Genomic DNA, 55,436 nt, shown 5'->3' on the forward strand with positions numbered 1-55,436 from the left:
GTGCCGCCCGTGCGTTGCATGTAGCGTTGCGCCACCGTGCCATAGCGGCCGCCGTCGAGCCGGATGCGATAGGCATCGTTGTTGGTGCACCGGACCGCCAGCGTGGCGCTGGCGTCGATCGGGCTGTTGAGCAGCGAGCGCGTGCCCGCGCCGTCGAACACCATGTTCTGGCTGGTCGAGATAGTGCAGTTGTTGGTGACCGGCGCCGACACGGTGAACGGGACCGTGCGCACCAGCGGCACCGAGCTGCAGTTGGCCAGCGTCACGGTATAGAAGAGATAGTTCAGCGTGGCGTTGCCGCTGAAGGCCTCGGTATAGGTCGTGGTGGCGTTGTTGACCGTGGGCACCGTGAACTGATTGGGCAGCACCTGGCCATAGATCGTGACGCTTTGCGCGGGCGGCTGACCGCCCAGCAGCGGGCGGATGAACGTGAGCTGGATCGGCTGGCCCGACGTGACCGTGCCCCACACCGGCGACATGTTCGAGTTTTGCGAGAGCCGGTACTGCAGCCGCACGGCACTGCCGGCGTTGCTCATGAGTCGCGGATCCTGCTGGCCGTTCGCGCCCGCGCCCAGATTGACGCAGACGAGCGCGCCGATGGCGAGCGCCGAGGTGAAATCGCAGGACACCGTGAGCGTGCCCTGGCCTGCCACCGCCGCGCCCAGAATCGGATTGACCGCCGGAAACGTGATCGGGGTCATGCTTGCGGTGCAGGTGTCCGCCTGCGCCCGCGGGCTGAACAGGCAGGCCACCAGGGCCAGCAACGCGAGCAGCAGGGCGCGCTGCAGCGATGCCGCGGCGCGCGCGCTTCGGGCAGTCATCGGCAGGGCATGGCTCACGGCGCCGCCCTCCGGCACGTGACCGGGCCCAGGCGCGGCAGGCTGCCGTCGCCCGGGGGCACGAACGCCACCTCCGCGCTGCAGGCAAACGACTCGCCCTGCACATCGAGATGATTCTGCGCGACGAGCTGCGTCAGGAAGGTCACGCTGTCGTAGCCGACGACGCCGACTTCGCCACTCTCCCGATGCAGCACGCGCGCGCCCACCGGCAGCGGCTGGCCCTGTTCGTCGGCCAGCACCACGCTCGCCGCCGCCTGCTGGCGCATGCCGAAGCGCGCGACCACCCCGGCCCGCGCCTGGGGCACGAGGGTCTGGCTGAAGCTGTCCACCGCGGCGTTGGCCGGCAGTTCGAGCGGATCGATGTCGATGCGGTTCTGCTGATAGCTGTTCAGATCGGGCACGACCATGAAACCGCCGCGATCGGTGCGTCCGATCTCGTTGTTGTGGTTGAGCACCGGCACGCCCGCGCGGCCATCGGTGCTCACCAGCGCAAACGAATCGATCACGCGACGCGCGGGCTGCACGGTGCCGCCCATCAGAATGAGCGCGCCGTTGGCATCGAGCGTGCCTTCCGTGTGGCCGTCGGTGTGCTGAGCGCCCGCCGTGATTTCACCGTAGCGCCCGAGGTAGCGGGTCCAGGCCTGTCCGAATCGCGTGCCGGTGGCCTGGCCGGCCTGCGCACCCCAGCCGAAGCCGCCCTCGTAGTCCGGGGCCCGCAGCGCGCTGGCGTTCACGTAGGCATCGTCGCCCTGGCGGCCCACCATGGTGCTGGCCGAGATCTGGCCCATCGCCAGGGCCACGCCGAGAAACGCGCCATGCGTGTCGTCGCGATTGAAGTCCTTGTAGGCGCTCAGGCTGAACGTCAGGTTGCCGCCCACGTTGATCGAATACGAAAGAGATCCGATGCGCGCCGGGTCGGTCTTGGGATAGCGCACGCCGATATAGCTGGCGGCCAGCGTCTGGCCCTGGCCGACCGGCACCGTGATGGTGGCCTGGTCGGTGGCGCGCGTGACCGGTATGCCTTCGGCCGTGGCCAGGTCGCTGTAGCCGCTCACGGCGCGCAGGGTCGACACGTCGATCGCAAACCGGCTGTCCACGTATTGGTAGCCGAGCCCGATCTGCGCGCCGGTGTCGTGCCCGCCGCTGCCGGCGAGCGAGGCGCTCAGCACGCCGCGGGTGCCGAGTTGCACGAGCGCGCCGACCCCGGCGTTGTAGACGCCGGAGGTCGCTTCTCCATGTGCCTGCACGGTCAGCGTATTGCTCAGACCGTACTGCCATGTGCCGCTGGCGGCCGGCGTGGCGGCGTACTCGAACGAGCGCCAGCCATACTGTCTGCGCAGAAAACCGGCCTCGGCGGAGTAGCTCGACAGGCCGGCGGCCAGCAGCCGGGTGTCGACATAGATCGGCACCGAGAGCGACACCGGCCGGCCGAGGGCGTCGCGGGTCACCACATTGGCCTGGCCGTACCCCGTGATGCCGGCCACGTTATCCACCATGAAGGGCCCGCTGGGCACGTTGCCGGAGTAGCGCCGGATGCTGTTGATGTAGACGTCGACGGCCGAGGGCACCACGCTCGAGCCGCCGAGCTCCGGCATCGGAAACGTGACGAGGTCGGGGCGGGTGGCGAAGTTGCGGCGCCACTGCACGCCGCCCAGGCGCATCGAGCGCGACCAGTTCAGCGATCCGGTCACGGTGTCGCCCACCTCGAGCGTGCGCATGCCGTCCTGGTCGGTGCTGGCCCAGGTGGTGTCGTAGCGCACGTAGCGCCTCAGGTCCTGATACCAATAGCCGATGCCGGTGTTGCTGAGCACGCCATGCCGGTCGAAGTACCGCAGTTCGCTCCACGCGGCCAGCGGCGCTTCGCGCGCGGTCCGGGCATAGACGTCGTAGTTCAGCAGCAGGCCGCGCCCCGCCTGCGCCGGACCGGTCGCGGGCAAACCGCGCGCGTCGATCCGATAGGGCGTGCGCATGCCTTCGCGGGTGTCGAGGGCCACGGTCTGCTGGCCCGCGTCGTAGTCGTAGTTCAGGCCCTGGATGTCGTCCAGGCCCACCTCCTGGTCGGGCCGTATGCCCAGGGCGCCGATGTCGAGGCCGATGTGCGAGAGATCGGAACCACGCGCGTAGAGGCGGCCCTGGGTCAGGCGGAAGCGGGCGATGAGCGCGGTGGGCTGGCGGTCCAGCCGCACGCTCAGATAGACCTCCTGATCGGTCTGTTGTGTCATCAGCCAGCCGCCTGGCGGCGCCGACTGGCCGGTTGCGAGGCCGCCCGCGGTCGTCCCGGCGGCAGCCAGAACGCAGCGCAGGGCAAATTGCCAGGGAAGGCACACGCGCGCATGGCGGATGCTCACCGTTGCGGCGCGGCACCCACCGGCGCGCGCGTAGCCACCGTGTTCACCACGGCCTGGATCTGCACCGCGCCGCCGGCGGCGCTGGCGGGAAAGCCATCGGGCAGCGGCCAGCGCCGGGTGCTGTCGGCCAGCGCATAACCCAGCAGGCCGGGCTCGTAGGCGTAGCGCCGCCCGGCGGACTCCAGCACGACCTGGCTCACCTGGGCGCGGTGCGGCCCCGCGTTGTGCAACTGCAGACGCAGCGCATCGCCCTCGCGCACCAGCGACCAGGTCAGCGCCTGGGCCACCGGCTGCGCGGTCTGCGCGCCGGCGAAGATCGGCACGGAGTACCGCAGGCGCACGTCCACGCCGGTGCGCGGCGCCTGCCCGGGCGGGGCGATTTCGTCGATCAGCATCCGGAACGATTGTTCGCCGGCCGGCAGATCCCCGGCCTGCAGCAGACGCACGATCTGGCTGCTACGGGGCGGAATCTGCAACAGCGGCGGGCTCGCGACGATGGCCTGCGTCGGTTCGAGCGCATCCTGCCCATCGCGTTGCGACCACGCGAAGACGCGGACCTGTCCGTAGATCGGCTCCATGCCGGTGTTCTCGAGCCGGATGGTGGTGGCGCGTTCGCCCGGCGCGAGATTGATGATGACGGGCGAAATCTGCAGGCTGGCGGCCAGCGCGGCCGGGCCGGTGCACAGCGCACCGGCGAGCAGGCAGGCGCGCGCCGCCTGGCGCAATATCCCAAGCTTGGGCACTGCCGGTCTCCTGTCAGAAGTAGACGGTGGCCGTCACGGTGGACTGGTACGTATCGGGCGCGGGCGCCGTCTGCGTGGCGACCTGGCCGTACACGTTGAGCGTCTGCGCGGTGCCGTTGCCCACGCCTCCCACCGTGTTGGTGCCCTGGGTGTTGCCCCAGATCGTGGTGCGGGCGGCATCCTGGTAGAGCTGGTAGGCCACCGTGGTGGTGGTGTTGCCGGTCGAGGTGCCGGCCAGCAGGCGGTTCGCCACGGTGGAGCTGGCGACGTTGCCGGCGTCCAGGCCCACGTTGTAGGGCGTGGAGTTGGTGCAGCGTACGCTCAGCGTGGTTTGGCCCTGCAACGGCGAAGCCAGGGTGCCGGCGGTGCCGAAGGCGAGCGGCGCGGCGGAGATCGAGCAGTTCGCGAGCACCTGCAACGAGACCGTGAACGTGGCCGTGGCGGTGCCGTTGGTATAGACCTGCGCGTGAGCGGCAGGAGCAGCGCAGGCCAGGACGAGTCCGGCCAGAGACAGACGGGCAGTGGGGTGCAGCATGACGAACTCCTCCTTTGCGGGGCGCCCCTGTGTTGAAGGGAGGATCGTGCCGTTACCGCTCAGAGGCGTCGCATGCCTTGAACTTATGTGTGGGGGCCATGACTGTTCAAACTCCAGATTCAACGGAATGCATCTGTTCTTTTCAGCGCTCCCGCGCGGGATCATCGGGCGGAAGGGCCCGCGCAGCAGCGGCGTTCATGTGTGCAGTTCCGTGTTTCGGCAAGGCAGTGCCCGGGCAACCGGATGTTTTTAGTTACATATCCAGGGCATATTTAGACAACATTCGAAATACTGGGACCAAAAAAATGCCCGGAGGTCACCCCCCGGGCACGGACTTCGACTACTCGCACTTCTGAAACCGGCGCGGTCGTGGTCAGGGCCGCGGCCGGTTTCATTACTACTGCGATGGGTTTCGCTGCGTGGCGACCGGACCGCAGCCTTCTGCGTCGCCGCTCTCGGCGCCGCGTCAGGGAGGCTCCCCCCTGCGGCCGGCCAACTGATGCCACACCCATCACACACAACATCCGTGCCCGTCCGCCGGAACCGGCGAGAACCGGCGGCCGAGGCCCGGATCAGTTGTCCAGCGAAATATTGGCCTGTTGGGCCACCTGCTTCCACTTGGTGGTGTCTTTGCTGATCACGGCGCGGAACTCTTCCGGCGTGTTCGCGACGACCGTACCGCCCAGCGAGGCCAGCTTCTTTTGCAGCTCGGGATCCTTCAGGGCACGCACCGACGCGTCGTGCAGGGTCTTCTGGATGTCCGCCGGCAGGCCCTTGGGCGCCAGGAAGCCGTTCCAGGCCACCGCTTCGTAGTTAGCCAGACCCGCTTCCTTGAAAGTGGGAACGTTCGGCAATTCGGACGAACGCTGTTCGGCGGCAATGGCGATCGGGCGCAGCTGGCCGCTCGTCACGTAGGGCAGCGAGGCCGGCACGGGCTCCCAGATCATGCTGACCTGACCGCTGATCACGTCGGTGAACGCCGGACCCGCGCCGCGGTAGGCGATGTGCAGCAGCTTGGCGCCGGTGGTCGACTTCAGCAGTTCCATGGCCAGGTTGCCCAGGCCGCCCGCGCCCGACGAGGCGTACGAGTACTTGTCCGGGTTGGCCTTGGTGAGCTCGATCAGGCTCTTGAGGTCCTGCGCGGGGAATTCCTTGGTCACGCTCAGCAGACCCGGCACGGTCACGAGCTGCGTGATCGGCGTGAAGTCGGCCACGGCGTCATAGCTCAGGTTCTTGTACACGGCGGGGTTGGTGCCGTGCGTGCTGGAGGAGGCGAGGAGCACCGTGTAGCCGTCAGGGGCCGAGTCGGCCACGAAGCGCGTACCGATCGAACCGCCCGCGCCGGCCTTGTTCTCGACGACGACGCTGGTCTTGAGCTCCTTGGCCAGCTGCGCGGCGAACACACGGCCGATGATGTCGGCGGTGCCGCCGGGGGGAAACGGCACGACCATGCGGATCGGCTTGTCGGCCGGGTAGCTGGTCTGGCCGTGCGCCGCCGGGGCGAGCGCCGCCAGGGCCACTGCCGTGACCGTGGCGAGCTGGAGCTTGTTCAACAACATCATTCCTCTCCTGTCTTGCGTTCTTTAAGTTATGTGCCAGCGTGATGCAGCAGCCAGGCATTCACCTTGGCCACCACCTCGTCGCTGTTGAGGTCGAGCATGCAGAAATGGGAGTTACCCGTAATGCCCATGGCCGGGAGATCGTAGACCTCCGCCGTACAGCCATGACGTTGCAGCGCCGACCAGTAGCGGTCGGTGCGGTCGCGATAATCGGCCCAGACGCCAGGGGCACCGGTTCCGTTATCACCGAAATGGTCGCCCCAGATCAACAGATGCGGCGCGCAGGTGGCCGAGGGCTGGTCGGGCACCCCCGTCGGCTCGACGGCCACCACGGCACGCACGAGTCGCGGGCACAGCCGCGCCAGACGCGTGGCGTAACCACCGCCCTGGCTGTGCGCCAGCAGAATGCACGGGCCGGTCTGCTCGAGCAGCTCGCGATAGGCCCGCAGCGTCATGGCGTCGTGGTCGAGCCAGCGCGCGACGAACTGCTTGGCGAACTGATCGAACGCCTGCACGGGAAACTGCTGACCGGGATAGGCCTGGCGCAGCGCCGGATGCGGCGCATAGCCCTGGGCGGCGCCGATGCGAAACAGGCTCCAGGCTTCTTCTTTGGTACGGAACTGCGGCTCGGTGGGGTACACCTGCGGATACATCGCCCACGAGGCGCGGCCGCGTTCGGGCGCGTCGCACACGCTCACGTCGAAGCCGGCCTGCAGCAGCCGCCAGAGCCAGCCATCGCGGCCGTCCGGCGTGGATTCCCACTGCGCGCCGGTCATGCCGCCGCCGTGCCAGAGCAGCACGGGGTAGGGGCAGACGGGCGATTCGAGGCGATATTCCTGCACATAGAGCTGGCCCACGGCATAAGTGCCGTTCATGTCCACGGCGCGCGGCTCCGCGTTCTCGACCACCTGGCGGCGCTGCACGGGAACGCCCCGGACAACGGCATCCTGGCCGCCGATATGGCGGCTGCGGATCGATTTGAGACGGACGGAAGCGAGCGACATGGTCAGGGCAACGTTCTCAGGATGTATCAAATGGTAGTTGTGAGACGCACCAGGTTTGTGCAAAATGCGCAGACCCTGTGCCGATATGGCACAAGCCGGGCGCACGCGGGGCGGCGCGTCCGGCCCACCGTTGCTCTCTTGCGGGCCGACCATGCACCTCAAATTGCTGGAAGACTTCATCGCGCTGTCCAAGTCGTCGAGCCTGTTCCGCGCGGCCGAAAGCCGGAATGTCACGCACCCGGCGTTCGGCAGGCGCATCCGGGCGCTCGAAGAGTGGGCGGGGGTGCCGCTGGTCGAACGCGGCACGCAGCACACCCAGCTCAACGCGTCGGGCAAGGTCGTGCTGGCGGCGGCGCTCGAGGTGATGGACATCCTGAACGACACGCGCGCGTCGCTGCAGAAGCCCGAGCAGGCCCGCGCCCGCCGGGTGCTGATCGCCTCGGGCCGTACGCTGTCGCACCTGGTGCTGCCGGGGCTGATGCTGCGTCTGCAGCAGAGCCTGCCGCCGTTCCAGACCAAGGTCATCACCACCACGCTGAATTACGGCATCGACATGCTGGTCGACGGCGAGGTGGATTTTCTGTTGTGCCACGCGCACGACCCGATCTACGAAAAAATCGATAACCCGTCGTTCAAGTACCGCCGCGTCGGCGCCGACAAGCTCGTCGCGGTGAGCGCGCCGCTGGCGCCGGGACATCCGCGTTTTCAGGTGCCGCGCATCCGCACGGATCCGGCCGTGCCGTTCCTGGATTATTCCGACAGCATGTCGCTGGGCAAGATCATGCGCAGCCGCCTCAAGGGCATCTGCACGCCGGCGCTGCTCAACACCGTCTACGAGTCGGATCTGGCCGACGCGATCCTGGCCGTGGCGCGTCAGGGGCTGGGCCTGGCATGGCTGCCGTACACGCTGGTCGAGCAGGACCTGAAGGCGGGCACTCTGGTGCGGGCCGACCATGAGGTCAACGATATCGACATGGAAATCCGCCTCTACGTGGCGGCCGATAACCCGCGCGCGCTGGCGCGTCAGATCTGGTCCGAGACGGAGCGCAGCCTGGCGGTGTGAGGCCGCCGCGTCAGGCGTGCGGGGCGGGCTGGTCGGCCGGACGGTTGCGCGGCGTGCGCATCACCAGGCCCGCGGCGAGGGCCGCCAGCAGGGCGGCGGCCGCGCCCACCGCGAACGCGAGCCGGTAGCCGCCGGTGAGCGCGGTGGCCGGCAGGGCGCCCGCCGCCGCCAGCGCAGCGCTGCGCGCGCCGGCCAGGGCCGCCAGCAGCGCCAGTCCGAGCGCACCGCCCATCATGAACGCCGTGTTCACCACGCCCGACGCCAGGCCCGCGTCGGCGGGCTCCACATCGCTCATGGCCGCCAGCAGGATCGGATTGAGCGCGATGCCCGCGCCGACGCCGAGCAGCGTCATGCCGGGCATCACATCGATCCAGAATCCCCCCGCTTCGGGCACGCGGGCGAACCAGGCAAGCCCGAGCGCGGCGAGCAGCAGCCCGGCGGCCAGCGGCGCGCGGATGCCGAACCGCATCACGAGCCGCGCCGATCCGCCGAGCGAAAAGAGCGCCATGACGATGTTGGCGGGCAGGAACGCGAGGCCCACCTGCATCGGGCTGTAACCCAGCACGACCTGCATGTACAGCGCCGAGATGAAAAACCACGCGAACAGCGCCGCCGCCCACAGCACGCCCACCACGTTGGCGGTCGCCACGTTGCGCAGGCGGAACAGGCCGAGCGGCATCAGCGGCTCGCGTACGCGGGCCTCGATCGCGATGAAGGCGGCCAGCAGCACCGCCGCCGCGCCCAGCATCGAGAGCGTGGCGAGGCTGGTCCAGCCCACCTCGTTGCCATTGACCACCGCATACACCGCCAGCATCAGCGCCGCGGTGATCGCGCAGGCGCCCGCCAGATCGAGCCGGGGGCGCGGGCCCTGCGCGGTGTGCGCGGGCAGCAGCGTCACGCACAGCGCATACACCAGCACGCCGATCGGCAGGTTCACCAGAAAGATCCAGTGCCAGCTCAGGGCGCCGGTGAGCAGGCCGCCCAGCAGCACGCCGATGCTGCCGCCGCCCGCACAGACGAAGCCGTACACGCCCATGGCGCGGGCCCGGTCGGCGGGGGTGGTGAAGAGCGTCATGATGAGCGAGAGCGACACGGCCGACACCACCGCGCCGCCCACGCCCTGCAGCGCCCGCGCCGCGACGAGCAGGGTGCGCGTGTGCGCCATGCCGCAGGCGAGCGATGCCAGCGTGAACAGCACGAGCCCGGCAAGGAACATGCGCCGGTGCCCGAACAGATCGCCCAGCCGTCCCCCCAGCAGCAGACAGCCGCCGAAGGTCAGCATGTAGGCATTGATGACCCAGACCAGGTTGGCCTCGTCGAACTTCAGGTCGGCCTTGATGGAGGGCAGGGCGACGTTCACGATGGTCGTGTCGAGCACGATCATCAAGACGCCCAGGCACAGCACCATCAACGCCAGCCAGCGGCGGCGCTCCGTCATGGCGGGGTTCATGGGGTCAGGACATCGCTCCGCCGTTGATCAGCCAGGAGGTGCCGTACTGATCGACCGCCATGCCGAAGGTCTCGGCCCAGAAGGTGCGTTGCATGGGCATGACGACCTTGCCGTGTTCGGACAGGGCCTGGAACACGCGCTGCGCATCCGAGACCGTCGGGTAGGTGAGGGCCAGGGATACGCCTTTCTGGCCCTCGTAAGGGCCGCCACAGGCCTCGCCGGCGGTATCCGATGCCATGAGCGTCTGGCCGTCGAGGTCCAGGCAGGCATGCAGTACGCGGCCGTGAAACGCCACCGGCACCGTGGCCTGCAGCTCGGGAGGCCCTTCGCCGTAGGTCATGAGCGCCACGAGCTTGCCGCCGAGCACGCGCTCGTAAAAGCGCATCGCCTCGGCACAGTCGCCATCGAAGGACAGATAGGGAGAAATCTGGGGCATCGTCGTCTCCTTGCCCGCCGGGCCGGGCATCGTGTCATCATAGGCTTATGCGCGACATTGCACTCTTCCCATTGAGCAACGCCTTGTTTCCCGCCGGGGTCCTGCACCTGCGGGTGTTCGAGGTGCGCTATCTCGACATGGTGCGGCGCTGCCAGGAAGACGGCGAGCCCTTCGGCGTCGTTGCGCTGCTGGCAGGCCAGGAGGTCCGCACGCCCGAGGGCATCGAGGTGCTGGCCCCGGTCGGCACCTACGCCCGCATCGATCGCTGCGAGGCGGTCACGCCGACGCTGCTCGCGCTCAGTTGTACCGGTCTGGGCCGCTTCCGGCTCGGCGACACCCAGCGCGGTCAGTATGGGCTGTGGCACGGCGAGGCCAGCGACATCGACGACGATCCGATCGAGCCCGTGCCGACCGCGTTCGAGGGCGTGGCCGACATGCTCGGCGCCCTGATTGCCGATGCCCAGCAACGTGGCGCCGACGATCTGCCCGTCGGCGCGCCCTACCGGCTCGACGAGGCGGGATGGGTGGCGGACCGCTGGTGCGAGCTGCTGCCGCTGCCTATCGCCATGAAGGCGCGGCTGTTGGCACTGACCGATCCGATCGCCCGGCTGCGCGAGGTGCGCGATGCCCTGGCCGAGGGCGGGCTGCTCTGAGCGCCGGGCGGGTTATGCTGCCGCCCATGAATATCGTCATCAATGAAGAGCTGCGGCTCTATATCGATCCGCTCACGCCCGACGAGCATGCCGCGCTCGAGCGCAGTCTGCTGGCCGAAGGCTGCCGCGACGCGCTGGTGCTGTGGGGCGAGCTGCTCGTCGACGGCCACAACCGCTACGCCATCTGCCAGAAACACGGCATTCCGTTTCGCACCATCCAGCACGAGAAGTTCAAGTCGCTCGACGATGTGCGCCTGTGGATGATCGAAAATCATCTGGGACGGCGCAGTGTGTCGGACTACCAGCGCGGCGTGCTCGCGCTGCGCAAGAAAGAAATTCTGCAGTCCCGCGCGCCGGCGGCCGCGCCGGGCGAAGAGGCGGGCGACGCCGCCAGCCCGGCCGAGGCCCAGGCGCCGGCGATGAGCCGGCAGGCGCTGGCCCGCGAGGCGCGGGTGAGCAGCAACACCCTGACCCAGATCGACCGCATTCGCCAGCAGGCCGCGCCTGAGCTGGTCGAAGCGGTGCGTGCCGGCGAGGTGTCGATCAACGCGGCCGCGGCCGTGGCGACGCTGCCGGTCGAGCGCCAGAAGCAGGCGGTGCAGGGCGGGCGTAAAGAGCTGCGCATGACCGCGCGCGAGGTGCGCCAGACCGTGCAGGCCGAGCGGCTGCGCGCCCGTCGCGATGCCCGCGGCGAGGCCGAGCCCGAGGCCGGCGCGGACGGCGATCCACCATTCGATCCGGATGGCTCGACACCGGTCATCACAGACTATCCGGCCGAAGTGGCGCGCTTGAACAAGGTGATCCAGCGCCTGACCGAGGAGCGCGACGGCCTCAAGCAGCGCGTGATGCACCTGACGGTGGCGCTGGCCGAGGCGCGCAACAAGACGTGAGCGCGCCTTCGGCTTGCTGCCCCCCGAGGGGGCTTTTTTTTCTTGGGGCGGCCCGGCGAAAAAAGGCCCCCACGCTGCGCCTTCGGCTTGCTGCCCCCCGAGGGGGCTTTTTTTTCTTGGGGCGGCCCGGCGAAAAAGGGCCCCCACGCTGCGCCTCCGGCTTGCTGCCCCCCGAGGGGGCGCGCCCGCCTTGAGGCGGCTCGGCGGCGGGCGGGCCCCCACGCTGCGCCTTCGGCTTGCTGCCCCCCGAGGGGGCGCTTTTTTCTTGGGACGGCCCAGCGAAAAAAGGAACCCGGCTTTGAACTGACCATCCAACTTCTGGGGGTCAGTTCAAGGCCGGGTTTGTTTTCTTGCGAGGCGGAATCAGCCGCAGCGGATCGCGCTGATCTTGCCTTGGCCGTCGACGATGATGTTGACGCGCGTGGCGTTGTACTCGAGCGTCATGACCTGGCCCGGCTTCAGTACTCGCACGGTGTCCGACGAGGCGCTGCTGCGGACCTTTTGAGCGGCCGAGTCGTTGAAGGTCTGGCCGAGCATGTTTTGCGCGGGCTGGGCATCGCAGGTGCGGCCGCTGCCGGGCATCGCGCCAGCGCTGGGCTGGGTTGCCGAAGGGGCCACGTCCGCGGAGGGCGAGGCGCCCGTGCCGCCGCTCGAGCTCGAGCCCGATCCGCCGGGCGAGGCGCACGCGGTCAGGCCGGCGAGCAGGGCGAGGGGGATGAATTTCCAGATCATGCGGACTCCTTCGATCGAACGGGGTAAAGACGACCTATAGTAGCGCGCCGCGGGCGGTTGCGGCGCGCCCGCGCGCCGGTCATTGTGACCGGGCGCGCGCGGGGTCATTCGGCGTTGCCGTTGCTCTTGGCGCGCTTGTTCGGGCTCTTGGTGGTCTTGGTGGCGCGTTTGCGCGCGGGCTTGGCGGGCGCCTCGATCACCTCCACCGGCTTGACGCTCACCCAGTAGGAGTTGCCGGCCTGCTGCAACACCAGTTCGGGGAAGTTGCGCAGCATGTCGACGAGGCCGGAGTAGCCGAAGGTCTTGGGCGAAAACGCCGGATCGGTGCGCTTGAGGTACTGACCCAGTTCGCCCACCCCCACGCGGCCCTCGGAGGTGTCGCCGGCGAGCAGCGCCACTGCGGCGACCATGGCCTTGGCGGGACGCGGTGCGCGGCGTGCGCTGGCGCGTCCGGCGCTGGCGTATTCGACCGGCTCCGGCGGGGTCCACTCGAAGAATTGATCGCTGGCATTGCGCAGCGCGTCGGGTGTCTTCGCCTCGCCCACGATGCAGACGGTGGCGCCGCGCTCGCGCAGCTTGCGGCACAGATAGGCGAAATCGGAGTCGCTGGTGACCAGGCAGAACGTGTCGGCGCGGTTGTCGAACATCGCTTCGAAGGCGTCGAGCGCGAGCGCGATGTCGGCGGTGTTCTTGCCGGCGGCGTACTGATACTGCAGGCAGGGCGTGAAGGCCAGGCGGACCAGCGCCTCCTGCCATTTATTGGCCAGCGTGCTGTGATTGCCGTAACCGCGGCGCAGCACGACGCGCCCGAACTGCGCGACCACGCGCAAGGCGTACTCGAGGATCTCGGGGGTGGTGTTGTCGCAGTCGACCAAAACGGCGACGCGGCTTTCGTGAGGTTCCGGATTCAAAGGCATGGGTTATTCCAGGGGCAGGGCGCGAAGGAGACGGCGGGCGCGGATTCAATCCACATGCTGGAGCAGGTTGACGAGCTTGCCCAGCGGGTCGCGCACGTAGAAGCGACGCACCCCCCAGGGCTCGAGGACGGGCCCGTATTCGACCGCGTAGCCGCCGGCGCGCACGCGTTCCAGGGCCTCGTCGAGGTCGTCCACCTCGATGGAGAGGTCCGGCACGGGCGTGTCGCTGCCGCCGTGGGCGGCGATGCTGAGCTGCGGGGTCGTGTCGTGGTCGGAGCCATAGGTGGCGATCCAGCCCTGGTCCATCAGCAGTTCCAGGCCGAGCACGTCGCGATAAAAGCGTTCGGCCTGGGCCGGGTCGCGGGCCGCGAGATTGGCAACGATACGTTTGATGCGCATCGGGAAGTCTCCTGGGTGGGGCCGGCCGGGCGTGCGCCGCGGCCAGGGAGGTGGCGGGTCGGGACGGCCGGCATGGGCAACGGCCTCCGACTCCGATGATAGGGGCTGATCATGATTCTGCCAGGGGGGCCGGGCCGCTGTCTTGATCCTGGGCCAAGGATAAGCCACCTCCCTGGCGCCCGGGGTCGGCCAGCGGCCGTAGCGCCCGCCAAAGAATAAGGCCCGGACGCGCGTGGCGCCCGGGCCCCCGGCACGGCGGTGACCGCGGCGCTCAGCGGCTGGCGGCGCGCTCGCGGCGGGCGCGCACGGCGCGCGCCAGGTCGTCGAGCACCGGCAGCGTCTGCGGCCAGCTGATGCACGCGTCGGTGATCGACACGCCGTGCGCCAGCGGCACGCCGGGCTTGAGATCCTGGCGGCCGGCGTTGATGTTGCTTTCGATCATGATGCCCGTGATGCGCTGATCGCCGCCGGCGATCTGCTCGGCCAGCTCGCGCGCCACGTCGATCTGGCGATCGTGGGACTTGTTGGAGTTGGCGTGCGAGCAGTCGACCATGACCTGCTCGCGCTGACCCGCGCGGGCCAGCGCGGCGCAACAGGCGTCGATGCTGGCAGCGTCGTAGTTCGGGCCTTGCTTGCCGCCACGCAGGATCACGTGCGTGTCGATGTTGCCGCGGGTCTCGAAGATGGCGGCCATGCCCATCTTGGTCATGCCCATGAAGGCGTGCTTGGCGGCGGCGGCCACCATCGCGTCGGCGGCGATCTGAATGCCGCCGTCGGTGCCGTTCTTGAAGCCGAGCGGGCAGCTCAGGCCCGATGCGAGCTGGCGGTGGCTCGGGCTTTCGGTGGTGCGCGCGCCGATGGCGCCCCAGGCGACCAGATCGGCGATGAACTGCGGGCTGAGCAGGTCGAGGAATTCGGTGGCGATCGGCAGCCCCAGGCCCGAGATCTCGAGCAGCAGGCGGCGCGCGCGGCGCAGGCCTTCGTTGATGGCAAAGCTGCCGTCGAGGTGCGGGTCGTTGATGTAACCCTTCCAGCCCACGGTGGTGCGCGGCTTCTCGAAGTACACGCGCATGACCACCAGCAGATCGTCGCTCAGGGCATCGGCGGTCTGCTTGAGCTGACGCGCGTATTCCATGGCCTGGCCGTGGTCGTGGATCGAGCAGGGGCCCACCACCACGATCAGGCGGTCGTCGCGGCCGTGCAGCACGTCGGCGATGCGGGCACGGCTGGTCTCGACCAGATCCTGCACCGGCTGCGGCGTGGGCAGCTCGTCCTGCAGCAGGGCCGGCGAAATCAGCGGACGCACCGCGCCGATGCGGGTGTCGTCGATGCGGGTGGTGTCGTGGGTGGAATCGGCAAGACCGACTTCGCGGTCGTGCAGGGGGTCGTCGATACGGGTCAAAGCATTCTCCGGGCGCAGCGCGCGCATCCCCGGGATTATCGCACTTTGGCAAGGGCGTCCGCCCGGCGGGGTGACGCGCGGGCCCCTCCGGCCGGCGCGAGCGCCCCGGGGGCGGGCCTGGCTCAGCGGCGGGCGTCGAGCGCCATGCGGACCGCGAGCGCGCCGAGCAGGCTGCCCATGATCATGCGCTGCGCCACCATCCAGGCCGGGCTGCGCGCGAAAAACGCCGACACCCAGCCGGCCGCCAGCACGATCATGGCGTTGAACGTGACGCTGATCGCCGCCTGCGTGAACCCGAGGATCAGCGACTGCGCCAGGACGTGGCCGCGGGACGGGTCGATGAACTGCGGCAGCAGCGAGAGATACAGCACCGCGATCTTGGGATTGAGCAGGCTGGTCAGGAGCCCCATCGAGAACAGGCGGCGCGGCGAACTCACCGGCAGCTGACGCACTTCGAAGGGCGAGCGGCCGCCCGGACGCAGAGCCTGCCAGGCGAGGTACAACAGGTAGACTGCGCCGCCGATGCACAGCGCCTCGTAGGCATAGGGCACCGCCATCAGCAGCGCGGTGATGCCCAGCGCGGCACACAGCACGAAAAACATCAGACCCAGCGCCACGCCCGCCAGCGAGATCAGGCCTGCGCGCCGCCCCTGCGAGAGCGATCGCGAAATCAGGTAGACCATGTTGGGTCCGGGCGTGAGGACCATGCCGATACAGATCAGGACAAAGCCGAGAAAACTGCCGAAGTCGAACATGGTGGCACGCGCGTCGAGTGAGGTACGCACCGGCGGGATGCGGTGCGAGCGAGAGGCAGATTAATCCAGAACTGTTCCGGAACAGCGAAATGTCGCGGGGACGCCACGGACGCTGGCCGACGGGCATCGGCGGCCGTGGCAGGCGGGCCGGGAATGCGGAATGCTAGGGCGCAGAGAAGTGCATCAACGGAGCAGACATGGTCACCACCCGCAACACGCCAGCCAGCCCGTCACGCGCCGCATCGGCCGCGCGCCAGGCGCCCATCCGCGTGGGCATCGGCGGCTGGACCTTTCCGCCCTGGCGCAACGGCGTGTTCTATCCCGCCGACCTGCCGCAGTCGCGCGAGCTCGAGTATGCCGCCAGCAAACTGACGGCGATCGAGGTCAATGGCACCTTCTATGGCTCGCAGAAGCCCACCACGTTCGCCGTCTGGGCGGAGCAGGTGCCGGACGACTTCATCTTCAGTCTGAAGGCGCCGCGCTACGCCACGCATCGGCGCAACCTCGGCGAGGCGGGCGAATCGGTGCAGCGCTTCATGGACAGCGGTATCGCGGAGTTGGGCGACAAGCTCGGTCCGCTGTTGTGGCAATTGCCGGCGACCAAGCCGTTCGATGCCCAGGAGCTCGAGGCATTCTTTGCCCTGCTGCCCGAGCAGGTGCAGGGGCGTGAGCTGTCGCATGTGCTGGACGCCCGGCATCCGAGCTTCGCCTGTGGCGCCTATGTGCGGCTGGCGCGCAAGCACGGCATCGCCACGGTCTATACCGACAGCGAGGAGTATCCGAACATCGCCGATCGCACCTCGGACATCGTGTACGCCCGCCTGATGCAGGCTAGCGACCGGTATGCCAACGGCTATGCGCCCGCGGCGCTGACCCGCTGGCACGAACGGGCGCTCGAATGGGCCCGCGGCGAAGCGCCGGCCGATCTGGCACGCCTGGTGCCCACCGCGCCGCGGGGCCGCGTGCGGCAGGTGTTCGTTTATTTCATCAACGGCGAGAAGGCGAGGGCACCGCGCGCCGCGCAGGCCCTGCTGGGACGGCTGCGCGGCTGAGGTTGCCCGCCGCGCGCGGCGCACGCATGCACTCGCGCGCCGGGCCCAGGTCTTCGAGCCGCCTCAGGCCGCGACCGGCGTGCGCATGGTCACGAACTCTTCGGCGGCGGTGGGGTGGATGCCGATCGTGTCGTCGAACACCGCCTTGGTCGCGCCGGCCTTGAGCGCGACAGCCAGACCCTGCACGATCTCGCCCGCATCGGGGCCGACCATGTGGCAGCCGAGCACGCGGTCGGTTTCGGCATCGACCACCAGCTTCATCAGGGTCTTTTCCTGCGAATCGGTGAGGGTAAGCTTCATCGGGCGGAAGCGGCTTTCGAACAGCTTGATCTTGTGGCCTTGTTCGAGCGCCTGCTCGGCGGTGAGGCCCACCGTGCCGATGTTGGGCAGGCTGAACACGGCGGTCGCGATATGGGTGTAGTCCACCTTGCGATATTCATCGGGCTTGAACAGGCGGCGGGCCACGGCCATGCCCTCGGCCAGCGCCACCGGCGTCAGCGGCACGCGGCCGATCACGTCGCCGATGGCGAGGATCGAGGGTTCGGTGGTGCGGTACTCGTCGTCCACCTTGATGAAGCCGTTGGCGTCGCGCTCGACACCGGTGTTCTCCAGGCCGAGGTTGTCGGTCATGGCGCGGCGGCCGGTGGCGTAGAACACGCAGTCGGCCTCGATCACCGAGCCGTCGGTCAGGGTGGCCGCCAGCGTGCCGTCGGGCAGCTTGTCGATGCGCGAAATGTCGCTCTGGAAGCGCAGCGTCATGCCCTTTTTCTGCAGCTCGTCGCGCAGGTGCTCGCGCACCGAGCCGTCGAAGCCGCGCAGGAACAGCTCGCGGCGGTAGATCAGCGTGGTCTGCGCGCCCAGGCCGTTGAAGATCGAGGCGAACTCGACGGCGATGTAGCCGCCGCCCACCACCAGCACGCGGCGGGGCAGCTGCTTCAGGAAGAAGGCCTCGTTCGACGTGATCGCGTATTCCTTGCCCGGGATCTCCGGCACGAACGGCCAGGAGCCGGTGGCGATCAGGATGTGCGCGGCGCTGTATTGGCGGCCATTGACCTCGACGGTGTGCGCGTCGAGGATGCGTGCATGACCCTCGTGCAGCGTGACGCCGCTGTTGACCAGCAGGTTGCGATAAATGCCGTTCAGGCGCTCGATTTCACGGTTTTTGTTCTGGATCAGCGTGGGCCAGTCGAAGCCGGGGTGCCCGGGCGTCCAGCCGTAGCCGTTGGCCAGTTCGAAGTCTTCGCGGTAGTGGGCACCGTAGACCAGCAGCTTCTTGGGAACGCAGCCCACATTGACGCAGGTGCCGCCGAGATAGCGGCTTTCAGCCACGGCGACGCGCGCGCCGTAACCGGCCGCGAAGCGCGCCGAACGCACGCCACCCGAGCCCGCACCAATTACATACAGATCGAAATCAAAAGCCATGAATACGGTTCCTTGCGTAGCCTGGGCCGCCGCGCCGCGCGCCGCGCCTGGGCGCGGGCCGGGTTGCGATGGCCGGAATGAACGGATCGGGCTCTATTAAACCCGAGACTGCGCGCCGCCGCCCGGCTTGCCCCCAGACGGGGATGGGATATAAAGAGGAATTCAGGATTCGGGGGCGTGTCCCCATTGGCATATCCATGCAGGACGATAGTTTCTTTTCTTCCGCCGGCGCGATGCTCGGCGGCATCATCCGCGCCATCGTCGATGGGCTGCGCTGGCTGTTCGGCGGCCTGGGCGGGGCGTTGTCGGACTTCTTCAATGGCCTGGCGCAGGCCATGGGCATGAGCGCCAGCGTGTTCAATTTTGCGCTGCTCATCCTGGGCCTGCTGTTCGTGTGGGCCGCCATCAAGGCGTTTCTGGGACGCTCGATCTTCAGTGGCCTCTTCTGGCTGCTGCTTGCGATGCTGCTGCTCGGCGCATTGATCGGTGGCTGAGCGATGTCTTTTTACGGTCTGTTGGCGGACGCCGTCGTTCTGTTTCATGGGCTCTTCGTGCTGTTCGCCGTGCTGGGCGGGCTGCTGCTCGCGCGCTGGCCGCGGCTGATCTGGCTGCACCTGCCGGCAATCGCCTGGGCCGTGGGAATCACCGTGACCGGCGGCATCTGTCCGCTCACGCCGCTCGAAAACGACCTGCGCTGGCGCGCCGGCCAGGAGGGTTACGAAGGCGGCTTCATTGCGCACTACGTATGGTCGCTGCTGTACCCCGAGGGGCTGACGCGCCCCGTGCAGGCCGGCCTGGGGCTGGCGGCCATGAGCCTCAATCTGTTCGTGTATGCCCGCTGGTGGCGCCGCCGCCGCGCGCTGCAGGCGGCCGGCTGATCTCTCACCCGGACGCGCGTCCCGCCTGGCGCGCGAGCTGCGCCAGCCGCGTCACGATCGTGTCGAAGCGCTCGGCGGAGGTATTGCCGTAGCCCAGCACCAGACCGTTGTCGCGGGCATCGGGCGACAGCGCGAAGGCCGATAGCGCCGCCGGCGCGATCGCGTGCGGCGCGGCCGCGGCCACGATGGCGCGATCCGGATATTCGGGCGGCAGGCGCAGCGTCAGGTGCAGGCCGCAATGGCCGCCCTCGAGCTGATGGGGAAGGTCGAAATGCCGCGCCAGCGCGGCACGCAGCGCCGTCTGGCGTTCGCGATAGAGCCTGCGCATGCGGCCCAGATGACGGCTGAACTGGCCGCTCTCGATGAAGTCCGCCAGCGCGAGCTGTTCGTGCCGATGGCCGCCGCGCAGCAGCTCGCCCAGCGGCGCGGCCACGGCCGGCGCCAGCGCCCGTGGCAGCACCAGAAAGCCGATGCGCAGCGACGGGAACATGGTCTTGGAGAAGGTGCCGACGTACAGCACGGGCGCCGCGTCGACCAGGCCCTGCATGGCCGCGATCGGCTCGCCGTGATGGCGGAACTCGCTGTCGTAGTCGTCTTCGATGATCCAGGCGCCGTGACTGCGCGCCAGCGCGATCAGCTCGAGGCGCCGGGCCGCCGAGAGCACCGCGCCCGTGGGGTATTGATGCGAGGGCGTGGCGTAGATGAGGCGCGGCGGGCGGGTGCGCCAATCCTCGGCGCTCGCGGCCAGGCCTTCGGCGCCCACCCGGATCGGGACCATGCGCAGATCGCCGGCCGCGAACGCGGTCTTGGCGCCGCGATAGCCGGGCTCTTCGACCCAGGCGGTGTCGCCCGGATTCGACAACAGTTTCACGCACAGCGCCAGCGCCTCCTGGGCGCCTTCGGTGATCACGATCTGGCTGGCGTCGCAGCGCACGCCGCGCGCGATGCCCAGGTGGCGGGCAATCGCCGTGCGCAGCGCCGGCTCGCCCACGGGGTCGCCATAGCCCAGCGCCGCAGCGCCGCTGCCGCGCACCGCGCGCTCCAGGGCGCCGCGCCACGCGGCCTGCGGAAAGTGATTCAGGGCGGGCGTGCCCGGGCGCAGCGCCAGATGCACGTCGTGCCGCACCGGATGCGGCGCGATTTGCGCGAGCCGGGCCGACAGGGCCGGCAGCGCGCTGACCGGCGGCGGTGGGGCGCTGGCAGCGGCCGGTCGGGCCAGCGCCGCGACGCGCGTGCCTTGCCGATCCGCCAGCACGTAGCCCTCGGCGGCCAGATGGTCGTAGGCGATCGTGACGGTGTTGCGAGAAATCCCCAGCGATTCGGCCAGCGCGCGCGAGGCGGGCAGGCGCGTGCCGGGCGCCAGCCGGCCGCTCAGAATGGCCTGGCGCAGCCGCTGCTGCAGTTGCCGCTGCAGCGAGACCGGCTGGCCGGCGGCGCCGGGGTCGTCCAGCGGGGCATCGAGCAGGTCCAGGGCGGAGGCGGCGAGGGCGGAGTCGGACATGGCGTGCAGGCAGGCGGAGCTGCGTGGCTCTATCAGGTTGGGTTGGCGTGGTCTTTTTATCATGCCACGAACCACGCTACCGTAGCAGCTGGCCCGGTCGTGTCGACCGAGGCGCCGCTGTCTGACAAGGAAAAACATGTCTTCGGTGCTCAACCCGTTTGGTCAACCCATCGGCGAACCGCTGCCCGGCTGGACCGCGCGTCCGGTGCCGCCGCGCACTTCGATCGAGGGCCGTTACTGCCGCCTCGAACCGCTCGACGCGGCGCGCCACGCCGCCGAGCTGCACGCCGCGTATTCGCAGGCCCCGGACGGGCGCGACTGGACCTATCTGTCGGTGGGCCCCTTCGAAGACGCCGCGCGTTATCGGGATTTTGCCGAGCGCGCCGCCGCGAGCAACGATCCGCTGCACCACACGGTGATCGATCTGGCTACCGGCCGTGCCGTGGGTACGCTGGCGCTGATGCGCATCGACCCGCCGGCCGGCGTGATCGAGGTGGGGTTCGTGACCTACTCGCCGCTGCTGCAGCGCTCGCGCGCGTCGACCGAAGCGCAATACCTGCTGATGCGGCGCGCCTTCGACGAACTCGGCTATCGCCGCTACGAGTGGAAATGCGACAGCCTCAACGCGCCGTCGCGGCGCGCGGCCGAGCGCCTGGGATTCGAGTACGAGGGGCTGTTCCGCCAGGCCACGGTCTACAAGGGCCGCAGCCGCGACACCGCGTGGTTCTCGATACTCGATTCGGAATGGCCTGCCGTGAAGGCCGGCTTCGAGGCCTGGCTGGCGCCGTCGAACTTCGACGCCGACGGCAATCAGCGGCAGTCGCTGGCGGCGCTGCGCGCGGGGCACCGCGCCGCCGCCTGACCGCCCCGGGCGGCCTCCCGCCGCGGGGGCCGCTCAGCGTGCGCGCAGCCGCGCCCACTGCTCCTGGATCAGGCCGGCCGCGCTCACGAGCATGATGCCGGCCAGCACCAGCACCGCGCCGGCCGCGAAGCTGGCGTCGAGCGGCTCGTCGAGAATCCACACGCCGAATCCGACGCCGAAGAGCGGCGTGAGAAACGACAGGATCGACAGGCGCGACGCGAGGTAGCGGCGCAGCAGCCAGAACCAGGTGAGGTAGCTGGTGAGGGCCACCACCACGCACTGGAACAGCACGCTGGCCACGGCCAGCGCGGTCCAGTTGGGCGGCGCTGCCGGGCCGGCGGCCCAGAACGCGGGCAGTACGATGCCGGCCATCACCATCTGATAGAACAGCGTCTTGGCGGCGGGTGCCTCCGACAGGCGTGAACGGCGGATCGCGACCGTGGTCATGCCCCAGGCGGCGCCGGCCAGCAGACCGAGGAAGTCGCCCAGCAGCATATTGGGCGCGGCCGCCGTCGCGGCGGGCACGCCCTTGCCCAGAAACGCCAGCGCGATTCCGCCGAACGCCACGACCACGCCCAGCCATTGCAAGGGGCGCAGGCGCTCGTCGGGCACGAGCACGTGCAGGCCGAGCGCGGCGAAGATGGGCGCGGTGTACAGAAACACCGACATATGCGATGCCGTGGTGTAGTTCAGACCCAGCGCCACCAGCACGAACTCGCCGGCGAACAGCGCGCCCACCAGCAGGCCCGCGGGCAGGGTGCCATCGCGCAGCTCGGCGAGTCCGCGCTTGTGCAGCACATAAACGCCCAGCACTACCGCGGCGAAGGCGGAACGCAGACCGATCTGCAGCATCGGCGACACGTCGGCCGCGATGAGCTTGATGGCGATCTGCTGAGAGCCCCAGCAGATGCACAGCATCAGCATCACGCTGGTTGCGAAGGCGTCCAGGGGCAGGCGTTTTTGAGCGGCGGTGGCGGGCAGGGCGGCCTGGCCGGCGCGGCTCACGGCAGCTCCCCCGGATAGCTGTCGAAGGCCAGGCCGATCTGCTGGCGCAGATCCCAGTCGGCGAGCTGCGCGCTCACCGGACCGTAGAACGCGCCGTCGCGCACCACATAGAGCGCCGGCAGGTGGAACACCTCGTAGCGCTGGACCAGGCCGCCGTTGTGGCCGGCATCGATCCAGCACAGGCGATCCACTGGCAGCTCGAACTCGGGCAGGCGTTCGCGGGCCACGCGGCAATTGGCGCAGGTCTTGCTGTGAAAGACCAGCAGCGAGACGCCCGGGGCGTCCAGCAGGAAGCGGTCGGCGGTGCCGTCGTCGAGATCGATCTGTTCCATGGTGTCCATCGCAAGGTTGCCGTGAGCATACCCAAGCCAGGGCGGCGCCACCGGCCTGGGCCACGCGCCAGCAGGGTTATCGGCCGGACGGCAGCGTGGCGTCGAGGTCGCGCAGCGTCTGGTACAGCACGCGCGTGCCATCCAGCAGTTGCGCGGGCTCGATCCATTCTTCGGGGCAATGGCTGCGACCGTTCAGGCACGGGATGAAGATCATGCCGATGGGCCCACTGGGCGCCATGTAGACCGCATCGTGGCCGGCGCCGCTGGGCAGGCGCATATGGGCATAGCCCAGCGCATTGGCGGCGCGCTCCACGGCCTCCATCACGACCGGCTGGCAGTCGGTGGGGCGCGCCCGGCTCAGCGCGCTCATCGAGGCCGACAGGCGCAGCGCGGTGAGGTCCGCCTGGACCTCGGCCAACACCTGCTCCGGAAACTGTTCGAGCACCGCATCGCTGTCGCTGCGCACCTCGAGCACCATCTCCACCTTGCCCGGCACCGCGTTGGGCACGTTGGGCGTCATGGCGATGCGGCCCACCGTGGCGACCACGTAATGCGGATTGCCGCTGGCCCGCGAGGCCAGCCGGTGCGCGGCGTCGATGACGCGGGCCGCGCCCACCAGCGCATCGCGGCGGATATCCATGGGGGTAGTGCCGGCGTGATCGGGCTGGCCCAGCACCGTGATCGCCACGCGCCGGATGCCGACGATGTTGGTCACGACGCCGATGGGCAGGCCGCGGGTTTCGAGCACGGGCCCCTGTTCGATATGCAGTTCGACGAAAGCGGCGGTGCTGCCCGGCGGGCGGATGGCGTCGACGATGCGCAGCGGATCGCCGCCCGCGCGGGCCAGCCCCTCCGCGAGCGTTTCGCCAGAGGGGTTGCGCGCGGCCAGCATGTCGGCGTGCAGCACGCCGGCGAGCGCGCGGCTGCCCACGCACGAAATGCCGTAATCGCTCGGCTCTTCGGACAGGAAGTCGATCACCTCGAGCGGGTGGTCGAGTTCGATGCCTTGCTCGTGCAAGGTATGCGCCACTTCGATGCCGGCCAGCACGCCGATGATGCCGTCGAATCGGCCGCCTTCGACCACCGTGTCGCAGTGCGAACCCGTGACGAGTGCGGGCGCGCCCGCGCGGCGGCCTTCGCGCCGCCCGACCAGATTGCCGCCCGCGTCCACGTGGGTCACGAGCCCCGCGGCCTCGAATTGCGCGCGCAACCATTCGCGGCTTTCGGCCCACAGGGGCGTGAAGGCGCGGCGCGTCCAGGGTTGATCGGGCAGGGTGAAGCGCGACAGGGCGTCGACGCGCGACCAGAGGCGGTCGGCGTTCAGGGGAGGCTGAGGCAGGGACATGAGGCGGCGTTGCGAACCAGAGAAATGCAGCGGCGGCACGCGGGGCGCGCGCCGTGGCGGTGGCTTGGGGAACCGGCCGATTATGTCATAGCGCCCATGTTGCACTGCGGGCAGAAAAGTCGCAGGGGTTAACCCGTAGCAAGAGACGTGACTAGGGGTAAAGGCGGTTTGACCGGTACTGGCCCGCAAGTAATATCGGTCCTGATCGCCCGGCGGCCTTGGCCGCCGGGCCGGCTTTTTTGGCAATGCCCCATAGCGGCGCGCGCCTGCCGGATCCTTGGCTGGCGCGTCGTTCCGCTTTCGCAACCCCTACAGGAGACGCTTCCCATGAATCATGCTTCCGAGGCCGCAGCCATCGCGCTCAACGTGCCCGCCTACGTCAAACATCCGCGCCTTATCGAATGGGTGCGCGGTGTCGTGGCGCATACCCAGCCCGACCAGGTGGTCTGGTGCGACGGTTCGCAGGAAGAGTACGACCGCTTGTGCGAGCTGATGGTCGAGGCTGGCACGATGCAGCGCCTCGATCCGGTCAAGCGTCCGAACTCGTATCTGGCCTGGTCCGATCCGTCCGACGTGGCGCGCGTCGAAGACCGTACCTTCATCTGTTCCGCGCGCGAAGAAGACGCCGGCCCCACCAACAACTGGGCCGATCCCGCCGAGATGCGCGCCACGCTCGATGGCCTGTTTGCCGGCTCGATGCGCGGCCGCACGCTCTACGTCGTCCCGTTCTCGATGGGCCCGCTGGGTTCGCCCATCGCCCACATCGGCGTCGAGCTTTCCGACAGCCCGTATGTGGCCGTCAACATGCGCATCATGACCCGCATGGGCAAGGCCGTGTACGACGTGCTGGGTACCGACGGCGAGTTCGTGCCGTGCGTGCACAGCGTGGGCAAGCCGTTGGCGCAGGGCGAGGCCGACGTGGCATGGCCGTGCAACGACACCAAGTACATCGTGCACTTCCCCGAGTCGCGCGAGATCTGGAGCTACGGTTCGGGCTACGGCGGCAACGCGCTGCTGGGCAAGAAATGCTTCGCGCTGCGCATCGCCTCGACCATGGGCCGCGACCAGGGCTGGCTCGCCGAACACATGCTGATCCTGGGCGTGACCTCGCCCAAGGGTGAGAAGCGCCACATCGCCGCCGCGTTCCCGTCGGCCTGCGGCAAGACCAACTTCGCCATGCTCATCCCGCCGCAAGGCATGGATGGCTGGAAGGTCAGCACGGTGGGCGACGACATCGCCTGGATCAAGCCGGGCCCCGACGGCAAGCTCTACGCCATCAATCCCGAGGCCGGTTATTTCGGCGTGGCGCCGGGCACCAGCGAGAAGACCAATCCCAATGCGATGGCCACGCTCAAGGCCAACGTGATCTTCACCAACGTGGCGCGCACCGACGACGGCGACGTGTGGTGGGAAGGCATGACCGACACGCCGCCCGCGCACCTGATCGATTGGCAGGGGCAGGACTGGACGCCCGAGATCGCGGCCAAGACCGGCCGCAAGGCGGCGCACCCGAACGCGCGCTTCACGGCGCCGGCCTCGCAATGCCCCTCGATCGATCCCGCCTGGGAAGATCCCAAGGGCGTCGCCATCGACGCCTTCATCTTCGGTGGCCGCCGCTCCAACACGGTGCCGCTCGTGACCGAAGCGCGCAACTGGGTCGAGGGCGTCTACATGGCGGCCACGATGGGCTCCGAAACCACCGCCGCGGCCGCCGGCCAGCAGGGCGTGGTGCGGCGCGATCCGTTCGCCATGTTGCCGTTCTGCGGCTACAACATGAGCGACTATTTCGCGCACTGGCTGCGTCTCGGCAAGCGCCTGCAGGATGCCGGCGCCGTGCTGCCGCGCATCTACTGCGTGAACTGGTTCCGCAAGGGCCCGGACGGCAAGTTTGTCTGGCCGGGCTTCGGCGAAAACATGCGCGTGCTGAAGTGGATTCTCGGCCGCCTCGAAGGCACGGCAAACGGCGCCGATCAGGTGTTCGGCATCTCGCCCAACTACGGCGACATCGACTGGACCGGCCTGGAGTTCAGCCCGGATGCGTTCCAGCAGGTGATTTCCGTGGACGGTCCGGCGTGGCGCGATGAGCTGGCCTTGCACGCCGAGCTGTTCGATCAGCTGCAGCAGGGCCTGCCCCAGGAGCTGCCGCACACCAAGACCGAGATCGAGCGCCGCCTGGCGGCCTGATTGATCGCCCGGCGCGCGGGCCGTTCACCAGGTCCGCGACAGCCAATCCTCGACGGCCGCCGAGCTTGCCCCGGCGGCCGTTGTACATTGCAGGCATGACCGATTCCGCTTCCGACCTCCGCCGCGCCAGCGCCGGCACCCTGGCCGACTACGCTTCGAACGCCGTGTCGTTCGAGGCCGGCACCCGCGACCACGACGTAAGCCAGAACATCGACGCGCTGCTGCGTCATCTGCCGGCCGACCGTGCGCTCGACATTCTCGATTTCGGCTGTGGCCCGGGCCGCGATCTGCGCGCGTTTGCCGCGCGGGGGCACCGCCCGACCGGGCTCGATGGCGTGCCCGAGTTCGCCGAGATGGCGCGCGCCACGGGCGCGGGCCCCGTGCTGCTGCAGAATTTTCTCGAGCTCGATCTGCCCCGCGAGGCGTTCGACGGCGTCTTCGCGAACGCGAGCCTCTTCCACGTGCCCGGCGAGGCCTTGCCGCGCGTGCTGGCGCAGTTGCGCGATGCGCTGCGGCCCGGTGGCGCGCTGTTCTCGTCGAACCCGCGTGGCACCAATCAGGAAGGGTGGCTGCGCGGGCGCTACGGTGTGTGGCACGACTGGCCGCAATGGCAGGCGCTGATGATCGGCGCCGGCTTCGAGCCGCTCGAGCATTACTACCGGCCCAAAGGCCTGCCGCGTGAGCAGCAGCCGTGGCTGGCGAGCGTGTGGCGCCGGCCTTGACCCCGGTCAGCGTGCAAGGCTTCGGCGCCGTGGCCGATGCGCGCGCCCGCGTGCTGGTGCTGGGCACCATGCCGGGCGCGGTGTCGCTGGCCGCGGGGCGCTATTACGCCAACCCGCGCAATGCCTTCTGGCCGATCATGGCCGAGCTTTATGGCATCGATGCGGCGGCCGGCTACGACGCGCGGCTCGCGCAGCTGAGCGATGCCGGCGTCGCGCTGTGGGACGTGCTGGCCCAGTGCGAGCGGCCGGGCAGCCTGGACTCGGCCATCGTGGCCGACAGCGCGCGCGCCAATGATTTCGCCGGCTTTCTGCAGGCGCATCCCGGCATCGTGCGCATTGCCTTCAATGGCGCGAAAGCCGCGGCGCTGTTCAGGCGCCACGCGCTTCCGGCGTTGGCCGGCGTCGGCCGGCCGCTGGACTACGTCAGCCTGCCGTCCACCAGCCCCGCGCACGCGGCGCAGCCATTCGCGGCCAAGCTCGCGGCCTGGCGCGCGCTGACGCGGGACTGAGACCCGGCTGCCTCAGGCGATCGCGCCGTAGATCTCGCGTGCCTGGTCGGCGTCGGCAATCGGCCGGCCCAGCGCGCGGCCGCCCGTGACGGCCTGCGCGACCAGCGCCGCGTTGCCGGCCGCGATGCTGCCGTCCTGCAGGGTGAGGTTGTTCTCGAACCCCACTCGCATATGGCCGCCGAACGACGCGGCCGAGGTGACGCAGGCGTTTTCTTCGCGGCCGAACGCGCACACGGCCCACGGCAGGGTGAAATCGTAGGCGTTGAGGAAGGGCAGCAGATCGTGGGGCGAAGACTGCTGGCCCGCGCTGTAGCGGCCCAGCACGAACAGCGTGGACCAGGCGCCGGGCGGAACGAGGCCACGCGCGCGCAGCGATTGCCACTTTTCGACGTCGGCCACGTCGTACAGAATGATCTGCGCCATGATGCGCTCGGCGGCGATCCAGGCGAAGAACGCGGCCAGCTCGCTCTCGGGCACCTCGGGCACGGCGATCTCGCGCAGGCCCATCGACACCGCGCGCGGACGCAGGTCGCGCACCATCGCGATCTGGGCGGGCGCCTTGTACACGCCGGCGGCCTCGCTGGTGACCTGCACCAGCAGGCGCTCGCCGACGGAGGCTTCGACGGCCGCCAGCGCGTCGCGGTAGGCCTGCACGTCGAGCGAATGCTTGCCGTCCGGCGTGCGCACGTGCATGTGCATCATGGCGGCGCCGGCGTCCAGGCAGGCCTGCGCCTCACGCGCGAGCGCGGCCGGCGTCATCGGCACGGCGGGGTGCTGCTCGGCCGTTTTGTAGGCGCCGTTGGGCGCCACGCACACGATGAGCGGGGATTGCGACAACAGGGCGGGGGTGCTCATGGCTGGATCTCCGGCAGTTCGTCGTTGAGCAGGTCCAGGCCGGCGCGCAGCAGGCGGTCGTAGCGTGCGCGCTCGGCGGCGATCGTTTCGGGCGTCCAGGCATAGAAGCCTTCGCCGGCCTTCATGCCATGACGGCCATCGGCCGCGCGCTCGGTGAGGCAGCGCGCCGGATGGTCGTCGTTGCAGAACGTCGGGTACATGGTAGCGCCGGCGGCGGCGTGCACGTCGATGCCGGCGTGGTCGCGCTGCAGCACGGGGCCCGCGGCCAGGAACCGGAAGCCGAAGCCGAAACGCACGGCGGCGTCCACGTCTTCGGGCGTGGCGATGCCGTCGTCGATCAGCTTGAAGGCCTCGCGCGACAGCGCGTGCTGCAGGCGATTGGCCAGGAAGCCGGGCAGGTCGCGCGCCACGCGCACCGGCACCATGCCGCAACGGCGCATGAACGCGATCAGCGCGTCGGCGCTGGCGGGCGCACTGGCCTCGCACAGCACCACCTCGACCAGCGGCACCAGGTGCGCCGGCATGAAGAAGTGCAGGCCCAGCATGCGGTCGCGCGTGTCCAGGCCGGCGCCGATGGCGCTGATCGGGAAGCTCGAGCTGTTACTGGCCAGAATGGCTTCGCGCGGGGCGCGCTTGACCAGCTCGGCGTAGAGCGACTGCTTGATGTCCAGGCGCTCGGGCACGCATTCGATCACCAGGCCCACGTCCTGCCATTGCACGGCGTCGAGGCTGGGCGCCACGCTGACGTGACGGGCATAGTCTTCATGGCCGATCGCGGCCAGATTGGCGGCCACGCGCGCGGGCAGCGCGGCGGCGCGCTCGGCGTGCGGTTCGATCACGGTCGTGCGGCATTGCGCCCGGGCCAGCACCACGGCCACGTCGGCGCCCATCGTGCCGCCACCCACCACCACCACGTGTGCCGTGCTGGGACGCGCCAGCGGCGCGGAATTCGTCGTCTGCATCGATCGCTCCTTTCTCGATCCTCGTATGGGGCGCAAGTTTAGGGAACGGCCGTTGATTGATGAATCAGATTTTTTTTATAGAATGATCGAATTACAAGATCAATGGCAGGAGACGCCGCATGAAGATCAACCTCTCGATGCGCGATATCGAAACGGTGCTGGTGCTGGGCCGCACGCTCAATTTCCGCCAGGCGGCGGCACAGCTGCACCTGTCGCAGTCGGCGCTGTCCACGCAGATCCTACGCATCGAGGAATCGCTCGCCGTGCGCCTGTTCGATCGCACGACGCGCAGCGTGCGCCTCACCGCGCCTGGCGAGGTGTTCATGCAGCAGGCGGCCGCCCTGCAGGTGGCGTTTCGCGAGGCGATCGCGGCCGTGAGCGGCAGCGCCAGCGCCGATCGTGGCCAGGTGGCGGTGGCGGCCCTGCCATCGTTGGCGGCACGACTGCTGCCGCGCGTGCTGATGGCGTATCGCCAGTCGCATCCCGGCGTGGCGCTCAAGGTGCACGACACCCTGTCGGGCCCGGCCTTCGATCTGGTGCGCGCCGGCACCGTGGATTTCGCGCTCACCGCGGCCGATCCGCAGCAGGCGGATCTGCACTATGTGCCGATGATGTCGGACAGCTTTATGCTGCTGATTCCGGAGGGCCACGCCCTCGCGCGTTCGACGGGGCCGCTGCGCTGGGCCGACACCGTGGATGCGCCGCATGTGTCGATGGTGCAGCCCAGCAGCGTGCGGCAGTACACCGAGTGGGCCTTTCTGCAGAACCGCATCCGTTTCCAGCCGGCCTTCGAGGCGGAACATCTCGCCACGATCGTGGCCATGGTGGAGTGCGGCTTCGGCGTGGCGGCGCTGCCGGAGATCGCGGCACGCGCCGTGGCGCACGGGGGCGTCGTGGAACGGCCGCTGGTGGGGCCGGTGGCGGAGCGCTCGATCGGGCTCGTGACCTCGCGCAACCGCAGTCTGTCACCCGCGGCGCTGGCGCTGGTGGACGAGCTGCGGCGGCATCTGCCGGCGCCGCCGGCGGGCAAGCGGGGTGGGGCGGGCGCTCAGGCCGCGCGGCCGGAGCGCAAGCGTTCGGCGGCGAGATAGGCGTCGCGCGAGGGCAGGATGTGCTGGCGGCACAGCGCGACGAGCGCCTCGCGGTCGCCGGCGCGCAGCGCCTCGATCATGGCCCAGTGCTCCTGGCGGGCGCGCTCGCGGTACCCGGCCGCGGCCAACGTGCCGAAGCGGATCGGATGGGTGCGGCGCGCATATTCTTCGATCGCGTGTTGCAGCACCGGATTGTCGGTGAGCGCGAACAGCTCACGATGGAACTGATGATTGCAGCGGAACACATGGCGCGCATCGCCCGCGGTGACCGCGGCGTCGTGCTCACGCTGTATCTGCATCAGGGCGTCGAGGCGCGGCGGCGCGACCGGCAGCGGGATCAGTGTGGCCGCGCGCGACTCGAGCAGCTCGCGCAGCGCGTAGAGCTCCATCACCTCGGCCGTGTCGAAGGCGCGCACCTCGGCGCCCACGTTGGGCCGGCGTTCGATCGCGCCGATCTGCTCGAGCCGGGCCAGCGCCTGCCGCACCGCATGGCGCTTGAGACCGAAGCGGGCCATGAGCTCGTCTTCGGTCAGACGCTGGCGCGGATGCAGCCGGCCGAAGACGATGTCTTCTTCCAGTGCGGCGACAGCGTCGTCCAGGGTCCATTCGGTCGGGGCGGCAGGCAGGCTCATGGCAGGGTCGGTCAGGCGCGCGGCACCTTGTCGTGGGTTTCGGTGGCGCGCAGGAAGTCGAAGTCTACCCCCTGGTCGGCCTGCGTGACGGTCTCGAGGAACAGCTTGCGGTAGCCGCGTTCGGCCGAGGGGCGGACCTGCGGCGCGGCGGCCGCGCGCTGCGCCAGCTCCGCCTCCGAGACCAGCAACGAGATCTCGCGCGACTTCACCGACAGCCGGATGCGGTCGCCGTTCTGCACGTAGGCGAGCGGTCCGCCGATGGCGGCTTCGGGCGTGACGTGCAGGACGATGGTGCCGGCCGCCGTGCCGCTCATGCGGCCGTCGGAGATGCGCACCATATCTTTCACGCCGGCCACGGCCAGCTTCTTGGGGATGGGCATGTAGCCCGCCTCGGGCATCCCGGGCGCGCCGGTGGGTCCGATGCGCTTGAGCACGAGCACGTCGTCGGCGGTCACGTCCAGGTCCGGATCGTCCATGCGGCGGGCCATGTCCTCGGCGTCTTCGAACACCACGGCGCGGCCTTCATGCTCCATCAGCTCGGGATTGGCGGCCGATTGCTTGATGATCGCGCCGCCCGGGGCCAGGTTGCCGCGCAGCACGGCCAGGCCGCCCACGGGATAGATGGGGTTGTCGAACGGCCGGATCACATCCTGCTTGAACGGCGGCGGCGCGGCGTCGAGCTCTTCGCGCAGGGTGCGGCCCGACACGGTCATGACGTCGAGGTGCAGCAGCGGACGCAGCTCGCGCAGCAGCGCCAGCATGCCGCCCGCCTTGTGGAAGTCTTCCATATAGTGCTGACCCGACGGCTTCAGGTCCACGAGCACCGGCGTCTCGCGGCTCATGCGGTCCAGGCCGGCGAGGTCGATGTCGATGCCCAGACGGCCGGCGATGGCCGTCATGTGCACGATGCCGTTGGTCGAGCCGCCGATGGCCAGCAGCACGCGCAGGGCGTTTTCGATGGCCTTGCCGGTCAGGATCTGATCGGGCGTGCGGCGCGCCTTGGCCATCGCGACGGCGGTCGTGCCCGTCTGTTCGGCGATGCGCATGCGGTCGGCCGTCACGGCGGGCGCCGAGGCGCCACCGGAGATCATCATGCCCATGGCTTCGGTCAGGCAGGCCATGGTGGAAGCCGTGCCCATCACGGAACAGGTGCCCACGCTGGCCACGAGCTGATTGTTCACGTCGGCGATCTCGACCGCGTCGATTTCTTCGGCGCGGTAGCGGCCCCAGTAGCGGCGGCAATCGGTGCAGGCGCCCACGCGTTCGCCGCGGTGGCCGCCCGTGAGCATCGCGCCGGTCACGAGCTGGATCGCCGGCACGCCGGCCGACGAGGCGCCCATGAGCTGGGCCGGCACGGTCTTGTCGCAACCGCCGATCAGCACCACGGCATCCATGGGCTGCGCGCGGATCATCTCCTCGGTGTCCATGGACATCAGGTTGCGCAGATACATGCTGGTGGGCTGCGAGAAGCTCTCGTGCACCGAGATCGTGGGGAAGTCGACCGGCAGGCCGCCGGCGAGCATCACGCCGCGCTTCACGGCTTCGACGAGCTGCGGCGCATTGCCATGACAGGGGTTGTAGCTGCTGCCGGTATTGACGATGCCGATCACGGGACGGTCGAGAGCGTCATCGGTGTAGCCGGCGCCCTTGATGAACGCCTTGCGCAGGAACAGCGAGAAGCCGATGTCCCCGTAGTTGGTGAGACCCTTCTTCAGGCCGGTGGCCGCCGCCGGAGCGGGCGATTGCGCGTCTTTTTTCTTGTCCATAACCATCCCGATAATATTATCGATAATCAGCGCGAGCATCATAAATCCTAGGGATTTGACGCGGCAAGCGGTATTTCACTTGTGTTTGATTGATCTGTTTATGCGATCAAATCATCGAAAAATACTGATTAATTTATCAACTTCGGGTGCTTACACTGCGCCGGAAGTGAGCCGGGCACCTACCTTCATTCTCAACCCGGCAAGTAGAGGAGACACTGATGTCCGACCGTCGCACGACGGCCGGTGTTGCGCGCATGCCGCGCCGCGCCGTGCTGAACTCCCTTCTGGCGCTCTGTGCTGCCGCCACGCTCGGTACCGGCGCGTCCGCGCTGGCCGCCGAGGCCTACCCCGATCGCCCGATCCGCATGGTCGTGCCGTATCCGCCCGGAGGCGCAACCGACGTGATCGGCCGCGTTCTGGCACAGCAGCTCACCGGTGCGCTGGGCCAGACCGTCGTGGTCGAGAACCGTGGCGGCGCCGCCGGCAACATCGGTGCCGACGTGGTGGCCAAGGCCACCCCGGATGGCTACACGCTGCTGATGGGCGCGCTCACGAGCCACTCGATCAATGCCGTGCTGTACGAAGGCCGCGTCAACTACGACATCGAGAAAAGCTTCGCGCCGATCTCCATCGTCGGCACCGTGCCGCTCGTGTTCGTGGTCAATCCCAAGGTGCCTGCCAAGACCTTGCCCGAGCTGATCAACGAAGCCAAGAGCAAGCCGGGCAGCCTCACCATCGCGTCGGCCGGTAACGGTTCGCCGCAGCATCTGGCCGCGGAGATGTTCAAGCGCGTGGCCGGCGTCGACATGCTGCACGTGCCGTACAAGGGCAGCGGTCCCGCCATGACCGATCTGATGGGCGGCCAGGTGCTGACCATGATCGAGACCGTGCCCGCCGCTCAGGCGCACGTGAAGGCAGGCAAGCTGAACGCGCTTGCCGTCACCTCGAAAGATCGTGCCGCGGCGCTGCCCGACACGCCCACGGCCGCGGAAGCGGGCCTCGCCAACTTCGAGGTCAGCTCGATGTTCGGTATCGTCGCGCCCGCCGGCACGCCGGCGCCGGTGATCGAGAAGCTCAACACGACGCTCAAGACCATTCTTGCGAAGCAGGAAGTGAAGGACGCGCTGGAACGCCAGGGCGCCATCGCCACCTGGACCACGCCCGCGGATGCCGCCGCGCGCATCAGCGCCGAGCGCAAGCAATGGGCCACGGTCATTCGCGACGCCAACGTCAAGGCGGAGTGATCGACCGGTAAGGCGCGGGCCGCCGAGAGGCGACCCGACGCAACAAGGGCGACCCGAGGGTCGCCCTTGTTGCGTCTGGCGTGCGCCATTTATGCCAGACGCAACAAAGCGGGTTGCCCCCACGCTGCGCCTTCGGCTTGCTGCCCCCCGAGGGGGCTTTTTTTCTTGGGACGGCCCGGCGAAAAAAAACCGGGAGCCCGCAGGGGCTCCCGGTTGCGTCTGCAAAGCCGCCAGCGTGAGCCGGCGGCCGTCGATCACTTGCCGTTTTGCAGGCGCTTTTGCAGGCGCGCGGCGCGGTCCGGCGAGGACGGGTGCGAGCTGAACATGCTGCTTTCGCCGCCGTCGAGCTTGGCCAGCTTTTCGAAGGCCGTGATCAGGCCCTTGCGGTTCATCTTCTTCTCGGTCAGCAGGTCGAACGAGTAATCGTCGGCCGCGGTTTCCTGCGATTGCGAGAACTGGGCGTTGACGAGCTTTTCGGTCATCTCGCCGAGTTGCGACGACGACAGGGCCGAGACGGCGCTGTTGCCGGCCGAGGTGGCGGCGCCGCGGGCAGCGCTCACCGCGTAGGCGGTCTGCATGGCCTTCTTGCTGTGACCAAGGGCGACGTGGCCCATTTCGTGGCCGATGACGCCGCGCAGTTCGTCGTCGTTCATCATGTCCATCAGGCCGCTGTAGACGCGCACGCAACCGTTGCCCATGGCCCAGGCGTTCACGTCCTTGGTCATGTAGACCTTGTAGTTGATCTTCTGGCCATTCAGATCCATGTTGCCGAAGCCGCGCATCAGCGTGTTCAGGCGCTTCGTGTACTTGCTGTTGGCCGGGGCGATTTTTTCCTGCGAATCGCTTTCTTTGCAGGCTGCGTCAGAGAGTTGGACGATGTCCGCATCCGTCAGGCTCATTGCCTTCGCCATGTCGCTACCGGCGGACATCAGGCCGTCGGTGTTCATGCTGCTCAGGTTTGCGCAACCGGCGAGCAGAAGGCTGGCCGTCAGTGCGGAGAGCAGAGCGGTTTGCTTTTTCATTCTGGATTTTTCCTCTTTCTCGTGAAACAGATTAGGCACACCCCATATCGGTATAGGAGTGGATGTGCCACAGGCGATTGAAAGCTTCGCGGCCTAAACTGTAATGAGGGCCGCGCGGGGGCGTGGTTTGGGTGCTTATCAAATCGCTACAAATAATTAGCGGGCGCCCAAAATGTGGGAATCAGACATGTCGTTCGCGTCCACGCGCGAGCGGCTGGCGTGCATGACGCCGCGATTGACTCGAGTCGACAAACCCTCGCGCAGCATGTCCGCGGCAAGCACCCGCGCGCATGTGCCGGCCCCTTGACGAAACCCATCTACGCCAAGGAGACCCGCCGTGAGCAATGTTTATATCGATAAGCGGCTCGATACCTCCGCGCGCTTGTATTGCCGCATGAACTTTCGCGAGCTGATGGAACTGCTCGAGTTCGAGCAGGTGCGTTTTCATGGACGCAACACGGTCTGGCCCGCCAGCCAGACCTTGTCGGCCGGCCTCGCCTGTGGGCAGGCCGTGCAAGTGCCCGCGGTCTGGCGCGAACGTCTGGTGCCATGGCGCGGCCAGGCCGATCTCGACGGCGCGCAGGCCCTGATCGGCATGCAGCGTTGGTTTCTCGGCGGCGAAGCCAACGCCGCCGCCACCTCGTCGGACGCCGCGCCCGAAGGCACGGTCATCGTGCAGTCATCGGTATCGGCCATTACCGAAGCGGCCCTGGGTGCCGAAGGCGTACGCCTCGTCATCGCACCGGTCCGCTATGCCGCGCCCAACCTGCTGCGCAACGGCATCCGCCGCCTCCCCGATCTGCTGACGGGCCCGGCCCAGCGGCGCCGCGATCGCGAAGCGCGCGTGGTGGCGATTCAGGAAACCGAGCCCGCGCCCGAAGCGCTGCACCTGCCGCCCGGCGAACCCGCGCCCGCGCGAGTCAGGCGCGCGTTGACCTTCGATCTGCGCACCATGATCCAGGGCGTGGCCGTGTTGCGCGATGCGCCCGCGCACTTCCACGATCTCGTCAGTCGCGTGGTGCAGACCCGCGTCTGGGTGGGCGTGGGCAGGCTGTAGGAAAGCAGCGGGCGCGCGCCTGGGCGTGTAGCAGGCGCGCGCATCAGGTGCCCGCAGCAGGCGCGTGCAACAGACGCGCGCAGCAGGCGCGTGCAACAGACGCGCGCAGCAGGCGCGTGCAATCAGTTGCCCGCGAATCAACCCTGCGCGCGAGCGCGCCGCCAGCGTCCGGGCGGCTCGCCCAGCACGGCCTGGAACGCCTTGCCGAAAGCCGCTTCGGAACGATAGCCCACGGCGTCGGCCACGTCGGCGACCGATCGGCGCGAGTCCTGCAGGAGTTCGCAGGCCTGCATCATGCGCAGCCGCGACACCAGTGCGCCCGCCGCCGTTCCCGCCACCGCCTGCACTTGCCGTGCATAAGTGGCGCGCGACATCGCGGCGCGCTCGGCCAGCGTATCGAGCGTCCAGTCCGCCCCCGGTTCGCGCAGCAGTGCCTGAATCGACGGGGCGAGCCGCGCGTCGGCCAGAAGCCGCAGCATGCCGGGCGGTGCGTGCGCCGCGCGGCCATGCGCGCGCAGCGCAAGCGCCAGCAGGGCCTGACCCAACGCGTTGATCAAGGCATGCGCGCCGGGCCGCGCGGTGGCCGACTCGGCGCGCAGCAGCGCGATGAGCGCATCCAGCGGCGGGCTCTCCGTCGCCGCGGCAAGCGTGGCGTGCAACACCGGCGGCAGCACCTGCGTGAGCAGCGCGCCGGCGCCGGGGGGATGCACATAGCGGCCACAGACCAGATCCACGCTGGCGCGGGCCTGCGTGCCCAGGTTGCTGACCAACGGCAGCGTCGCATGCTCGCCGGGCGTGCTGCGTGTGAGGGCGCGGCCGGCGCTGCGAACGCGCGCGGCGCCGCTATGCGCCATCGTGTGCGCCTGCCCGTGGCTGATCAGCACGAAGTCACCGGCCTGCATGGGGATCTCGCCCGAAGCCGTTCGCACCGTGCACTGGCCCGAGAGCAGCAGGTGAAAGGGCAGCTCGTTGGTGGGCATGGCGTCGTGCGGCATGACGAACGGGCCGTCCAGCAGACAGCGCACGTCCATGCGCGCTTCGAAACGGCCCAGCGTCAGCAGCTGGCTCAGTGCATCCATGTTCTTGTCTCCTTCCCGCGTCCGGACCTCGGGCTTGAGACGAATTCGCTAGAGAATGAGGATTCTAAGTCTTAAAGGCGCGTGCCGTCGGGCGCAGAATGACTCCATCACCTCGCCGGCACGAGCCGGCGGGACACCTCGAATCCCACCGGCCATGACGGCCGGTCTCATGAAGGAGCCTCACCATGCTGGACTGGAACGACTACCGCAAACAACTCGGCGGCCGCATCGGCGAACTGGGCAAGCTCACGCCGGACACGCTGGCCGGCTACCAGACGATCGCGCGCGCCGGCGAAAAAACCGGCCACCTCGACGCCAAGACGCGTGAGCTGATCGCGCTCGCCGTGGCCGTGACCACGCGTTGCGATGGCTGCATCGCCGTGCATGCGGCGGCGGCCGACAAGGCGGGCGCGACGCGCGAAGAAGTCGCCGAGGCGCTCGGCGTGGCCGTCGCGCTGAACGCGGGCGCCGCCATGGTGTACTCGGCGCGCGTGATGGACGCGCTGGCGGAACTGCCGCCCAAACAGGGCTGACGCTCGCCGCCCCGGCTTGCCTCTATAATGGTAATTATTATCAATTACAGGGCCCGGGGCCCGCGTGCGGGATGTCTTCCGATCTCACCGATCGTTCGCTGCATACGCTCTTCAAAGAGAACCATCGGTGGCTGACCTCGCGCCTGCTGCGGCACGTGCGCGACCACGGCGAGGCCGAGGATCTGTGCAGCGATACCTTCACCGAGCTGCTGTTCCGCAAGACCGATCTTTCGGTCATCCAGCATCCCCGCGCCTTTTTGATGCGCATCGGCCAGCGGCTGGTGTATCGGCGCTACCGTGAGCGCGAGCTGGAGCGGGCCTGCCTCGATACGCTGGCCCAACTCGCACCCGAGGTCGCGCCTTCGGCCGAAGACGTGACCTTGATGATCGATGCGATTCAGCGTCTGGACCATGCCTTGCACGGCCTGTCGGCGCCCGCGCGCGCGGCGTTTTTTCACAGCCAGGTCGACGGTCTGAGCTATGACGAAATCGCGCAGCGCCTGCAGGTGTCGTTTCGCACCGTGGTGCGGTACATGAAGCAGGCCCTGCAGTGCTGCGAAAAGAACGGTCTTTTCTGAGCGGGGCCCCGGACACCATGGAACGCGCAATCGATCAGGCAATGGACTGGATGGTGCTCTTGAGCTCCGGCCGGGCCACCACCAAGGACCAGGCCCGCTTCGATGCCTGGCTGGCCGCATCTCCCACGCATGAATCAGCCTGGCAGCGCCTGCAAAAAGGGCTGGCCACGCCGTTGCACGCCATCGCCGCGGTGGATGGGCGCCTGCCGGGCCGCGAGCAGGCGGCATTGCGGCAGATGCTGCGTCAGCCGGCGCGCCGCTCCGCGCTCAAGTCGCTGTTGCTGCTGGCCGGCGTGGGGGCAGGCGCGTGGGGTACTGATCGTGTCGTGCCTCTGGGAACGCTGGCGGCTGACATGGCCACGCGTACGGCGCAACGCAAGTCGTTCGACCTGCCGGATGGCAGCCATCTGATGCTCAACGCCCGGTCCGCGGCCGACGTGCGGTTTGATGCCACGCATCGGCAGGTCAGGCTGCGCGGCGGCGATGTGATCGCCGAGGTGGCGCCGGCCGCTCGCGAGGCCTGGCCCGCGTTCGAGCTCATCGCTGGAGACGTGCGCGTGCAGGCCGCGCAGGGGCGCTTCGTGGCGAGCCGGCTCGACGCCGCAGTGCGCATCTTTGCGCTGCGCGATGCCGTGGAGGTCGCATGGCGCGGCACCGCGGCGCATCGCGTGGAGCAGGGCGAAGGGCTGCTGATGGGCGAGGACGGCCATGCCCTGGCGTTGCGAGGAGCGGTCACCGGTGCGGAATGGGAATCGGGCTATCTCTCGGCGGCGCCTTTGCCGCTGGGCGAAGTCGTGGCCGCGCTGCGCCGCTACACCCCCGGCATTTTGCGTGTCTCGCCCGCCGCGGCGCGTCTGCCCGTGCACGCGAGCCTACCGCTCAACGATGTACCGCGCGCCCTCGATGCGCTGGCCGACACCCTGCCCATCCAGATCCAGAGGATCGGGCCGTGGTGGATCACCATCGATCTCGCGGCAGCGGCTTGAATGTAACTTTTTGAAAATGCCTGTCCAGTGCGCCTGATGGTTTTGCACTCCATCAGGAACGCAACGCGACAGGAGTTTTCTTCATGCATTACCGGATTGCCCCGATCCTGGCCATCGTGGCCACGGGGGCGCTGCCCTGGCAGGCCCCGCTGGCCCAGACCCTTCCCGCCGATACACGAACGACCGAAGCTGACGCGGCCCGGCCTGACGCGGCCCGGCCCTATGTGATCGCGCCGGGGGCGTTGGGCGATGTGCTCAACGCCATCGTCAACGGCAGCGGTCTGGCGCTCGCGGTGCCGGCGCAGCTCGTCGAGGGGCGCCAGAGTCCGGGCGTGAACATCACCGCCACGCCGGCAGAGGCCCTGCGGGCCGCGCTGCGGGGCACCGGTCTGGAGCTTGTCCATACGCCGAGCGGGGCGCTGAGCCTGCGCGCGCTGCCGTCCGCCGCCGGTTCGCCCGCCGCGGAATTGGCGCCGGTCGTGGTGTCCGGCCGCTGGAATGATCCGGTCAGCGAAGGCACGGGCGAGTACACGGCGCGTGCCGTGTCGATCGGCAAGGAAGAGGTGCCGCTGAAGGAAATTCCGCAGTCGGTCTCGGTACTCACACGCGCCAACCTCGATGACCGCAACGCCGTGTCGCTGGGCGACGCGATGGAGCATGTCACGGGCATCCGGGTGTTCGCCACATCCACCGGCGTGGTCAATCTGCGCTCGCGGGGGTTCCGGCTGAACAACTATCTGGTCGACGGGATGCCATTGCGTGGCGGTCAGGGCATGTGGGGCAGCGCGCTGCTCGACATGGGCCTGTATGACCGCGTGGAAGTCTGGCGCGGCCCCGCGGGCCTGCTCGAGGGCGCGGGCGAGCCCAGCGGCACGATCAACCTGGCGCGCAAGCGTGCGCATGCCGAGACGCGCATCGCCGGCGCGGCGATGGTCGGCAGCTGGGACCGCTATCGCGGCGAGCTCGATCTGACCAGCGGCCTGAACGCCGACGGTTCGCTGCGCGGGCGCATCGTGGCGATCCACGATCAAGGCCGCAGCTTTGTCGACGAGGTGAGTCAGCGCACCCAGACGGTGTACGCCACGCTCGAGTACGACTTCACCCCGTCCACCACCTTGTCGGCAGGGATGACGCAGCAGCGTGGCGAGTCGGTGGCATTCGCCGGCCTGCCGCTGATCGCGGGCGGCCGCACGCCGGACTACTCGCGTTCGACCTTCCTGGGATCGCGCCATGGCGTGAAGGAAGACCGTGGCCACAGCGCGTTTGTCGAGCTCGATCATCGTTTCGAGAGTGGCGCACGGTGGCGCACCACCGCCAACCAGTACGTGACACGCAACACCATGGACCGCTTCATCTCGAACAGCATGGTCAATCCTGTCACGCGCGAGTTCGACCTCGAGGGCGCATGGCAGAAGTCCACCCAGATCAATCGCGGCCTCGACACCTTTGTGACCCAGCCGTTCGAAGCCTGGGGCCGCACGCATTCGTTCACAGTGGGCGCCAATCTGCAGGAGTTCAAGGGCGGGCAGATCCAGGAGCGCTATCGCATCTGGCGCCAGAACGTGGACACGCCCGACAATGATCTGCACTTGCCCGACAATGACCTCGGCGATCCGCCCGAGCCGCGCACGCTGGAATACGGCACGTACGCATCCACGCGCATCAAGCCGATGCAGGATCTCACCGTGCTGGTCGGCGGCCGGCTCGCCTGGTGGAAGTCGCGCGATCCCGACGCGCCGCAAAACGATCAGAGCATCAACGCGCGTTTCGTGCCGAACGTCGGCGCAATCTACGATCTGACCAGCCAGGTATCGGCCTACGCCAGCTACAACCGGATTTTCGCGCCGCAAACGGAACGCGCGCTGGGCGACACGTTCCTGTCGCCCCGCACCGGCGCGCAGGTCGAACTGGGTCTGAAGGGCGCGTTTCTCGATGATCGGCTGAATGCGCACGTCGCGGTGTTCCGCATCGATGACAAGGGCAGGGCGGTCGATGACCCGCTGAACGAAGACTATTCGATCGCGGCGGGCAAGGTGCGCAGCCAGGGTTTCGAGGCCGAGCTCACGGGCCGCGTCACGCCGCGCTGGGACATCACCACCGGCTACGCCTACACCCAGACCAAGCATCGCGACGGCCTGCCCGAGGTGGTCGGCACTGCCTTCGACTCGACTTTTCCGCGTCATCAGTTCCACCTCTGGACGCGCTACCGTTTCTCGGATCAGCTGGCGCACGGCGCGTTCGTGGGCATGGGCATGCGCACGTCGAGCGCCACGTATGCCGACTACGGCAACGTTCGCTGGCGCCAGGGCGGCCACTCGGTCTTCACGGTGCAGGCGGGGTACGCCTGGAGCGAGCGTCTCTCGGCCACGCTCACCGTGAACAATGTATTCGACAAGCGCTACTTCGAACGCTATGCCGGCGGGTCGGCGCGCCAGACCTACTACGGCGAGCCCGCCAACGTGATGCTGACGGTGCGCGCGCAGTATTGAGAAAGTGAGCGAGCCGGGGGCAGCCGTGTCAGGTGGAGCCTGCCCGCCGCGCGCTCAACCTCACGCGCGATCTCAAGCGCAAGGGACATCCGCGTCCGCTCGTTCGGGCCGGCGTCCCTGGTAGACCCAGACCGGCCCGAGGGGGAATGCCAGCCGGCCCAGCGCCTGCACCTGCTGCAGGCCGGCGGCCAGTATCGCCGCCGGAATCTCGCCTGCCCGCGGCAGCACGTTGCCGCGCTCGACCTGCTCGAGGCGGGAAAACGCGTGTCCACCGTGACCCACAAGGTGGGCTACCAGCACCTGGGCAGCTTCACCGCCTACGGCCATTCGCCCAAGTCGATGCGGATGCGGTGAACCCGGAGCGCGGGGCGCGGCGGCAAATGCCATCAACCAAAGAAAAAGGCCTCCGACGAATCGGAGGCCTTTATGCTGAATTTGGTGGAGCGGAGGAGGATCGAACTCCCGACCTTCGCATTGCGAACGCGACGCTCTCCCAGCTGAGCTACCGCCCCAAATCAAGCAAGAGCAAAACTATACCCGAAAATTTTCCGGGCGTGTAGCGGCTCGTGGGGTGCTCAGAATTTGAGCGTGGCCGTGACCGGCGCGTGGTCGGAGGGCTGTTCGTTGGCCCGCATGGCCCGGTCGATGACCACCGACGTGCAGGCGTCGCGCAGCGGATCGGAGAGCAGCACGTGATCGATGCGCAGGCCGGCGTTGCGGCGGAAGGCGAACTGCCGGTAATCCCACCAGGTGAACGATTTTTCGGGCTGATCGAAGAGCCGGAACGAGTCGGCCAGGCCCAGATCCAGCAGGGCGCGGAAGGCCGCGCGCTCGGGCTCGGACACGAGCACCTGGCCTTCCCATTTTTCGGGGTTGTGCACGTCGGCATCGGCGGGGGCGACGTTGTAGTCGCCCAGGAGCGCCAGGCGCGGGTAGGTGCGCATCTCTTCCTCGACCCAGTGCCGCAGCTTGCCGAACCATTCCAGCTTGTAGGCGTATTTGTCGCTGCCTATGGACTGGCCGTTGGGACAGTAGGCGCAGATCACCCGCACGTCGCCGGCCGGCGAGGGCAGGGTGACGGCCAGGATGCGCTGCTGCGGATCGTCGTAGCCGGGGATGTTGCGGGTGAGGGCGAAGCCCGGCTCGCGCGACAGGATCGCCACGCCGTTATACGTTTTCTGGCCCGCCCACGCCGCGTGATAGCCGAGCTGCGTAAAGGCCTCGACCGGAAACTTGTCGTCGGTGAGCTTGAGCTCCTGGATGCACAGCGCGTCGACCGGATTGGCCTCGAGCCAAGCGAGTACCTGTGGCAGGCGGACATTCAGGGAATTGACGTTCCAGGTGGTTAACTGCATGGCGTTCGGTGTTCTTTATGGTTTGTCGGCGCGCGGCAAGCCGGTTCGGGCGTGGGCCGCGGGCGGCGGCGGATCGCATGGCCGGGCCAGTGCGCCGCGGGCGATCCCGGGTCGGCACATGATACCGCGCGGGAGGGGACAGGCCGCCGTTCGCGGGCGTGCCTAGCGACGCGCCGCCGCTCTATACACCGCGTCGCGGTCTCGCTTGCCGACCGCGACCACCAGCACCACCAGTGCGCCGTCGCGCACTTCGTAGACCAGCCGATAGCCCTCGCTCCGGAGCTTGATCTTGTATCGGTCGGGATGGCCCGCCAGTTTTGCGGGCGGCACCCGTGGATTCAGGAGGCGTTCCAGCAGCTTGTTTTTGAAGTGCGCTCGCACGGTGGCGTCGAGATCGTGCCATTCCTTCCAGGCCGCGGCTTTAAACCTCAGCCTATAGCTCATCGGGCGACACCTCGATCTCGCGGTCGTCGTGGCGCGCGTCGGCGGTCGCGTTCAGTTGGAGATCTTCGAGGCGATCGAGCAGTGCCTCATAGGCCTGCGCGGGGATGCAGTAAAAGGCGGGCTCGTTGCGGTTGAGGATCGCCACGGGAAACCCGCCGCCCGCCGCGACGGTGCCCATCGGGTCGCGTTTCAGATCTGTGACGCTCGCGGCAATCTCAGCGAGGATGACGTGGGCCATGGCGAACTCCCGGGGCGGCTTGAGCGCAATTAGTGGTGCCATCAATGGTACTCCTATGGATACGTAAGAAGGCACCTTCCCGAGCTAAGCTCAGACTGATGCGCGCCCGCGCCTGCCGCCGGCGTACAGCATTGGGCCCGATGGGACGCAACGAGAGAGCGCGTGTGCACGGAATGCGCACAGCGGGTTCGTACTAGCGGAGGTCGACGCCCCAGGGCGGGGCGCCGCGTTGACCGTTCTCAGTCTCCAATCTGCTCGAAGCGTTCGGCCATGAAGTCGATCAGCGTGCGCACCGAGGGCAGCAGGCCGCGGCGGGAGGCGAAGACGGCGTGCACGATTTCGCGGCGGGGCGCCCAACCCGGCAGCAGATGCACCAGTTCGCCGCGGGCGAGCTGTTCGTGCACGATCATGTTGGGCAGCTGCACCACGCCCACGCCGGCCAGCGCCGATGCGCGCAGGGCGAGCATGGAGCGGGTGATGAGGCGCGGGCGATGCGGCACCGTGGCCGTCTGGCCGTCGGGGCCGATCAGATGCCAGGCTTGCTCGGCCTGCGCCGCGCCGAGGCCGAGCGCGAGGCTGGGCAGGCGGGTGAGATCCAGCGGCGAGGTGAACGGCTCGGCGCCGATCTGCTTGAGCAGGGTCGGGCTGGCCACCAGGCATTGGCCGCGTTCGGACAGGATGCGCAACACCAGATCGCTATCCTGCAGCGGCCCGGGGCGCACGCGCAGCGCGACGTCGATGCCTTCGCCCACCACGTCAACCTGGCGGTTGGTGTCTTCGAGGTGCACGTGCACCAGCGGGTGGGCCACCATGAAGTCGGCCACCATGGCGCCGACCTGTGCCTCGAGCAGGGCCACCGGGCAGGTCATGCGGACCACGCCGCGCGGCTCGGCGCGGTTCACCGCGATGGCCTCGTCGGCGGCCTCGGCTTCGACCAGCATGGCGCGGCAGTGGCCGTAGTATGTCTGGCCGATGTCGGTCACCGTGAAGCGCCGCGTCGAGCGCTGGATCAGGCGGGTGCCCAGGCGCTCTTCGAGCAGCGCGATGCGGCGGCTGAGTTTGGACTTGGGGATGCCAAGGGCACGGCCCGCCGGCGCGAAGCCGGCGTGGTCCACCACTTGGACGAAGTAATAGAGGTCGTTGAGGTCTTGCATCCGGTAGACCCGCGTGCGGCGCGGCCAGGAAGGTAGGCGAGAATGAACCGCACTATATCGCAGCCGATGCGCGGCGCGCGCCGCGCGGGTCCGCTGGGCCGCCGGATCGGGCGTTCACGGATACGGCGGCAGTCGGCCGGTACCCGCGAAGCGTCTCGTTCGAAGCCCCCGGGGCCGGCTGCCAAGGGGCCTGGTGCCAGGACCACGTTCAGCGTACGGCGCGCAGCAATCTGAGCCCGTTGGCCACCACCAGCAGGCTGGCACCCACATCCGCGAACACGGCCATCCACAGGGTGGCGTGGCCGGTGACGGCCAGGGCCAGGAACACGGCCTTGATGCCGAGCGCGAGGATGATGTTCTGCATCAGCACGCGGTGCGTCGCGCGCGACAGGCGCACGAAGGTGCCGACCTTGCGCAGATCGTCGTCCATCAACGCGACGTCGGCCGTCTCGATCGCGGTGCCGGTGCCGGCCGCGCCCATGGCGAAGCCGATGTCGGCGCGCGCCAGCGCCGGCGCGTCGTTGATGCCATCGCCGACCATGCCGACCTGGCCTTCGCGGCCCAGGGCGCCTTCGATCTGCGCCAGCTTGTCCTCGGGCAGCATGTCGGCGCGCACCTCGTCGATGCCGAGTTCGGCGCCGATGCGCGTGGCGACGCGGACGTTGTCGCCGGTGAGCATCAGCGTCTTCACGCCGAGCGCGTGCAGGTCGGCGATGGCCGCCGCGCTGGTCGGCTTGAGCATGTCGGCCACGCTGGCCAGCACCAGCACGCGCTGCCCATCCGCCAGCGCGATGGCGGTGGCGCCGGCGTTCTCGGCCTCGTCGATGTAGCGCTCGGCCGCGTCGGTGAGCACGCCGAGCTCGGCCATGAGACGGCGGTTGCCCAGGTGATAACGCACGCCGGCGATCGTGCCGGCCACGCCGCGACCGGCCAGGGCCTCGACGTCCTGCACCTCCAGACGCGTGGCGGCATCGGCCGTGTCGGCCTGGACCAGCGCCCGCGATACGGGGTGATCCGAACGCGCGGCCAGGCTCACCGCGATGCGCGCGGCATCGGCGTGATCCTGCGGCGCCACGACGGTCAGGTCGCGCTGTACCGGCCGGCCCTGGGTCAGCGTGCCGGTCTTGTCGAGCGCCAGCCAGCGCAGCTTGCGGCCTTCTTCGAGGTAGACCCCGCCTTTGATCAGGATGCCGCGGCGCGCGGCGGCCGTGAGACCGCTCACCACGCTTACCGGCGTCGAAATCACGAGTGCGCAGGGGCAGGCGATGATCAGCAACGCGAGTGCGCGATAGATCGAGTCGAGCCAGCCGTGGTCGAGCAGCAGCGGCGGCACCAGCGCCACCAGCGCCGCCAGCACCACCACGGTGGGCGTGTAGACCCGCGAGAAACGGTCGATGAATCGCTGGGTGGGCGCCCGCGCGGCCTGGGCCTGCTCGACCGCATGAATGATGCGATCGAGCGTGGTGTTGCCCGCGGCGGCCGTCACCTGGTAGTCGAACGAGCCGGAGGCGTTGACCGTGCCGGCATACACCGCGTCGCCCGGCGCCTTGTCGACCGGAATGCTTTCGCCGGTGATGGGTGCCTGGTCGACCGTGGAGCGGCCTTCGGCGACCTCGCCGTCGGCCGCGATGCGCTCGCCCGGACGCACGCGCACCCGGTCGCCGATGCGCAGCGCCGAGGCGGGCACATCGCGCCACTGGCCATCCGGCTGGCGCACATGCGCCGTCTGCGGCGCGAGATCCATCAGGCCGCGCACGGCATTACGTGCGCGGTCCAGCGCGCGGCCTTCGATCAGCTCCGCCACATTGAAGAGGAACATGACCATGGCCGCCTCGGGCCATTGGCCGATCAGTACCGCGCCGGTGACGGCGATGCTCATCAGCGCGTTGATATTGAGATTGCCGTTGCGCACGGCAATCCAGCCCTTGCGGTAGGTCGTGAGGCCGCAGGCGGCAATGGCGGCCAGCGCGAGCACGGCCGTAACGCCGGACGGCAGGCCGGCAAAGTGCGCGACTTCGGCCGCCACGGCGAGCACGCCGCCCGCCGCGAGCCAGCGCCATGCGCCGGACGGCGCGGGCTCCGCCGCGCGCGCGGGCGCATCTTCCGCCAGCAATTCCGGCGTCATGCCCAGCGACTTGATGGCGACCAGCACGCGATCCAGCGCCGCTTCGGCATGCACCACGGTCAGAATCCGCTGCATCAGATTGAAGTCCAGCGCGTGCACGCCGTCCATGCCGCCCAGCTTCTTGCGAATCAGGGTTTCTTCGGTGGGGCAGTCCATCTGCCCGATGCGCACACGCGCCACCGCCTGTCCCGGACCGGCCTGGAGCGCGGCGGCGGGGGCGGCGGCCACGGCGGCCGGCGCGCAGCAGCCGCCATGCCGATGCGCGGCAGGGTCGGCGTGCGCGCCGGAACCGTCCTGACCAGGTTCGGGTTCAGCCGCGTGCTCGTGCCGGTGCGCATGACCGTGCTCGGGATCAGGCGCGTGCGCGTGCCGGTGCGCATGACCCTGTTCGTCGTCATGGGTGTGGCCGTGCCCGTGCGCATGATCGTGACCGCAGGTGGCCGCGTGGTCGTGGTCGTGCCCGTGCGCATCGCGGGCGTGGTCCTGGGCATGGCCCGCGCGATCACGGTCGTGCGCCTGACCGGCGTGATCGCGGTCGGCGCCGGAGCGGGGTGCGGCGCCGGACAGCGGCGCCGTAGCGGATTCAGAAAGTCGGGACATATCGCATTCCACGGCAGCGTCTCCAACGAGACGGGGGCCGTCCTGTTGGGGACCGGCCGGGGTATGGTGCGATTCAACACCCTGGAGTTACTATAGGGTCAAGCGGGGTGCCGATATTGCGGCGCCCGGCATTCAAGGGAGGTCCCATGAAGATCGGTGAACTCGCCAAGGCGGCCGGCACGACGGTCGAGACGGTGCGCTATTACGAGAAGGAAGGGCTGTTGCCGGCACCCGAGCGCGGCCTGAACAACTACCGTAGCTATGGCCAAGTGCATCTCGACCGGCTGCGCCTGATCCGCAATTGCCGCGCGCTCGACATGACGCAGGACGAGATCCGGCAGATCCTGACCCTGGCCGACAATCACACGACGGGGTGCGGGCCGATCAACGAGCTGTTCGACGAGCACATCGCCCACGTCGACGAACGCATCGCCGAGCTCACGCAGCTGAAAGCCCAGCTCGATGAGCTGCGGCAGCGTTGCCTCTCGGCCCATCCGGACGCCGAAGACTGCGGCATTCTGCACGGGCTGTCCGAGATGCAGGTGGAAGAGCGGCCCGAGCGGCACACCCACCTGGGTTGAACGGCCCGACTCCGTTCGAAGTCCCTGTCACCGGGCGGGACTTGTCCGCGCCGGGCACATGCCTGGCGTAATATGAGAATCTATCTTTTTTGCATTTGGCTCTGTCACCCATGTCCCTGACCGATACCGTTTCCCCGCTCCACGCCCTGAGCAGCCGCCGTTCGATGAAATTCCTGCGTGCGCCGGCGCCCAAGCCCGACGAGCTCGAACAGATTCTGCAGGCCGCCATGAGCGCGCCGGACCACGGCGCGCTGCGGCCGTGGCGCTTCAAGATCATCCGCGGCGAGAACATCGCCAAGCTGGCGGACATGGCGCTCGACGCGGTCAAGCGCAGCGGCGATCCGCGCATGACGCCCGAGAAAGAGAAGTCGGTGCGCGAGTGGATGGCGAGCGTGCCGCTCTTCCTGGCCCTGGCCGCCAAGATCGAAGACGGCAAGATCCAGGAGCAGGAGCAGATCCTGGCGGCCGGTACCGCCGTGATGAACATCCTGAACGCGGTCCATATGCTGGGCTACGGCGCGTTCTGGAGCACGGGCCTGGGCACCTATGTCGAAGAAGTGCAGGAAAAGCTCGGCTTCGATTCGCTGGATCACCGTTTCCTGGGCTTCCTGGCGATCGGCACGCCCGGTTGCGAGGTGCCGAAGATCGAGCGCCCGGATTTCCGCAAGTTCACCAGCGAGTGGACCGGCGTCTGAGTCGGTAGCGGCCCGGCCCGGTCAGGCCCGGCCAGGTCAGGCCCGGCCCGGTCAGGTCAGGTCAGGTCAGGTCAGGTCAGGACAGGTCAGGTCAGGTCAGGACAGGTCAGGTCAGGACAGGGCAGGCCAAGCCAAGCCAGGCCCGGCCCATCGGCCGCGGGCAGTACCCTTAAGCAAAAGCCCCGCCATGGCGGGGCTTTTGCTTGGTGCCGGCGCGTCGGCCCGCGATCGGGCCCGCACGCGCCGCGCGGCCGGACTCAGGCCTGGGCGGTCTGGTCCAGCACGCGTTGGGCCTCTTCGCGCACGCGCTCAGGGGCGGTGCCGCCGATGTGGTTGCGTGCCGCCACCGAGCCTTCGAGCGTGAGCACTTCGTGCACGTCGTCGGCGATGGCGGGGTTGTACGCCTTGAGCTCGTCGGTGGTGAGGTCGGCCAGATCGCAACCGCGCTGCTCGCAATCCCGCACAGCGTGGGCCACGACTTCGTGGGCGTCGCGGAACGGCAGGCCGCGCTTGACCAGGTAGTCGGCCAGATCGGTGGCGGTGGCGAAGCCCTGCAGGGCCGCGGCGCGCATGTTGTCGGGCTTGACCTTGATGCCGCCGGCCATGTCGGCGAACAGCGTGAGCGTGTCGCGCACGGTGTCGACGGTGTCGAACAGGCCTTCCTTGTCTTCCTGGTTGTCCTTGTTGTAGGCCAGGGGCTGGCCCTTCATCAGGGTCAGCAGCGCGACGAGGTGGCCGTTGACGCGGCCGGTCTTGCCGCGTGCCAGCTCGGGCACGTCGGGGTTTTTCTTTTGCGGCATGATCGAGCTGCCGGTGCAGAAGCGGTCGGCCAGGTCGATGAAGCCCACGCGCGGGCTCATCCAGATCACGAGCTCTTCCGACAGGCGCGAGACGTGGGTCATGATGAGCGCGGCGGCGGCGCAGAACTCGATGGCGAAGTCGCGATCCGACACGGCGTCGAGCGAGTTGCGGCACACCCCGTCGAAGTCCAGCGTCCGCGCTACGCGCTCGCGGTCGATCGGGAAGCTGGTGCCGGCCAGCGCGGCGGCGCCCAGCGGCAGGCGGTTCACGCGCTTGCGCACGTCGGCCAGGCGCTCGGCGTCGCGGCCGAACATCTCGGCGTAGGCGAGCAGGTGATGGCCGAACGTGACCGGTTGCGCCACTTGCAGATGGGTGAAGCCCGGCAGGATGGTGCCGGCGTTGTCCAGCGCCACGGTCGCCAGCGCGCGGCGCAGCTGGCGCAGCAGCTCGATCAGGCCGTCGATTTCGTCGCGCAGCCAGAGGCGGATGTCGGTGGCCACCTGATCGTTGCGCGAACGGCCGGTATGCAGGCGCTTGCCGGCATCGCCGACGAGCTCGACCAGGCGCTTTTCGATGTTCAGGTGCACGTCTTCGAGGTCGAGCAGCCACTGGAACGTGCCCGCGTCGATTTCGCCGCTGATCTGTTGCATGCCGCGCTGGATGGCGGCGAGATCGTCGGCCGAAATGATGCCCTGGGCGGCCAGCATGTCGGCATGCGCCAGCGAGCCACGGATGTCGTGACGCGCGAGGCGCTTGTCGAAATCGACGGAGGCCGTGTAGCGCTTGACGAGATCGGAGACCGGTTCGGAGAAACGGGCGGACCAGGCGCTCGCCTTGTTGGCGAACTGGTTCTGATTGGAGTCGGGAGTATTTGCCATGATGGCGGGATTATAGGGCCAGCGGCGACGCCCTTGCGAGCCGCCGCCACAGTCTGAAACCCTTCGCGGCGGCCCGATGGCGGATAATCTGGGCCCGGATTGTTAGAAGGAATGCTGTCTTGGCCATGCAATGGGAAAACCTCGTCGACGTGCTCGACCACTCGGTGCCGTCCCAGCCGTGGGCGCAAACCCTGGTCGGGGTGGGGGCGCTGGTGCTGACGGCGCTGTTTGCCCAGTGGGTGGTCGCGCGCCTGGTGCTCTACTTCGCGCACCGGCTGCTGGTGGCGACGGGCCGCGATGATTGGGACAAGGCGCTCGCGAAGCGGCGGGCGTATCACAACTTCTGGTATGCGGTGCCGTTCGCCGTGGTGTCGTTGGGCATCGATATGGTGCCGCATGCCGAGCGGGTCGTGACCGTGGTCGGGCGGCTGTCGCACGCGGCCGCCTGGATCTGCGTGTTCATCGGCGTGAGCGGCCTGCTCAGCGCCTGGCAGGACACCTACTCGGCCACCACGCGCGCGCAGACGCGGTCGATCAAGGGTTACATCCAGATCGGCAAACTGATGCTGTACGCGGTGTGCACGGTGCTGGTGCTGTCGATCATGATCGACCGCTCGCCGCTGTGGATGATCTCCGGTCTGGGTGCGCTGTCGGCCGTGCTGCTGCTGGTGTTCAAGGACACGCTGCTGTCCCTGGTGGCCAGCACCCAGCTCACCTCCAACGACATGCTGCGCATCGGCGACTGGATCGAGATGCCGCAGGCCAACGCGGACGGCTTCGTCAAAGACATCGCGCTGCATACGGTGAAGGTGCAGAACTGGGACAACACGGTGACCACCGTGCCGACCTACAAGCTGTTTTCCGAGAGCTACCGCAACTACCGTCAGATGTTCGAATCGGGCGGCCGGCGCATCAAGCGCACGCTGCGCATCGACGCCACCAGCGTGCGCTTTCTGGACGAGAACGACGCCCGCGGCCTGAAGGGCGTGCATCTGCTGCACGATTACCTGATCGCCAAGGAAGATGCGATCACCGAGACGAACAACAAGCTCGGCGAGCTGGCGTCGGTGCCCGCCAACCGGCGCCGCCTGACCAACATCGGCACCTTCCGCATGTACGCGCTGGCGTATCTGCGCCAACATCCCGAAGTGCGCCAGGACATGGCGATGATGGTGCGCATGATGGAGCCGCAGACCGAAGGGATTCCGATCGAGGTGTATTGCTTCACCGCGATCACCGCCTGGGTCGAGTACGAGCGCATCCAGGGCGATATCTTCGACCATCTGTTGGCCGTGCTGCCCGAACTGGGCCTGCGTCTGTATCAGGCGCCGTCCGGAGCTGACTTCGGCAAGTTCGCCGGCGACATGCGCGCCGCCGCGCTCAACGAAGCGCAGCGCGAGCAGATCGCGTCGACGGAGCGTTAGGGCAGGGCGAGGCCCGTAGCCGCCCGCGCTCCCGCATGCACCAAACCGGGGCGTTTTCACCGGTTTCCGGCCCTGTTGCGCAGGCGGATCGAGGCGGTTCCACGCCGTGCGCCCCGTGCGATAATCGCCCCCGCCTTTCATACCGTCAGCGGGAATCGTCGTTCATGAGTGCAGTCCGGGTCGCCATCGCCCAAATCAACGCCTGTGTGGGCGATCTCGATCGCAATGCCGGCAAGGTGCTCGCCGCCGCCCGCGATGCCCACGCCCAAGGCGCGGATGTGCTGGTCACGCCCGAGCTGGTTCTGGTCGGTTATCCGCCTGAAGACCTGCTGCTGCGTCCGTCTTTCGTGACGCGTCAGCTGGCCGTGCTCGAGCAGCTGCGCGCCGACCTGGCCGGCCTGGCCGGTCTGCATGTGGTGGTGGGGCATGTGGCGGCCGACGCCCAGGGGCTCTACAACGCCGCGTCCGTGCTGTGCGAGGGCCGGCTGATCGGCACCTATCGCAAGCAGGAGCTGCCCAACTACGCGGTCTTCGACGAGCAGCGCTATTTCGAGGCGGGCAGCGAGCCGCTGGTCTTCACGGTCAAGGACGTCCGCCTGGGCGTGGTGATCTGCGAAGACATCTGGTTCGACCGCGCGCCCGTGCAGAGCGCGCGCGCCGGTGCGCAGGTGCTGCTGGTGCCGAATGGTTCGCCCTACAACACCGGCAAGCAGGAGGCGCGCCAGGCCGTGGCCGCGCGCTGCGTGCAGGCCACTGGCTGCGCGCTGGTCTATGCGAATCTGGTGGGCGGCCAGGACGAGCTGGTGTTCGATGGCGCGTCGTTCGCACTCGACGCGCAGGGCCGTTGCGCCGCGCGTCTGCCGGATTTCACCGAAGGCGTGAACCTGATCGAGGTCGACGCGGCGGGTGCTGTGCGGCCTCTGAGCGCCGGCGCCGATGTCGCGCCGTACGCCCTCGAGGAGCAGGTCTGGAACGCGCTGGTGCTTGGCGTGCGCGACTACCTCGGCAAAAACGGCTTTCCGGGCGTGATCATCGGTCTGTCCGGCGGGATCGATTCCGCCGTGGTGCTCGCGGTGGCGGTCGACGCCATCGGCGCCGACAACGTGCGCGCGGTGATGATGCCGTCGCGCTACACCGCCGACATCTCGCTCACCGACGCCGCCGACATGGCGCGCCGCGTCGGCGTGCAATACGACGAGATCGTCATCGGGCCGGTGGTCGAGGCCTTCGAGGCCGCGCTCGCGCCGCACTTTGCCGGCCGCCCCGTGGACGCCACCGAAGAAAATATCCAGGCCCGCGCTCGCGGCACGCTGCTCATGGGGCTGTCGAACAAGACGGGCCGTCTGGTGCTCACCACCGGCAACAAGTCGGAGATGACCACCGGCTACTGCACGCTGTATGGCGACATGGCGGGCGGCTTCGCGGTCATCAAGGATGTGCCCAAAACGCTGGTGTACCGCCTCGCCACCTGGCGCAATACGCGCGGCGACGTGATTCCGGAGCGCATCATCACGCGTGCGCCATCGGCCGAGCTGCGCCCCGACCAGACCGACCAGGATAGCCTGCCGCCGTACGACGTGCTCGACGCCATCATGGCCCGCTATATGGAGCAGAACGCGGCGCCGGCCGAGATCGTGGCCGAGGGCTTCGCGCCGGAGGCCGTCGAGCAGGTCGTGCGGCTGATCCGCATCAACGAATACAAACGGCGCCAGGCGCCTCCCGGCCCGCGCATCACGCCTCGCGCGTTCGGCCGCGATTGGCGTTATCCTGTCACCAACGGATTCCGGGAACGCCATTGAGCCGACCCGTTCAACATCTCCAGGACTGCAGAACGTGAAACAAGTCACCGCCATCATCAAACCGTTCAAGCTCGACGAGGTCCGCGAAGCGCTGGCCGAGGTCGGCGTCAGCGGCCTGACCGTGACCGAAGTCAAAGGCTTCGGCCGCCAGAAGGGTCACACCGAGCTCTACCGTGGCGCCGAATACGTGGTGGACTTCCTGCCCAAGATCCGGGTCGAGGTCGTGCTGGCCGACGAGCTGGTCGATCAGGCCATCGAGGCCGTGCTGAAGGCGGCGCGCACCGGCAAGATCGGCGACGGCAAGATCTTCGTCACGCCGGTCGAGCAGGCCATCCGCATCCGCACCGGCGAGGCCGACGAGCAGGCGCTCTGATCCGCGCACGCAGGGCGGCCCGGGCCGCCACGCTCTACAAAAGCGGCCGCATTCCGGCCGCTTTTGCTTTGGGGCGGCCGTGATCAGGCGCTGGGCTGGCGCGCCCGGAACACCGGCAGGCAGGCTTCGCAGATCGCCGCCGTGATGTGCTGGCGCGCGTGTTCGCGCCGTTCGAGCATGCCGATCGTGCGAGCCACCGCGTCCAGATCGGCGGGCAAACGCCACACCCGCAGATCCGGCGCGTTGAGCCAGTGGCTGCCATTGAGCAGCGGCAGCAAGGTGACGCCGGTTTCCTGGCGCACCAGTTCCACCAGCGTTTCGATCGCATTGAGCTCGAGGAAATCGTCCACCGTCACGCCCAGGCGGCGCAGCACGCGGTCGATCTGCAGGCCGGTGCGCTGGGTACGGTCGAAGCGCAGAAACGGGTTCTGCATCAGCAGCTCGCGCACGCCGCTGCCGGTGGCCGAGGGATGCGACAGCACCACCAGCGGCTCTTCATAGAGCGGCGTCCAGCGCGTGCTGGCCATCTTGCGGCCGGCCTCCACCACGAAGGCGGCATCGAGTTCGCTGGCCTCCACCTTGCCGGCCAGCTCGCTGGCCTTGCCCGAGAACACCCGCACGTCCAGACCCGGATGCTCGCGCTTCATGCGCGTGACCACCTTGGAGAGCGTGCCCATGCAGGACACGATGGCGCCCACGGACACGGCGCCCGCCAGTTCGTCGGCGGGATTGCGCGGCACGCGCAGTCGGTCGTAAAAATCCACTAACTGCTTGATTTCGGGCAGCAGCTCGCGGCCCGCGGCGTTCAGGATGGCGAGACGGCCGCTGCGATCGAACAGCTCGCGTCCCAATTCGGCCTCCAGCGCGCGCATCTGAAAACTCACGGCGGCCTGGGTGAGGGCGACCTGCTCGGCGGCCTCGGAAAAGGTGCCGTGGTGGGCGACCGCCAGAAAGGTCCGCATGAAGCGTAAAGAGCTCATTCGGGTATACCCGTAAGCGTGGCGTTATATAAAAAATTCTTTGATGACGGATCAACAAATCAAATTGATTTAATTAAAGCACGGGAGTACCTTCGCCAGCTTCCTTTGCTTTGAGCCGTGGGGCTGCTGCCATGAAATCCTTCGATTGGTCCAATCCT

At 68.5% G+C, this 55,436-nt stretch carries 54 protein-coding genes, 1 tRNA gene and 1 pseudogene (2 of these 56 cut by a window edge); 24 read left to right on the top strand and 32 right to left on the bottom strand.

Going from position 1 to position 55,436, the window contains the following annotated elements:
* The 6 genes from CAL25_RS07095 to CAL25_RS07120 all read right to left on the bottom strand — a co-directional run.
* Positions 1-821: the 5' portion of a Csu type fimbrial protein gene (locus tag CAL25_RS07095; RefSeq protein ID WP_141217902.1), read on the bottom strand. Its footprint begins 199 nt before the window's first position; the window shows 821 of its 1,020 coding nt (coding positions 1-821); its start codon is at positions 819-821; its stop codon lies off the left edge, out of view.
* Between the two features lie 14 nt (positions 822-835).
* Positions 836-3,061 (bottom strand): fimbria/pilus outer membrane usher protein, encoded by a 2,226-nt coding sequence (locus CAL25_RS07100; protein ID WP_094799470.1) that lies wholly within the window; start codon positions 3,059-3,061, stop codon positions 836-838.
* 122 nt (positions 3,062-3,183) lie between these two features.
* Positions 3,184-3,930, bottom strand: coding sequence for a fimbrial biogenesis chaperone (locus tag CAL25_RS07105; protein WP_249278980.1), 747 nt, complete (start codon positions 3,928-3,930; stop codon positions 3,184-3,186).
* 13 nt (positions 3,931-3,943) lie between these two features.
* Positions 3,944-4,465 (bottom strand): Csu type fimbrial protein, encoded by a 522-nt coding sequence (locus tag CAL25_RS07110; RefSeq protein WP_094799244.1) that lies wholly within the window; start codon positions 4,463-4,465, stop codon positions 3,944-3,946.
* 572 nt (positions 4,466-5,037) lie between these two features.
* Entirely contained in the window at positions 5,038-6,027 is a 990-nt protein-coding gene (locus CAL25_RS07115) for a tripartite tricarboxylate transporter substrate binding protein BugE (RefSeq protein WP_249278981.1), read from the bottom strand.
* A gap of 26 nt (positions 6,028-6,053) precedes the next feature.
* Positions 6,054-7,028, bottom strand: coding sequence for an alpha/beta fold hydrolase (locus tag CAL25_RS07120; protein ID WP_094799245.1), 975 nt, complete (start codon positions 7,026-7,028; stop codon positions 6,054-6,056).
* Between the two features lie 151 nt (positions 7,029-7,179).
* On the opposite strand from CAL25_RS07120, the gene CAL25_RS07125 reads away from it, so the two are divergent.
* Positions 7,180-8,091: a LysR family transcriptional regulator gene (locus tag CAL25_RS07125; RefSeq protein ID WP_094799246.1), complete on the top strand. Its 912-nt coding sequence runs from the start codon at positions 7,180-7,182 to the stop codon at positions 8,089-8,091.
* Positions 8,092-8,101: 10 nt separating this feature from the next.
* On the opposite strand, the gene CAL25_RS07130 is transcribed toward CAL25_RS07125, so the two are convergent.
* Together CAL25_RS07130 and CAL25_RS07135 are read right to left on the bottom strand one after the other, a co-directional pair.
* Positions 8,102-9,541, bottom strand: a complete 1,440-nt coding sequence (locus tag CAL25_RS07130) for a DHA2 family efflux MFS transporter permease subunit (RefSeq protein WP_094799247.1) — start codon at positions 9,539-9,541, stop codon at positions 8,102-8,104.
* Between the two features lie 4 nt (positions 9,542-9,545).
* The gene (locus CAL25_RS07135; protein WP_094799248.1) at positions 9,546-9,977 is read right to left on the bottom strand and encodes a VOC family protein; all 432 of its coding nucleotides are present in this window, start codon (positions 9,975-9,977) and stop codon (positions 9,546-9,548) included.
* 47 nt (positions 9,978-10,024) lie between these two features.
* On the opposite strand from CAL25_RS07135, the gene CAL25_RS07140 reads away from it, so the two are divergent.
* Both CAL25_RS07140 and CAL25_RS07145 read left to right on the top strand, forming a co-directional pair.
* Entirely contained in the window at positions 10,025-10,630 is a 606-nt protein-coding gene (locus CAL25_RS07140) for an LON peptidase substrate-binding domain-containing protein (protein ID WP_094799249.1), read from the top strand.
* Between the two features lie 14 nt (positions 10,631-10,644).
* Positions 10,645-11,520, top strand: coding sequence for a hypothetical protein (locus tag CAL25_RS07145; protein ID WP_170948417.1), 876 nt, complete (start codon positions 10,645-10,647; stop codon positions 11,518-11,520).
* A gap of 363 nt (positions 11,521-11,883) precedes the next feature.
* Here the strand turns inward: CAL25_RS07145 and CAL25_RS07150 are convergent, their stop codons facing one another.
* The 5 genes from CAL25_RS07150 to CAL25_RS07170 form a co-directional block, all read right to left on the bottom strand.
* Entirely contained in the window at positions 11,884-12,252 is a 369-nt protein-coding gene (locus CAL25_RS07150) for an I78 family peptidase inhibitor (RefSeq protein ID WP_094799250.1), read from the bottom strand.
* Positions 12,253-12,356: 104 nt separating this feature from the next.
* Positions 12,357-13,169, bottom strand: a complete 813-nt coding sequence (locus CAL25_RS07155) for an NYN domain-containing protein (protein WP_094799251.1) — start codon at positions 13,167-13,169, stop codon at positions 12,357-12,359.
* Between the two features lie 45 nt (positions 13,170-13,214).
* Positions 13,215-13,568, bottom strand: a complete 354-nt coding sequence (locus CAL25_RS07160; protein WP_094799252.1) for a VOC family protein — start codon at positions 13,566-13,568, stop codon at positions 13,215-13,217.
* 271 nt (positions 13,569-13,839) lie between these two features.
* Positions 13,840-14,970 (bottom strand): 3-deoxy-7-phosphoheptulonate synthase, encoded by a 1,131-nt coding sequence (locus CAL25_RS07165; RefSeq protein ID WP_094799253.1) that lies wholly within the window; start codon positions 14,968-14,970, stop codon positions 13,840-13,842.
* 122 nt (positions 14,971-15,092) lie between these two features.
* The gene (locus CAL25_RS07170; RefSeq protein ID WP_094799474.1) at positions 15,093-15,725 is read right to left on the bottom strand and encodes a LysE family translocator; all 633 of its coding nucleotides are present in this window, start codon (positions 15,723-15,725) and stop codon (positions 15,093-15,095) included.
* A gap of 197 nt (positions 15,726-15,922) precedes the next feature.
* On the opposite strand from CAL25_RS07170, the gene CAL25_RS07175 reads away from it, so the two are divergent.
* Positions 15,923-16,777 carry a DUF72 domain-containing protein gene (locus CAL25_RS07175; protein ID WP_170948419.1) on the top strand — a complete coding sequence of 285 codons (855 nt, stop codon included), beginning with the start codon at positions 15,923-15,925 and terminating at the stop codon, positions 16,775-16,777.
* A gap of 63 nt (positions 16,778-16,840) precedes the next feature.
* Here CAL25_RS07175 and gorA read toward each other — a convergent pair whose 3' ends face one another.
* Entirely contained in the window at positions 16,841-18,199 is a 1,359-nt protein-coding gene (gorA, locus tag CAL25_RS07180) for a glutathione-disulfide reductase (RefSeq protein WP_094799254.1), read from the bottom strand.
* Between the two features lie 197 nt (positions 18,200-18,396).
* Between gorA and CAL25_RS07185 the strand changes: the two genes are divergently transcribed.
* Positions 18,397-18,693: a hypothetical protein gene (locus tag CAL25_RS07185; protein ID WP_094799255.1), complete on the top strand. Its 297-nt coding sequence runs from the start codon at positions 18,397-18,399 to the stop codon at positions 18,691-18,693.
* A 3-nt stretch (positions 18,694-18,696) separates the two neighbouring features.
* A complete protein-coding gene (locus CAL25_RS07190; RefSeq protein WP_094799256.1) occupies positions 18,697-19,077 on the top strand; it encodes a DUF2784 domain-containing protein in 381 nt (126 codons plus the stop codon).
* 4 nt (positions 19,078-19,081) lie between these two features.
* On the opposite strand, the gene CAL25_RS07195 is transcribed toward CAL25_RS07190, so the two are convergent.
* Positions 19,082-20,578, bottom strand: a complete 1,497-nt coding sequence (locus tag CAL25_RS07195; RefSeq protein WP_094799257.1) for a PLP-dependent aminotransferase family protein — start codon at positions 20,576-20,578, stop codon at positions 19,082-19,084.
* A 136-nt stretch (positions 20,579-20,714) separates the two neighbouring features.
* Between CAL25_RS07195 and CAL25_RS07200 the strand changes: the two are divergent.
* Positions 20,715-21,434, top strand: a pseudogene (locus tag CAL25_RS07200) (GNAT family N-acetyltransferase); the annotation flags it as partial.
* A 39-nt stretch (positions 21,435-21,473) separates the two neighbouring features.
* On the opposite strand, the gene CAL25_RS07205 reads toward CAL25_RS07200, so the two are convergent.
* From CAL25_RS07205 to CAL25_RS07215, 3 genes are all read right to left on the bottom strand, one after another.
* Positions 21,474-22,364, bottom strand: a complete 891-nt coding sequence (locus CAL25_RS07205; protein ID WP_094799475.1) for a DMT family transporter — start codon at positions 22,362-22,364, stop codon at positions 21,474-21,476.
* Positions 22,365-22,441: 77 nt separating this feature from the next.
* Positions 22,442-22,777, bottom strand: coding sequence for a thioredoxin family protein (locus CAL25_RS07210; protein ID WP_094799476.1), 336 nt, complete (start codon positions 22,775-22,777; stop codon positions 22,442-22,444).
* Positions 22,778-22,853: 76 nt separating this feature from the next.
* Positions 22,854-24,122: a Zn-dependent hydrolase gene (locus tag CAL25_RS07215; protein WP_094799259.1), complete on the bottom strand. Its 1,269-nt coding sequence runs from the start codon at positions 24,120-24,122 to the stop codon at positions 22,854-22,856.
* A 327-nt stretch (positions 24,123-24,449) separates the two neighbouring features.
* On the opposite strand from CAL25_RS07215, the gene CAL25_RS07220 reads away from it, so the two are divergent.
* The 3 genes from CAL25_RS07220 to CAL25_RS07230 all read left to right on the top strand — a co-directional run bounded on the left by CAL25_RS07220 (position 24,450) and on the right by CAL25_RS07230 (position 27,537).
* Positions 24,450-26,306 carry a phosphoenolpyruvate carboxykinase (GTP) gene (locus CAL25_RS07220; RefSeq protein ID WP_094799260.1) on the top strand — a complete coding sequence of 619 codons (1,857 nt, stop codon included), beginning with the start codon at positions 24,450-24,452 and terminating at the stop codon, positions 26,304-26,306.
* Positions 26,307-26,401: 95 nt separating this feature from the next.
* Positions 26,402-27,028 (top strand): class I SAM-dependent methyltransferase, encoded by a 627-nt coding sequence (locus CAL25_RS07225; RefSeq protein WP_094799261.1) that lies wholly within the window; start codon positions 26,402-26,404, stop codon positions 27,026-27,028.
* Positions 27,025-27,537, top strand: a complete 513-nt coding sequence (locus CAL25_RS07230; RefSeq protein ID WP_283162758.1) for a DNA-deoxyinosine glycosylase — start codon at positions 27,025-27,027, stop codon at positions 27,535-27,537. Before CAL25_RS07225 ends, CAL25_RS07230 begins: the two co-directional genes overlap by 4 nt.
* 12 nt (positions 27,538-27,549) lie before the next feature.
* Here CAL25_RS07230 and CAL25_RS07235 read toward each other — a convergent pair whose 3' ends face one another.
* Together CAL25_RS07235 and CAL25_RS07240 are read right to left on the bottom strand one after the other, a co-directional pair.
* Positions 27,550-28,392 (bottom strand): 3-keto-5-aminohexanoate cleavage protein, encoded by an 843-nt coding sequence (locus CAL25_RS07235; protein ID WP_094799262.1) that lies wholly within the window; start codon positions 28,390-28,392, stop codon positions 27,550-27,552.
* Positions 28,389-29,354 (bottom strand): 3-hydroxyacyl-CoA dehydrogenase family protein, encoded by a 966-nt coding sequence (locus CAL25_RS07240; RefSeq protein ID WP_094799263.1) that lies wholly within the window; start codon positions 29,352-29,354, stop codon positions 28,389-28,391. Before CAL25_RS07240 ends, CAL25_RS07235 begins: the two co-directional genes overlap by 4 nt.
* Positions 29,355-29,473: 119 nt before the next feature.
* Between CAL25_RS07240 and CAL25_RS07245 the strand changes: the two genes are divergently transcribed.
* Complete coding sequence (locus CAL25_RS07245) at positions 29,474-30,445, top strand: LysR family transcriptional regulator (RefSeq protein WP_094799264.1); 972 nt, start codon at positions 29,474-29,476, stop codon at positions 30,443-30,445.
* Here CAL25_RS07245 and CAL25_RS07250 read toward each other — a convergent pair.
* Together CAL25_RS07250 and CAL25_RS07255 are read right to left on the bottom strand one after the other, a co-directional pair.
* Positions 30,403-31,077, bottom strand: a complete 675-nt coding sequence (locus CAL25_RS07250) for a GntR family transcriptional regulator (RefSeq protein WP_094799265.1) — start codon at positions 31,075-31,077, stop codon at positions 30,403-30,405. The genes CAL25_RS07245 and CAL25_RS07250 overlap by 43 nt on opposite strands.
* Before the next feature lie 11 nt (positions 31,078-31,088).
* On the bottom strand, positions 31,089-32,849 hold the full coding sequence (locus CAL25_RS07255; RefSeq protein WP_170948438.1) for an IlvD/Edd family dehydratase: 1,761 nt from the start codon (positions 32,847-32,849) through the stop codon (positions 31,089-31,091).
* Between the two features lie 212 nt (positions 32,850-33,061).
* Between CAL25_RS07255 and CAL25_RS07260 the strand changes: the two genes are divergently transcribed.
* Entirely contained in the window at positions 33,062-34,087 is a 1,026-nt protein-coding gene (locus CAL25_RS07260; protein WP_094799266.1) for a Bug family tripartite tricarboxylate transporter substrate binding protein, read from the top strand.
* A 254-nt stretch (positions 34,088-34,341) separates the two neighbouring features.
* On the opposite strand, the gene CAL25_RS07265 is transcribed toward CAL25_RS07260, so the two are convergent.
* A complete protein-coding gene (locus CAL25_RS07265) occupies positions 34,342-35,109 on the bottom strand; it encodes a M48 family metallopeptidase (protein WP_094799267.1) in 768 nt (255 codons plus the stop codon).
* A gap of 337 nt (positions 35,110-35,446) precedes the next feature.
* Here CAL25_RS07265 and CAL25_RS07270 point away from each other — a divergent pair, with 337 nt between their 5' ends.
* The gene (locus tag CAL25_RS07270; RefSeq protein ID WP_094799268.1) at positions 35,447-36,166 is read left to right on the top strand and encodes a hypothetical protein; all 720 of its coding nucleotides are present in this window, start codon (positions 35,447-35,449) and stop codon (positions 36,164-36,166) included.
* A gap of 137 nt (positions 36,167-36,303) precedes the next feature.
* On the opposite strand, the gene CAL25_RS07275 is transcribed toward CAL25_RS07270, so the two are convergent.
* Entirely contained in the window at positions 36,304-37,245 is a 942-nt protein-coding gene (locus tag CAL25_RS07275) for a cupin domain-containing protein (protein WP_094799269.1), read from the bottom strand.
* Positions 37,246-37,430: 185 nt separating this feature from the next.
* Between CAL25_RS07275 and CAL25_RS07280 the strand changes: the two genes are divergently transcribed.
* The 4 genes from CAL25_RS07280 (at position 37,431) to CAL25_RS07295 (ending at position 41,831) form a co-directional block, all read left to right on the top strand.
* The gene (locus CAL25_RS07280) at positions 37,431-37,778 is read left to right on the top strand and encodes a carboxymuconolactone decarboxylase family protein (RefSeq protein ID WP_094799270.1); all 348 of its coding nucleotides are present in this window, start codon (positions 37,431-37,433) and stop codon (positions 37,776-37,778) included.
* Between the two features lie 71 nt (positions 37,779-37,849).
* Positions 37,850-38,356: a sigma-70 family RNA polymerase sigma factor gene (locus tag CAL25_RS07285; protein WP_094799271.1), complete on the top strand. Its 507-nt coding sequence runs from the start codon at positions 37,850-37,852 to the stop codon at positions 38,354-38,356.
* Positions 38,357-38,373: 17 nt separating this feature from the next.
* The gene (locus tag CAL25_RS07290) at positions 38,374-39,342 is read left to right on the top strand and encodes a DUF4880 domain-containing protein (protein WP_094799272.1); all 969 of its coding nucleotides are present in this window, start codon (positions 38,374-38,376) and stop codon (positions 39,340-39,342) included.
* A gap of 83 nt (positions 39,343-39,425) precedes the next feature.
* Positions 39,426-41,831, top strand: coding sequence for a TonB-dependent siderophore receptor (locus CAL25_RS07295; protein WP_094799273.1), 2,406 nt, complete (start codon positions 39,426-39,428; stop codon positions 41,829-41,831).
* A 436-nt stretch (positions 41,832-42,267) separates the two neighbouring features.
* On the opposite strand, the gene CAL25_RS07300 is transcribed toward CAL25_RS07295, so the two are convergent.
* The 6 genes from CAL25_RS07300 to CAL25_RS07325 all read right to left on the bottom strand — a co-directional run bounded on the left by CAL25_RS07300 (position 42,268) and on the right by CAL25_RS07325 (position 47,375).
* Positions 42,268-42,343, bottom strand: a tRNA-Ala gene (locus tag CAL25_RS07300).
* Positions 42,344-42,406: 63 nt separating this feature from the next.
* Positions 42,407-43,186, bottom strand: a complete 780-nt coding sequence (gene xth / locus CAL25_RS07305) for an exodeoxyribonuclease III (RefSeq protein ID WP_094799274.1) — start codon at positions 43,184-43,186, stop codon at positions 42,407-42,409.
* A 162-nt stretch (positions 43,187-43,348) separates the two neighbouring features.
* Positions 43,349-43,630, bottom strand: a complete 282-nt coding sequence (locus tag CAL25_RS07310) for a type II toxin-antitoxin system RelE family toxin (RefSeq protein ID WP_094799275.1) — start codon at positions 43,628-43,630, stop codon at positions 43,349-43,351.
* The gene (locus CAL25_RS07315) at positions 43,620-43,868 is read right to left on the bottom strand and encodes a type II toxin-antitoxin system Phd/YefM family antitoxin (protein WP_094799276.1); all 249 of its coding nucleotides are present in this window, start codon (positions 43,866-43,868) and stop codon (positions 43,620-43,622) included. Before CAL25_RS07315 ends, CAL25_RS07310 begins: the two co-directional genes overlap by 11 nt.
* 239 nt (positions 43,869-44,107) lie before the next feature.
* On the bottom strand, positions 44,108-45,022 hold the full coding sequence (locus CAL25_RS07320) for a LysR family transcriptional regulator (protein WP_094799277.1): 915 nt from the start codon (positions 45,020-45,022) through the stop codon (positions 44,108-44,110).
* A 208-nt stretch (positions 45,023-45,230) separates the two neighbouring features.
* The gene (locus CAL25_RS07325; protein ID WP_249278982.1) at positions 45,231-47,375 is read right to left on the bottom strand and encodes a heavy metal translocating P-type ATPase; all 2,145 of its coding nucleotides are present in this window, start codon (positions 47,373-47,375) and stop codon (positions 45,231-45,233) included.
* Positions 47,376-47,399: 24 nt separating this feature from the next.
* On the opposite strand from CAL25_RS07325, the gene CAL25_RS24365 reads away from it, so the two are divergent.
* The 3 genes from CAL25_RS24365 to CAL25_RS07335 all read left to right on the top strand — a co-directional run bounded on the left by CAL25_RS24365 (position 47,400) and on the right by CAL25_RS07335 (position 49,023).
* On the top strand, positions 47,400-47,843 hold the full coding sequence (locus CAL25_RS24365) for a hypothetical protein (RefSeq protein WP_249278983.1): 444 nt from the start codon (positions 47,400-47,402) through the stop codon (positions 47,841-47,843).
* A 50-nt stretch (positions 47,844-47,893) separates the two neighbouring features.
* On the top strand, positions 47,894-48,328 hold the full coding sequence (cadR, locus tag CAL25_RS07330; protein WP_094799279.1) for a Cd(II)/Pb(II)-responsive transcriptional regulator: 435 nt from the start codon (positions 47,894-47,896) through the stop codon (positions 48,326-48,328).
* 110 nt (positions 48,329-48,438) lie between these two features.
* Positions 48,439-49,023, top strand: coding sequence for a nitroreductase family protein (locus CAL25_RS07335; RefSeq protein WP_094799280.1), 585 nt, complete (start codon positions 48,439-48,441; stop codon positions 49,021-49,023).
* 257 nt (positions 49,024-49,280) lie between these two features.
* On the opposite strand, the gene argH is transcribed toward CAL25_RS07335, so the two are convergent.
* A complete protein-coding gene (gene argH, locus CAL25_RS07340) occupies positions 49,281-50,702 on the bottom strand; it encodes an argininosuccinate lyase (protein WP_094799281.1) in 1,422 nt (473 codons plus the stop codon).
* 125 nt (positions 50,703-50,827) lie between these two features.
* Between argH and CAL25_RS07345 the strand changes: the two genes are divergently transcribed.
* The 3 genes from CAL25_RS07345 to CAL25_RS07355 all read left to right on the top strand — a co-directional run bounded on the left by CAL25_RS07345 (position 50,828) and on the right by CAL25_RS07355 (position 54,298).
* Entirely contained in the window at positions 50,828-52,126 is a 1,299-nt protein-coding gene (locus CAL25_RS07345) for a mechanosensitive ion channel family protein (RefSeq protein WP_094799479.1), read from the top strand.
* 164 nt (positions 52,127-52,290) lie between these two features.
* Complete coding sequence (locus CAL25_RS07350; RefSeq protein ID WP_094799282.1) at positions 52,291-53,925, top strand: NAD+ synthase; 1,635 nt, start codon at positions 52,291-52,293, stop codon at positions 53,923-53,925.
* A 34-nt stretch (positions 53,926-53,959) separates the two neighbouring features.
* Positions 53,960-54,298, top strand: a complete 339-nt coding sequence (locus CAL25_RS07355; protein WP_094799283.1) for a P-II family nitrogen regulator — start codon at positions 53,960-53,962, stop codon at positions 54,296-54,298.
* 83 nt (positions 54,299-54,381) lie between these two features.
* On the opposite strand, the gene CAL25_RS07360 is transcribed toward CAL25_RS07355, so the two are convergent.
* Positions 54,382-55,278: a LysR family transcriptional regulator gene (locus CAL25_RS07360; protein WP_094799284.1), complete on the bottom strand. Its 897-nt coding sequence runs from the start codon at positions 55,276-55,278 to the stop codon at positions 54,382-54,384.
* A gap of 131 nt (positions 55,279-55,409) precedes the next feature.
* Between CAL25_RS07360 and ggt the strand changes: the two genes are divergently transcribed.
* Positions 55,410-55,436, top strand: partial view of a gamma-glutamyltransferase gene (gene ggt, locus CAL25_RS07365; RefSeq protein ID WP_094799285.1) — the beginning only. It continues 1,602 nt past the right edge of the window; the window shows 27 of its 1,629 coding nt (coding positions 1-27); it begins with the start codon at positions 55,410-55,412; its stop codon lies off the right edge, out of view.

The sequence above is a fragment of the Bordetella genomosp. 5 genome (assembly GCF_002261315.1).
Classification (GTDB): Bacteria; Pseudomonadota; Gammaproteobacteria; order Burkholderiales; family Burkholderiaceae_B; genus Bordetella.

Coding starts and splice junctions, on each gene's coding strand:
- CAL25_RS07100 (WP_094799470.1), bottom strand. CDS start 3,061: ATGACACAACAGACCGATCAGGAGGTCTATCTGAGCGTGCGGCTGGAC.
- CAL25_RS07110 (WP_094799244.1), bottom strand. CDS start 4,465: ATGCTGCACCCCACTGCCCGTCTGTCTCTGGCCGGACTCGTCCTGGCC.
- CAL25_RS07115 (WP_249278981.1), bottom strand. CDS start 6,027: ATGATGTTGTTGAACAAGCTCCAGCTCGCCACGGTCACGGCAGTGGCC.
- CAL25_RS07120 (WP_094799245.1), bottom strand. CDS start 7,028: ATGTCGCTCGCTTCCGTCCGTCTCAAATCGATCCGCAGCCGCCATATC.
- CAL25_RS07125 (WP_094799246.1), top strand. CDS start 7,180: ATGCACCTCAAATTGCTGGAAGACTTCATCGCGCTGTCCAAGTCGTCG.
- CAL25_RS07130 (WP_094799247.1), bottom strand. CDS start 9,541: ATGAACCCCGCCATGACGGAGCGCCGCCGCTGGCTGGCGTTGATGGTG.
- CAL25_RS07135 (WP_094799248.1), bottom strand. CDS start 9,977: ATGCCCCAGATTTCTCCCTATCTGTCCTTCGATGGCGACTGTGCCGAG.
- CAL25_RS07140 (WP_094799249.1), top strand. CDS start 10,025: ATGCGCGACATTGCACTCTTCCCATTGAGCAACGCCTTGTTTCCCGCC.
- CAL25_RS07145 (WP_170948417.1), top strand. CDS start 10,645: ATGCTGCCGCCCATGAATATCGTCATCAATGAAGAGCTGCGGCTCTAT.
- CAL25_RS07150 (WP_094799250.1), bottom strand. CDS start 12,252: ATGATCTGGAAATTCATCCCCCTCGCCCTGCTCGCCGGCCTGACCGCG.
- CAL25_RS07155 (WP_094799251.1), bottom strand. CDS start 13,169: ATGCCTTTGAATCCGGAACCTCACGAAAGCCGCGTCGCCGTTTTGGTC.
- CAL25_RS07160 (WP_094799252.1), bottom strand. CDS start 13,568: ATGCGCATCAAACGTATCGTTGCCAATCTCGCGGCCCGCGACCCGGCC.
- CAL25_RS07170 (WP_094799474.1), bottom strand. CDS start 15,725: ATGTTCGACTTCGGCAGTTTTCTCGGCTTTGTCCTGATCTGTATCGGC.
- CAL25_RS07175 (WP_170948419.1), top strand. CDS start 15,923: ATGGTCACCACCCGCAACACGCCAGCCAGCCCGTCACGCGCCGCATCG.
- gorA (WP_094799254.1), bottom strand. CDS start 18,199: ATGGCTTTTGATTTCGATCTGTATGTAATTGGTGCGGGCTCGGGTGGC.
- CAL25_RS07185 (WP_094799255.1), top strand. CDS start 18,397: ATGCAGGACGATAGTTTCTTTTCTTCCGCCGGCGCGATGCTCGGCGGC.
- CAL25_RS07190 (WP_094799256.1), top strand. CDS start 18,697: ATGTCTTTTTACGGTCTGTTGGCGGACGCCGTCGTTCTGTTTCATGGG.
- CAL25_RS07195 (WP_094799257.1), bottom strand. CDS start 20,578: ATGTCCGACTCCGCCCTCGCCGCCTCCGCCCTGGACCTGCTCGATGCC.
- CAL25_RS07205 (WP_094799475.1), bottom strand. CDS start 22,364: ATGCTGATGCTGTGCATCTGCTGGGGCTCTCAGCAGATCGCCATCAAG.
- CAL25_RS07210 (WP_094799476.1), bottom strand. CDS start 22,777: ATGGAACAGATCGATCTCGACGACGGCACCGCCGACCGCTTCCTGCTG.
- CAL25_RS07215 (WP_094799259.1), bottom strand. CDS start 24,122: ATGTCCCTGCCTCAGCCTCCCCTGAACGCCGACCGCCTCTGGTCGCGC.
- CAL25_RS07220 (WP_094799260.1), top strand. CDS start 24,450: ATGAATCATGCTTCCGAGGCCGCAGCCATCGCGCTCAACGTGCCCGCC.
- CAL25_RS07225 (WP_094799261.1), top strand. CDS start 26,402: ATGACCGATTCCGCTTCCGACCTCCGCCGCGCCAGCGCCGGCACCCTG.
- CAL25_RS07235 (WP_094799262.1), bottom strand. CDS start 28,392: ATGAGCACCCCCGCCCTGTTGTCGCAATCCCCGCTCATCGTGTGCGTG.
- CAL25_RS07240 (WP_094799263.1), bottom strand. CDS start 29,354: ATGCAGACGACGAATTCCGCGCCGCTGGCGCGTCCCAGCACGGCACAC.
- CAL25_RS07245 (WP_094799264.1), top strand. CDS start 29,474: ATGAAGATCAACCTCTCGATGCGCGATATCGAAACGGTGCTGGTGCTG.
- CAL25_RS07250 (WP_094799265.1), bottom strand. CDS start 31,077: ATGAGCCTGCCTGCCGCCCCGACCGAATGGACCCTGGACGACGCTGTC.
- CAL25_RS07255 (WP_170948438.1), bottom strand. CDS start 32,849: ATGGTTATGGACAAGAAAAAAGACGCGCAATCGCCCGCTCCGGCGGCG.
- CAL25_RS07260 (WP_094799266.1), top strand. CDS start 33,062: ATGTCCGACCGTCGCACGACGGCCGGTGTTGCGCGCATGCCGCGCCGC.
- CAL25_RS07265 (WP_094799267.1), bottom strand. CDS start 35,109: ATGAAAAAGCAAACCGCTCTGCTCTCCGCACTGACGGCCAGCCTTCTG.
- CAL25_RS07275 (WP_094799269.1), bottom strand. CDS start 37,245: ATGGATGCACTGAGCCAGCTGCTGACGCTGGGCCGTTTCGAAGCGCGC.
- CAL25_RS07280 (WP_094799270.1), top strand. CDS start 37,431: ATGCTGGACTGGAACGACTACCGCAAACAACTCGGCGGCCGCATCGGC.
- CAL25_RS07285 (WP_094799271.1), top strand. CDS start 37,850: ATGTCTTCCGATCTCACCGATCGTTCGCTGCATACGCTCTTCAAAGAG.
- CAL25_RS07290 (WP_094799272.1), top strand. CDS start 38,374: ATGGAACGCGCAATCGATCAGGCAATGGACTGGATGGTGCTCTTGAGC.
- CAL25_RS07295 (WP_094799273.1), top strand. CDS start 39,426: ATGCATTACCGGATTGCCCCGATCCTGGCCATCGTGGCCACGGGGGCG.
- xth (WP_094799274.1), bottom strand. CDS start 43,186: ATGCAGTTAACCACCTGGAACGTCAATTCCCTGAATGTCCGCCTGCCA.
- CAL25_RS07310 (WP_094799275.1), bottom strand. CDS start 43,630: ATGAGCTATAGGCTGAGGTTTAAAGCCGCGGCCTGGAAGGAATGGCAC.
- CAL25_RS07315 (WP_094799276.1), bottom strand. CDS start 43,868: ATGGCCCACGTCATCCTCGCTGAGATTGCCGCGAGCGTCACAGATCTG.
- CAL25_RS07320 (WP_094799277.1), bottom strand. CDS start 45,022: ATGCAAGACCTCAACGACCTCTATTACTTCGTCCAAGTGGTGGACCAC.
- CAL25_RS24365 (WP_249278983.1), top strand. CDS start 47,400: ATGCCGATGCGCGGCAGGGTCGGCGTGCGCGCCGGAACCGTCCTGACC.
- cadR (WP_094799279.1), top strand. CDS start 47,894: ATGAAGATCGGTGAACTCGCCAAGGCGGCCGGCACGACGGTCGAGACG.
- CAL25_RS07335 (WP_094799280.1), top strand. CDS start 48,439: ATGTCCCTGACCGATACCGTTTCCCCGCTCCACGCCCTGAGCAGCCGC.
- argH (WP_094799281.1), bottom strand. CDS start 50,702: ATGGCAAATACTCCCGACTCCAATCAGAACCAGTTCGCCAACAAGGCG.
- CAL25_RS07345 (WP_094799479.1), top strand. CDS start 50,828: ATGCAATGGGAAAACCTCGTCGACGTGCTCGACCACTCGGTGCCGTCC.
- CAL25_RS07350 (WP_094799282.1), top strand. CDS start 52,291: ATGAGTGCAGTCCGGGTCGCCATCGCCCAAATCAACGCCTGTGTGGGC.
- CAL25_RS07360 (WP_094799284.1), bottom strand. CDS start 55,278: ATGAGCTCTTTACGCTTCATGCGGACCTTTCTGGCGGTCGCCCACCAC.